General features: G+C 35.0%; 53 protein-coding genes and 2 pseudogenes (1 of these 55 running past the window's edge). 25 read left to right on the forward strand and 30 right to left on the reverse strand.

Annotated elements, in window-relative coordinates:
- Positions 1-19: 19 nt before the first annotated feature.
- From KTB61_RS13355 to KTB61_RS08515, 7 genes and pseudogenes are all read left to right on the forward strand, one after another.
- Complete coding sequence (locus KTB61_RS13355; RefSeq protein ID WP_230973702.1) at positions 20-151, forward strand: IS3 family transposase; 132 nt, start codon at positions 20-22, stop codon at positions 149-151.
- A gap of 531 nt (positions 152-682) precedes the next feature.
- On the forward strand, positions 683-1,687 hold the full coding sequence (gene erm / locus KTB61_RS08495) for a 23S ribosomal RNA methyltransferase Erm (protein ID WP_230973689.1): 1,005 nt from the start codon (positions 683-685) through the stop codon (positions 1,685-1,687).
- A gap of 102 nt (positions 1,688-1,789) precedes the next feature.
- Positions 1,790-2,320, forward strand: a complete 531-nt coding sequence (locus KTB61_RS08500; RefSeq protein ID WP_216697279.1) for a pseudouridine synthase — start codon at positions 1,790-1,792, stop codon at positions 2,318-2,320.
- A 451-nt stretch (positions 2,321-2,771) separates the two neighbouring features.
- Positions 2,772-3,077, forward strand: a pseudogene (locus KTB61_RS13360) (MmcQ/YjbR family DNA-binding protein); the annotation flags it as partial.
- Complete coding sequence (locus tag KTB61_RS08505; protein ID WP_216697280.1) at positions 3,070-3,207, forward strand: hypothetical protein; 138 nt, start codon at positions 3,070-3,072, stop codon at positions 3,205-3,207. The pseudogene KTB61_RS13360 and the gene KTB61_RS08505, both read left to right, overlap by 8 nt.
- A 129-nt stretch (positions 3,208-3,336) precedes the next feature.
- Positions 3,337-3,867: a class I SAM-dependent methyltransferase gene (locus KTB61_RS08510; RefSeq protein WP_330390808.1), complete on the forward strand. Its 531-nt coding sequence runs from the start codon at positions 3,337-3,339 to the stop codon at positions 3,865-3,867.
- A 173-nt stretch (positions 3,868-4,040) separates the two neighbouring features.
- Entirely contained in the window at positions 4,041-5,468 is a 1,428-nt protein-coding gene (locus tag KTB61_RS08515; RefSeq protein WP_216697281.1) for a B12-binding domain-containing radical SAM protein, read from the forward strand.
- A gap of 325 nt (positions 5,469-5,793) precedes the next feature.
- Here the strand turns inward: KTB61_RS08515 and KTB61_RS08520 are convergent, their stop codons facing one another.
- Complete coding sequence (locus KTB61_RS08520; protein ID WP_083638231.1) at positions 5,794-7,185, reverse strand: alanine/glycine:cation symporter family protein; 1,392 nt, start codon at positions 7,183-7,185, stop codon at positions 5,794-5,796.
- Between the two features lie 126 nt (positions 7,186-7,311).
- On the opposite strand from KTB61_RS08520, the gene KTB61_RS08525 reads away from it, so the two are divergent.
- The 13 genes and pseudogenes from KTB61_RS08525 to KTB61_RS08585 all read left to right on the forward strand — a co-directional run bounded on the left by KTB61_RS08525 (position 7,312) and on the right by KTB61_RS08585 (position 18,889).
- The gene (locus tag KTB61_RS08525; protein ID WP_075758621.1) at positions 7,312-8,199 is read left to right on the forward strand and encodes a LysR family transcriptional regulator; all 888 of its coding nucleotides are present in this window, start codon (positions 7,312-7,314) and stop codon (positions 8,197-8,199) included.
- A 452-nt stretch (positions 8,200-8,651) separates the two neighbouring features.
- A complete protein-coding gene (locus KTB61_RS08530) occupies positions 8,652-9,476 on the forward strand; it encodes an alpha/beta fold hydrolase (protein WP_075758622.1) in 825 nt (274 codons plus the stop codon).
- Positions 9,477-9,766: 290 nt separating this feature from the next.
- Positions 9,767-10,630, forward strand: a pseudogene (locus tag KTB61_RS08535) (class I SAM-dependent methyltransferase); the annotation flags it as partial.
- A 282-nt stretch (positions 10,631-10,912) separates the two neighbouring features.
- Positions 10,913-11,275 (forward strand): MmcQ/YjbR family DNA-binding protein, encoded by a 363-nt coding sequence (locus KTB61_RS08540; protein ID WP_075758623.1) that lies wholly within the window; start codon positions 10,913-10,915, stop codon positions 11,273-11,275.
- Positions 11,272-11,793 (forward strand): N-acetyltransferase, encoded by a 522-nt coding sequence (locus tag KTB61_RS08545; RefSeq protein WP_083638232.1) that lies wholly within the window; start codon positions 11,272-11,274, stop codon positions 11,791-11,793. Before KTB61_RS08540 ends, KTB61_RS08545 begins: the two co-directional genes overlap by 4 nt.
- Before the next feature lie 105 nt (positions 11,794-11,898).
- Positions 11,899-12,372: a LysR family transcriptional regulator gene (locus KTB61_RS08550; RefSeq protein ID WP_083638233.1), complete on the forward strand. Its 474-nt coding sequence runs from the start codon at positions 11,899-11,901 to the stop codon at positions 12,370-12,372.
- 27 nt (positions 12,373-12,399) lie between these two features.
- A complete protein-coding gene (locus KTB61_RS08555; protein ID WP_075760489.1) occupies positions 12,400-12,879 on the forward strand; it encodes a flavodoxin in 480 nt (159 codons plus the stop codon).
- A 42-nt stretch (positions 12,880-12,921) separates the two neighbouring features.
- The gene (locus KTB61_RS08560; RefSeq protein WP_216697282.1) at positions 12,922-14,091 is read left to right on the forward strand and encodes an iron-containing alcohol dehydrogenase; all 1,170 of its coding nucleotides are present in this window, start codon (positions 12,922-12,924) and stop codon (positions 14,089-14,091) included.
- Positions 14,092-14,221: 130 nt separating this feature from the next.
- Complete coding sequence (locus KTB61_RS08565; RefSeq protein ID WP_216697283.1) at positions 14,222-14,386, forward strand: hypothetical protein; 165 nt, start codon at positions 14,222-14,224, stop codon at positions 14,384-14,386.
- A 264-nt stretch (positions 14,387-14,650) separates the two neighbouring features.
- Complete coding sequence (locus KTB61_RS08570; protein ID WP_269145778.1) at positions 14,651-14,887, forward strand: FeoA family protein; 237 nt, start codon at positions 14,651-14,653, stop codon at positions 14,885-14,887.
- Positions 14,884-16,929: a ferrous iron transport protein B gene (feoB, locus tag KTB61_RS08575; RefSeq protein ID WP_075758628.1), complete on the forward strand. Its 2,046-nt coding sequence runs from the start codon at positions 14,884-14,886 to the stop codon at positions 16,927-16,929. Before KTB61_RS08570 ends, feoB begins: the two co-directional genes overlap by 4 nt.
- A 222-nt stretch (positions 16,930-17,151) precedes the next feature.
- Positions 17,152-17,865 carry a hypothetical protein gene (locus KTB61_RS08580; protein ID WP_216697284.1) on the forward strand — a complete coding sequence of 238 codons (714 nt, stop codon included), beginning with the start codon at positions 17,152-17,154 and terminating at the stop codon, positions 17,863-17,865.
- 25 nt (positions 17,866-17,890) lie between these two features.
- Positions 17,891-18,889 carry a glutamate--cysteine ligase family protein gene (locus KTB61_RS08585; RefSeq protein WP_216697285.1) on the forward strand — a complete coding sequence of 333 codons (999 nt, stop codon included), beginning with the start codon at positions 17,891-17,893 and terminating at the stop codon, positions 18,887-18,889.
- A gap of 167 nt (positions 18,890-19,056) precedes the next feature.
- Here the strand turns inward: KTB61_RS08585 and KTB61_RS08590 are convergent, their stop codons facing one another.
- The 11 genes from KTB61_RS08590 to KTB61_RS08640 form a co-directional block, all read right to left on the reverse strand.
- A complete protein-coding gene (locus KTB61_RS08590) occupies positions 19,057-20,838 on the reverse strand; it encodes a serine hydrolase domain-containing protein (protein ID WP_230973705.1) in 1,782 nt (593 codons plus the stop codon).
- A 135-nt stretch (positions 20,839-20,973) separates the two neighbouring features.
- Positions 20,974-21,129: a hypothetical protein gene (locus KTB61_RS08595; RefSeq protein WP_192846090.1), complete on the reverse strand. Its 156-nt coding sequence runs from the start codon at positions 21,127-21,129 to the stop codon at positions 20,974-20,976.
- A 115-nt stretch (positions 21,130-21,244) separates the two neighbouring features.
- Positions 21,245-21,685 (reverse strand): D-aminoacyl-tRNA deacylase, encoded by a 441-nt coding sequence (dtd, locus tag KTB61_RS08600; RefSeq protein ID WP_075758633.1) that lies wholly within the window; start codon positions 21,683-21,685, stop codon positions 21,245-21,247.
- A gap of 8 nt (positions 21,686-21,693) precedes the next feature.
- Entirely contained in the window at positions 21,694-22,452 is a 759-nt protein-coding gene (locus KTB61_RS08605; RefSeq protein ID WP_216697287.1) for a tRNA lysidine(34) synthetase, read from the reverse strand.
- A gap of 149 nt (positions 22,453-22,601) precedes the next feature.
- Positions 22,602-23,618: a ketol-acid reductoisomerase gene (ilvC, locus tag KTB61_RS08610; protein WP_216697288.1), complete on the reverse strand. Its 1,017-nt coding sequence runs from the start codon at positions 23,616-23,618 to the stop codon at positions 22,602-22,604.
- 69 nt (positions 23,619-23,687) lie between these two features.
- A complete protein-coding gene (gene ilvN, locus KTB61_RS08615) occupies positions 23,688-24,185 on the reverse strand; it encodes an acetolactate synthase small subunit (RefSeq protein WP_075758636.1) in 498 nt (165 codons plus the stop codon).
- A gap of 172 nt (positions 24,186-24,357) precedes the next feature.
- Positions 24,358-25,458, reverse strand: a complete 1,101-nt coding sequence (locus KTB61_RS08620) for an LCP family protein (RefSeq protein ID WP_075758637.1) — start codon at positions 25,456-25,458, stop codon at positions 24,358-24,360.
- A gap of 19 nt (positions 25,459-25,477) precedes the next feature.
- A complete protein-coding gene (locus KTB61_RS08625) occupies positions 25,478-26,710 on the reverse strand; it encodes an LCP family protein (protein ID WP_075758638.1) in 1,233 nt (410 codons plus the stop codon).
- Between the two features lie 102 nt (positions 26,711-26,812).
- Complete coding sequence (locus KTB61_RS08630) at positions 26,813-27,724, reverse strand: glycosyltransferase (RefSeq protein ID WP_216697289.1); 912 nt, start codon at positions 27,722-27,724, stop codon at positions 26,813-26,815.
- Positions 27,725-27,741: 17 nt separating this feature from the next.
- Complete coding sequence (locus KTB61_RS08635) at positions 27,742-29,991, reverse strand: DNA gyrase/topoisomerase IV subunit A (RefSeq protein ID WP_216697290.1); 2,250 nt, start codon at positions 29,989-29,991, stop codon at positions 27,742-27,744.
- A 32-nt stretch (positions 29,992-30,023) separates the two neighbouring features.
- Positions 30,024-31,937 carry a DNA gyrase/topoisomerase IV subunit B gene (locus KTB61_RS08640; protein WP_216697291.1) on the reverse strand — a complete coding sequence of 638 codons (1,914 nt, stop codon included), beginning with the start codon at positions 31,935-31,937 and terminating at the stop codon, positions 30,024-30,026.
- 166 nt (positions 31,938-32,103) lie between these two features.
- Between KTB61_RS08640 and KTB61_RS08645 the strand changes: the two genes are divergently transcribed.
- The gene (locus KTB61_RS08645) at positions 32,104-32,760 is read left to right on the forward strand and encodes a hypothetical protein (RefSeq protein WP_230973690.1); all 657 of its coding nucleotides are present in this window, start codon (positions 32,104-32,106) and stop codon (positions 32,758-32,760) included.
- A 102-nt stretch (positions 32,761-32,862) separates the two neighbouring features.
- Here the strand turns inward: KTB61_RS08645 and KTB61_RS08650 are convergent, their stop codons facing one another.
- From KTB61_RS08650 to KTB61_RS08680, 7 genes are all read right to left on the reverse strand, one after another.
- On the reverse strand, positions 32,863-33,417 hold the full coding sequence (locus tag KTB61_RS08650; RefSeq protein WP_075758643.1) for an RNA polymerase sigma factor: 555 nt from the start codon (positions 33,415-33,417) through the stop codon (positions 32,863-32,865).
- Between the two features lie 133 nt (positions 33,418-33,550).
- A complete protein-coding gene (fliB, locus tag KTB61_RS08655; RefSeq protein ID WP_216697292.1) occupies positions 33,551-34,549 on the reverse strand; it encodes a flagellin lysine-N-methylase in 999 nt (332 codons plus the stop codon).
- 14 nt (positions 34,550-34,563) lie between these two features.
- Positions 34,564-35,217, reverse strand: coding sequence for a SatD family protein (locus KTB61_RS08660; RefSeq protein WP_216697293.1), 654 nt, complete (start codon positions 35,215-35,217; stop codon positions 34,564-34,566).
- Positions 35,218-35,365: 148 nt separating this feature from the next.
- Complete coding sequence (locus tag KTB61_RS08665) at positions 35,366-36,505, reverse strand: mannitol-1-phosphate 5-dehydrogenase (protein WP_216697294.1); 1,140 nt, start codon at positions 36,503-36,505, stop codon at positions 35,366-35,368.
- Between the two features lie 148 nt (positions 36,506-36,653).
- Positions 36,654-38,531: a PTS mannitol transporter subunit IICBA gene (locus KTB61_RS08670; RefSeq protein WP_216697295.1), complete on the reverse strand. Its 1,878-nt coding sequence runs from the start codon at positions 38,529-38,531 to the stop codon at positions 36,654-36,656.
- On the reverse strand, positions 38,528-40,639 hold the full coding sequence (locus KTB61_RS08675; RefSeq protein ID WP_216697296.1) for a BglG family transcription antiterminator: 2,112 nt from the start codon (positions 40,637-40,639) through the stop codon (positions 38,528-38,530). The genes KTB61_RS08670 and KTB61_RS08675 overlap by 4 nt, the downstream gene beginning before the upstream one ends.
- A gap of 170 nt (positions 40,640-40,809) precedes the next feature.
- A complete protein-coding gene (locus KTB61_RS08680; protein WP_075758649.1) occupies positions 40,810-42,921 on the reverse strand; it encodes a DNA topoisomerase III in 2,112 nt (703 codons plus the stop codon).
- A 90-nt stretch (positions 42,922-43,011) separates the two neighbouring features.
- On the opposite strand from KTB61_RS08680, the gene yfcE reads away from it, so the two are divergent.
- On the forward strand, positions 43,012-43,554 hold the full coding sequence (gene yfcE / locus KTB61_RS08685) for a phosphodiesterase (protein ID WP_075758650.1): 543 nt from the start codon (positions 43,012-43,014) through the stop codon (positions 43,552-43,554).
- A gap of 69 nt (positions 43,555-43,623) precedes the next feature.
- Here yfcE and KTB61_RS08690 read toward each other — a convergent pair whose 3' ends face one another.
- The 3 genes from KTB61_RS08690 to KTB61_RS08700 are packed head-to-tail and all read right to left on the reverse strand — an operon-like array spanning position 43,624 to position 46,166.
- Positions 43,624-43,884, reverse strand: coding sequence for a hypothetical protein (locus KTB61_RS08690; protein WP_230973691.1), 261 nt, complete (start codon positions 43,882-43,884; stop codon positions 43,624-43,626).
- Positions 43,885-43,906: 22 nt separating this feature from the next.
- Positions 43,907-45,280 (reverse strand): aldehyde dehydrogenase, encoded by a 1,374-nt coding sequence (locus KTB61_RS08695; protein ID WP_216697297.1) that lies wholly within the window; start codon positions 45,278-45,280, stop codon positions 43,907-43,909.
- A gap of 58 nt (positions 45,281-45,338) precedes the next feature.
- Entirely contained in the window at positions 45,339-46,166 is an 828-nt protein-coding gene (locus tag KTB61_RS08700) for a TrmH family RNA methyltransferase (protein ID WP_075758652.1), read from the reverse strand.
- A 126-nt stretch (positions 46,167-46,292) separates the two neighbouring features.
- Between KTB61_RS08700 and KTB61_RS08705 the strand changes: the two genes are divergently transcribed.
- Complete coding sequence (locus KTB61_RS08705) at positions 46,293-48,047, forward strand: bifunctional homocysteine S-methyltransferase/methylenetetrahydrofolate reductase (protein WP_216697298.1); 1,755 nt, start codon at positions 46,293-46,295, stop codon at positions 48,045-48,047.
- A gap of 50 nt (positions 48,048-48,097) precedes the next feature.
- Here KTB61_RS08705 and KTB61_RS08710 read toward each other — a convergent pair whose 3' ends face one another.
- The gene (locus KTB61_RS08710; RefSeq protein ID WP_075758654.1) at positions 48,098-48,346 is read right to left on the reverse strand and encodes a hypothetical protein; all 249 of its coding nucleotides are present in this window, start codon (positions 48,344-48,346) and stop codon (positions 48,098-48,100) included.
- Between the two features lie 90 nt (positions 48,347-48,436).
- A complete protein-coding gene (locus KTB61_RS08715) occupies positions 48,437-49,426 on the reverse strand; it encodes a D-isomer specific 2-hydroxyacid dehydrogenase family protein (protein WP_330656357.1) in 990 nt (329 codons plus the stop codon).
- Positions 49,427-49,603: 177 nt separating this feature from the next.
- Here KTB61_RS08715 and truA point away from each other — a divergent pair, with 177 nt between their 5' ends.
- Positions 49,604-50,350 carry a tRNA pseudouridine(38-40) synthase TruA gene (gene truA, locus KTB61_RS08720; RefSeq protein ID WP_075758655.1) on the forward strand — a complete coding sequence of 249 codons (747 nt, stop codon included), beginning with the start codon at positions 49,604-49,606 and terminating at the stop codon, positions 50,348-50,350.
- A gap of 32 nt (positions 50,351-50,382) precedes the next feature.
- Here truA and KTB61_RS08725 read toward each other — a convergent pair whose 3' ends face one another.
- Together KTB61_RS08725 and KTB61_RS08730 are read right to left on the reverse strand one after the other, a co-directional pair.
- Positions 50,383-50,556 (reverse strand): hypothetical protein, encoded by a 174-nt coding sequence (locus KTB61_RS08725; protein WP_158024869.1) that lies wholly within the window; start codon positions 50,554-50,556, stop codon positions 50,383-50,385.
- A complete protein-coding gene (locus tag KTB61_RS08730) occupies positions 50,546-51,811 on the reverse strand; it encodes a Y-family DNA polymerase (protein ID WP_075758656.1) in 1,266 nt (421 codons plus the stop codon). The genes KTB61_RS08725 and KTB61_RS08730 overlap by 11 nt, the downstream gene beginning before the upstream one ends.
- Positions 51,812-52,061: 250 nt before the next feature.
- On the opposite strand from KTB61_RS08730, the gene sstT reads away from it, so the two are divergent.
- Positions 52,062-53,303, forward strand: coding sequence for a serine/threonine transporter SstT (gene sstT, locus KTB61_RS08735; RefSeq protein WP_075758657.1), 1,242 nt, complete (start codon positions 52,062-52,064; stop codon positions 53,301-53,303).
- Positions 53,304-53,474: 171 nt separating this feature from the next.
- On the opposite strand, the gene KTB61_RS13415 is transcribed toward sstT, so the two are convergent.
- The 4 genes from KTB61_RS13415 to yedF all read right to left on the reverse strand — a co-directional run.
- Positions 53,475-53,636 carry a DUF5412 family protein gene (locus tag KTB61_RS13415; protein ID WP_216697360.1) on the reverse strand — a complete coding sequence of 54 codons (162 nt, stop codon included), beginning with the start codon at positions 53,634-53,636 and terminating at the stop codon, positions 53,475-53,477.
- A gap of 203 nt (positions 53,637-53,839) precedes the next feature.
- On the reverse strand, positions 53,840-55,243 hold the full coding sequence (yqeC, locus tag KTB61_RS08745) for a selenium cofactor biosynthesis protein YqeC (protein ID WP_075758659.1): 1,404 nt from the start codon (positions 55,241-55,243) through the stop codon (positions 53,840-53,842).
- A gap of 10 nt (positions 55,244-55,253) precedes the next feature.
- Positions 55,254-57,209: a selenium-dependent molybdenum cofactor biosynthesis protein YqeB gene (gene yqeB / locus KTB61_RS13260; protein WP_216697299.1), complete on the reverse strand. Its 1,956-nt coding sequence runs from the start codon at positions 57,207-57,209 to the stop codon at positions 55,254-55,256.
- A gap of 11 nt (positions 57,210-57,220) precedes the next feature.
- A protein-coding gene (gene yedF / locus KTB61_RS08755; protein WP_216697300.1) for a sulfurtransferase-like selenium metabolism protein YedF crosses the window boundary here: on the reverse strand, positions 57,221-57,671 show its 3' portion. The gene runs 173 nt beyond the window's last position; the window shows 451 of its 624 coding nt (coding positions 174-624); the start codon falls outside the window, past its right edge — the gene reads right to left on this strand; the stop codon is at positions 57,221-57,223.

Here is a 57,671-nt window from a genome sequence, read left to right on the forward strand (position 1 = left end):
TTATAATCATGCATATCAATTGGTTTTTGAATATCTGGAAGCATTTTACAATACAAAACGTATTCACAGTCATTGTGACTATATGTCTCCAAATGAGTATGAAAAGTTGTATCGTAAAATCCAGAAAAACGAATTGCAGATGACAAGTTAGGATGAGGAAAAACTCATTTTAACTTGTACTAAATCTTGACATAGGACCATTTAACCTGTTATCATGTATAATATAGTGTATTTAGGATTTTAAAAGATGAGGATTTAGATAACATTTCTTAAGAAGGGAATGTAAAGAATTTGATACTATAGAGATGGATTAGCATCGATACATGAAGAACTGTTTCGGTAAAAACAAGGGAATGGCATAAATTGGATTTTTCATAATTGGGAAAGTGTCAGAAACCGAAATATAATAGTTCAATCTATGCCTTGTCGATTCTAACATATGTGATGGAGAATGGCAAGTTATTCGTACATACTTATTTGGTATATTCGTACATACTTATTTGGTATATTATTGCTTGCTTTGGCGATAAGCAGAAATAATTATCAATTTTATTAATAAAGTACAGAATAACAGTGGCTGTTAAATGATAATTGTTAAATAGTAAAATATCAACTGAATAGCATTACTGATACACCCACTTTTGCTGGTTGATTTTAGATAATAAAAAGATTCTTACTGCCATTGGTTATAGATGAAATTAAGTCTACTTATATCGGTGATTTTTTATTTCAGTGTGATGAGGAGAAAAATATGCAGAATCTAAAAAATTCTCAAAATTTCTTAGTAGATAAAAATCTAGTTCGAAATTTGATACAAAAATCGCAACTTAATAAAAATGATATTGTGGTGGAAATCGGCCCCGGAAAAGGTATAATTACAAATCTTCTTGCTGAACAGGTTGGAAATGTTATCGCTATCGAATATGATGAAAATTTATATAAAGCGTTAGTATCACAAAACCAGTTTGATAATATTGAATATGTTTATGATGATTTTTTGAAATATCATTTGCCAAGGAACCAAAAATATAAAGTTTTTTCAAATATTCCATTTCAAATAACGGCAGATATAATAAAAAAAATCACAGATGATAATAATCCTGCTGAAGATATTTTTCTTATTGTGCAAAAAGAAGCAGCTAAAAAATATTGTGGTATGCCATTTCAAAAATATGAAGGATTACGAGCTGCTGTAGTAAAAGCACAGTATCAGGTAGAAATCATTCATACCTTTAATAGAAGAGATTTCTCACCTGCACCTAATGTTGATACTGTGTTATTACATTTTAAACGGAAAAGCAATACTCTGAATCAGTCAGATTATAAGAATTATAAAGATTTAGTAGCATATATATATTATCAAGGCAAAGGCGATAGGGTACAAGATCGACTTGGTGTTTTATTTTCAAATGCACAGATAAGACGTTTATGTAAAGATAATAGAATTAATCCGGTAGATTCGTATACAAAAATCAATTCTGAACAATGGATGAAAATCTTTACGTATTCACAGATTGGATTAACTGAAGAAAAAAAACGTCTCGTCAACAATGCTTATAGAAGGTTAGAGAAAGTAAATAAAGGTTTAAAAAAGCAAAATAGAACTTTTTTAAGAAAAACATCAACATCTGGACAAATTACAAAGTCGTCTACAACAAAACGCAAAAAGCGTTTATCCGATAAATAAGTAAAAATGCCTATAAGATTTTTGATGGAAGTATAATAAAGCGATAGCTATAAAACAATAATCATAAAATTCGTTGAGTATAGAGGAGTCAAGAAAACATTGGTGTACGAATTAAAAAATGACATTATGATAATAAAAATATCGTCGCTACAATTCAATACAATTGATGCTTTTTTAGATTATTATATTCCTTCCAAAAAAATTCGATATTTATTATTTCAGAATCAATGGATAAAAATTGATGGGAGAAGTATTCATAGAAATGAATCGTTAGTTGGTGAGAATCTAGAAATAAAAATTTACCCATCTAGCATAGATACTAGACTAAACGAAACCTGTAAATTAGAGATTGAAATTGTTTATGAAGATCCTTTTATCGTGATTGCAAACAAGCCACCTGGGTTACTAGTGCATAATGATGGAGATGCAAATACGAATTTACAAGAAATGCTAGATTCATATTACGCACAGCAAGGGATAGAAATTGTTGTACATCCTTTACACAGGTTAGATCGAGAAACAACAGGGCTTGTTGCTTTTTCGAAGTCACCAGTTTTTCAGCCATTGTTTGACAAGATGATGGCTGATAAAAGAATTCAACGTAGATATTTAGCAATTACAGAGCTCTCCTAATCGCTAGCTGTGGGTTCGATTCCAGCAGGGGACGGTTGCAAACAAAGCGGTAGTGATTAGCAGAAAATGCTATGTCATGAACCGCTTTTTTGTTTTCATCAAATAAGAAAAAAGCAGGTTGGGAACGAATTTCCAGCTAATTTGAAGTGATTTCTGTTAGCTGACAGCTAATCAAAAATAGTGTTTTAAAAACCAATAAAAATGAACTTCCTGCTAACATTGAGGTTCGCTCTTGTTGTTACCTGAGTTCGGCGATGTAAAACAGAGTAAAAAGGAATCAAGTCCTTCTTATTGATGCAGATTCTCAGGGAAATCTAACTTATGGAAATGAAAGAAAAAATCTCGGTTATATGAGTATGAATGGTCATTCCTTTGGAGATGGCTATGGATCTATATGGAATAATTTTCAGCCAGACAGATGCATTGCTAAACCAAAGATTATTGCCATTCATTTAAAGATGTTTATGAAGATTATCCTTTTATGATGATAATTGGTGTGTCATGCGCCATAAAAAAAATAAAAAGACATTCGCATTCATTTATGATAAAGATGAGTTTGTATGGATTAATGTGAAGTGTGATCCGGAGTGGAGAAAATTCTGACGCAATGCTTTCTCATCCGTAGTCCCTGCGTACCATATGAATAAGGCACATTGGAATTCAATCATTTTACATTTTAGATGGAGCTGTTCCCAAAAAGGATATCAGGCGGATGATTGGTGAAAACTATGATCTGGCGAAAAGAAAAGATGGGTGATAGAGAAGAAAAGTTTGAAAAAATGATGGCTGCTGTTTTAAACAGTTATGATGATACTATTAAAAAGATGGAAAAGTTAAAATTGGAAGGAAAGGTGAAATTGTGTTACAATTATTTTGATTTCCTGTAAGAAGAAATTGACAAATAAGAATTTGTAGGGGGTGATTTAATTATGAATCCATGGGAAGAAATCAGCCTGTCTGATTATGAAAATCACATGAGCCTTGACTCTGTAAAATAGCTTCAGGCGATGAATGAAATGATGAAGAAACAGTTTGCGGCTTATCCGGTAACAACTGCTATGGTATTTGGAATTGCAGGTGGAAACGGTCTGGAACATGTGAATCAAGGAAAGTATAAGAAAATTTACGGGATTGATATTAACGAAGAGTATCTTGCTACGGTAAAAGAACGATATTCTGATGTGGGGGACATTCTCGAATGCCGCAGGATTGATATTATTGGCGAATCAGACAAACTGCCGGAGGCGGAACTGGTTATCGCAAATCTGTTCATTGAATATGTCGGATACGAGGCGTTTAAGAAAGGTGTTTTGAAATCCGGAGCTAAATATGTGTCCTGTATTATTCAGATAAATACAGACGAAGAAACTTGGGTTTCTGACTCACCATATCTTCATGCCTTTGATGGTCTGGATGTAGTACATCACCAGATGGAGGAAAAAGCTCTTATCAAGGCAATGAACGAAATCGGATTCAGGCCGTTAAAAACGGACGAGTACCCGTTGCCAAACGGAAAGAAGCTCGTTATGCTAGATTTTGAACGCTAAATTTCAGTAAGTCGGTGTGCTTAACTGATAGACGAATTTAAATTTTCTTAATAGATAACAAAGGAAATATTATCATAATTATTATTTATACATCTCAAACTGAATCTACAAAAAATATTTTGACTGGATTGCAGGTGAAATCCGATATATTATTTCTTATGAAAGGATAGAAGATGAAGATACGTTTTATTGAGCCTGGTAACAGACCTTACCGCAGGACAATTTTAAATTATTTTGTATATGACAGATATATCAGGACACCATCGGTAGGATTGAATACGCTGGCGACTATTGTAAAAAGAGAATATCCGGATACCTATATGTATAGTGAAGCTATTTCAAAAATCAATATGAAAGATGTTCTTGATGCCAATATTATATTTATCGGTTTTTTCACATATGCGGCGATAAGAGGATATGAATTGGCAAAATATTTTAAGAATCACACAAATGCAACAATCGTTCTTGGAGGGCTGCACCCTTCCATGAATGCTGAAGAAGCAGTAAACTATTGCGATTATGTGATGCTTGGAGAGGGGGACGAAACAATCCTTCCTTTGATTCATACTATTTGTGAAGGGAGAAAACCGGATTTTCCTGGAATATCATGGCTGGAGAGGGGCGAGCAAAAGACAACAGGTATGCCGATTCCGCCTGTTAATCTGGATATCGTAGCAGATAGAAGCCTGATTCATAATTATAAGAAGATGACAGGGCACCTTACTATATGGCCACAGGTACATGCATCAAGAGGATGTCCATATCAATGTGATTATTGTGCACTGGTAAGGCATTTTGGAAGAAATGTGCGAGCCAGGTCTCCGGAGAATGTTGTGGAAGATATTAAGTATTCCATAGATTTTTTTCACAAAAATAAATTCAGACTGATAAAGGATCTTTGGATTACAGATGACAATTTTTTTGCAGATCGGCAGTGGGCAATGGATGTTCTCCATGCAATAATTGACAGTGGAATAAAGTATCGATTCAATGTACAGGCTCGTTATGAAGTGGGATTTGATGATGAAATGCTTGATTTACTGAAACAGGCAGGCTTTTTTGAGCTTGATATGGGAATTGAATTTGTAGATGATCAATCGTTTTCCACATATCATAAAAAAAGTACGGTTGCAGAGATTGAGGAGTCCATTCGGAATATGCAGAAACATGGTTTAAGTGTCAGAGGGTTGTTTATTCTTGGATCAGATAATCAAAAGAAGGGCTGCGGAAAAGAACTGGCTGATTTTGTAATAAGAAATCACATCCAGGGTGTGTTGATTCAATGTATGTATTTTATTCCGGGAACCCCAGCTTATGAAAGAAACAAAGACAGGCTGTTGCATAAGAACTGGAGTAAATATAACGGAAACACTGTGCATTGGCCTAGAAATATGTCACCCTATGAACTGCAGCTTGAACATATATATGCAAGCGGAAAAATTTATTCGCTCCGAAGATTGATAAAGGCATTGTTTTTTGAAGATCGGGTTCATAAAGTGTTATTTCTGGGTGAATTTCTATGGCATTGGAGTATCCGAAAGGATCTGAAAAAAGAACTGAAGAATCTTCCAAAGGAAAAATTTTGCCAGACAGAAACGTAAAGTTGTAAGGAAAGGAAAAGAAGTCTGCTGATTATTTTGCACCCTTTGATGCCATTATTTATGCGGTTGTTACGAAGTGTGTCATGTATGTGACAGTGCGTTTCTTACAATTTTCTATGTTCTTTGATACACAGCATGCTCGTTTATACTAAGCATTTTGATTGTGCTGTTTTTAGGTATGGCGAGACAGCCGTATGCAATTACCGTAGCGTTTTTGTTGTTTATATTGAAGGGAGTTTTGATTTTAAAATATATTAAAAATGAATGTAATTGCAGTTTATGAAATAGATATTGAACGATAGATTTCTCCACTTTTCAGTGGAGATTATGATTTATCGTTCATTTTTTTCTCATAGTCTTTTAAACTGCTTAATGCATGTCTGGATAATGGAATCAATGCAATCATATTAAAAATTGTCATCAGACCTACCCCGATATCACCCAGATCCCATACAAATGTGTATGCGGCAAGGCCACCAATAAACAGCATAATAAGTGCAACAACTTTATATAAGGTCTGTGCAATCCAGTGATCCCCAAAAAGATATGCAATATTTGATCGTGCATAAAAAAGAATTCCTATAAATGTAGAAAAACTGAACATCCATAAAATAACCGCAATGAAAATGACACCTGTTTCGCCTAGGTGATATCTCATGGCAGTCTGTAATAAATCCATTCCTGCAAGACCTTTTGTTAGTTTTTCTGGAGTTAATAGCATAATCATAGCTGAACAGCTGCAGATTAAAATCGTGTCAATAAACACTCCCAGTGCCTGCAGAAGTCCTTCTTTTGCAGGATGACTGATATCTGCAGCAGCTGCTGCACAAGGTGCTGAACCAGAACCGGCTTCATTGGAAAATAAACCTCGCTTGGCTCCATTCATAAGAACAGCTCCAAAACCTCCCGCAGCTACCTGCCGAAACCCGAACGCTTCTGAAAAAATCCGTTGGAATACACCAGGCAGATACTGAACATTTTTTACAATAATAAATATAGTAATAAAAAAGTAGCATCCTGCCATTACTGGAACGACCACATCCAGTACTTTTACCGTTGCATTCTTTCGAAGAACAATAACTGCGGCAACAAGGACGAGAGCCGTAGTTGTATATATAGGCGGAATTTGAAATGCATTGTTAAAAGCAGATGAAACAGAATTTCCGATGACCTGACTGATCCCGCACCAGCAGATTAATCCAGAAATAGCAAATAGTACTGCAATGAGAGAATGTTTCCTCCTGGATTCTTTTTTTATGAAAAGACTATGAATATAATAAGCCGGTCCGCCTCTGTATCCTCCATATAATGGATCTTTTTCTTTGTAAAGCTGTGCCAGTGTTCCTTCAATAAATGCTGTAGAAGAACCTAATAATGCAGTAATCCACATCCAGAATACTGCCCCTGCACCGCCTGCTGAAATTGCAGCTACTACACCTACCAGATTTCCCATCCCAACTCTTGTGGCAGTTGAAATAATTAACGCCTGTAATCCGGAAATGGAATCTTTATGAGATGCATTTCGTTTTTCTGTTGCAATTCGCAGCATATCTGGAAATAAACGAAATGGAAGAAATTTTGTCCTGATTGTAAAATAAATTCCTGACGGTATCAGAATAAGGACTAAAAGAGATAAGCCGATGGAACTGCCGCCTGGTAATGGAAGTTTAATCAAATCTCCCCATAATAATTCATATATTTTTTTTATCATTTCCATGTTTCTTTTCTCCTCAATACGATTGTTTTTCTCCATAAATTAGTATATAGTAGAAACAAACATCTGTAAAATTGATAATTATAATATAAAGCATCGAAATATTAGATAAATTAAGAAGAGGACAGAATGGATTTTAAAAATTTAAATACCTTTATTCATGTAGCGGAATTAAATAGCTTTACAAAAGCAGCAGAAGTACTTGGCTATTCCCAATCAACGATATCATTTCAAATTAAACAATTGGAATCCGAATTAAATGTACAATTGTTTGAGCGAATCAATCATACCATTGCTTTAACAGAAAAAGGAAAAGAAGTACTAAACTATGCCCATCAAATGAAAAAGTTAACCCAGGAAATAAAAGAAACCATGCAGACCGAACAGGAAATTAAAGGTAATGTTCGACTTGCCATGGCAGATTCTTTATGTAATTCTTTATTTAGTGATAATTTTCTGGATTTTAGAAAACAGCATCCTGGAATTTCTCTTAAAATCATTCCTGCTGGTACAGAAGAAATGTTTCGACTTATCAACCACAATGAAGTGGATGCAATTCTGACTTTGGATAATCATATTTACAATACGGAATATAAAATTGTAAAAGAGGAAAAAGTGGGAGTACATTTTGTAGCAGGTGCGAACTCTTCATTAGCTCAGTCAAAATCAATTTCCATTCCGGAATTGATTCGATATCCATTTATTTTAACAGAAAAAGGTATGAGTTATCGAAGATTAATGGATGAAAAGCTAGCTGAAATATCTTTGGAAATACAGCCGGTATTAGAAATTGGAAGTACAAGCCTGATATGTTCTCTCATTGAACAAGGTGCAGGAATTTCATTTTTACCAGATTATGTCACAGCAAAAAGTATTGCTGATGGAAAGATGGTATATTTAAATGTAGATGATTTTGAAATTGAAGTATGGAAACAATTATTATATCACAGGGATAAATGGGTTTCACCTCAGATGGAATCTGTGATACAGTACTGTGTAACCAGAGAATTTTCCTAGAAAAATACCATTAAGAAGATGTATGTATAATGATTCCAATTTGGGGATAAAGAAGTTGATTTGGTGAAGATTACATTTTATAATAACTTATAAGTGTACATATAGGATGATCAGAAATAATTACTTCTTATGACCATGAGGAGTATAGGAGAGCAGACATGTCAAAAAAGAATCTGATGATAAAGATAAGGATTAATTTACAGATGGGGAAGAAATAGAAAATTGAATTTGGAGGAAATGACAATGTCCGAATGCATTCCAAAAAGAGCAATAAGTGCATTGAGTATAACTGCAGTTTTACTGTTTATGTTACCTGTTATTTTATATCTAAAAAAATGATGGTATCATATATCAGGTGAATTAAAAATTTTTTGACAGAGGGGTACGCAGGATCAAGAGCTGTCTTGCAGAGAGATAAAAGTATAATAAATAATGAATAGAGGTTTTTAATAATGATAGAAAAGACATATCAAACAAGTAAAGGAATCATTCATTACTGGATTTCAAATGAAGTGAAAAAAGAGTTGGTTACACTTGTTTTTTTGCCGGGATTAACGGCAGACCACAGATTATTTGATAAACAGATTAAAGAATTTGAAAATAAGTATAATGTATTTGTCTGGGATGCTCCGGGACATGCTGCATCATGGCCGTTTGAACTGGATTTTTCGTTAATGGATAAGGCCGTATGGTTGAATGAAATTTTGGATTTGGAGAACGTTGACAAACCTGTTATCATCGGACAATCTATGGGCGGTTATGTAGGACAGGCATATTCTGAGAAATACCCGGATAAACTAAAAGGATTTATTTCGATAGACTCTGCACCGTTACAGCGGGAGTATGTTACTGCCGCTGAAATTTGGCTGTTGAAAAGAATGGAACCGGTATATCGGCATTATCCATGGAAATCCCTCTTGAACTCCGGAACAAAGGGAGTTGCAACTACTGAATATGGACGAAAACTGATGTATGACATCATGATGGTATACGACGGAGATCAGGAACGATATGCAAAACTGTCAGGACATGGTTTTCATATGCTGGCGGATGCCATGGAAGCAGATTTGCCTTATAAGATAAAATGCCCTGCCCTTTTGATATGCGGGGAAAAAGATCATGCGGGCTCCTGCATTAGATATAATAAAGCATGGAATAAGAAAACGGGAATTCCGATTCAGTGGATTAAAAATGCAGGACATAATTCTAACACGGATGCTCCTGAGGAAATAAATCAATTGATAGAAAAATTAGTGGAGACAATACATACGAATTGAAATAATCATTTATAAAGATGAAAAAGTATGTAGAATGTTGTGATAGTTGCAGTTAGTGTGGGATTAGGATGGAGTACAGATTTGTTGCGAAGAGATTTGTATCCAGCCAGAGAAGATTTTATGGATGAAAGGTATTAAGTCGTATGGAGATGCAGCTTAGAAAACTTGAAGTTTACAAATACATAATATGACCGGGAAAATGCTCAAATAGTCAAGAGAGTAATTCTTGACAGTGATACACTTGAATAACTTCTCGGAATCTCAATGAATGAGATTCCAACCGAAAATTGACAACTTCAAAAAAGAATCAGAAAAAAGAAGTTGTTACCCATTATGATATTGGAAATGATTTCTACAGGCTTTGGCTGGATGAGACAATGAGTTACTCCTGTGCATATTTCAAGAGCTCAAGTGACTCCCTATATGAAGCGCAGAAGAATAAAGTTGAGCATATTTTGCAAAAGTTATATTTGGAGGAAGGCATGACACTTTTGGATATTGGCTGCGGATGGGGGTTCCTGTTAATAGAGGCTGCAAAAGAATACAAAATTCGCGGGACAGGAATTACATTAAGCAGAGAACAATATAAAGCTTTTAAACAGAAAATACAGGAGGAAAGTCTGGAAAATTACCTTACGGTAGAGTTGGCGGATTACCGAGATCTTCCAAAGATGGGAAAACAATTCGACCGCGTAGTCAGCATCGGTATGGTAGAACACGTAGGCAGGGAGAATTACCAGCTTTTTAATGATTGCATAAACAAGGTATTAAAAGATGGAGGGCTGTATCTTCTTCACTATATCAGTGCCTTAAAAGAATACCCTGGAGATGCATGGATTAAAAAATATATTTTCCCAGGGGGAGTGATACCAAGCTTGCGGGAAATGCTATATTGTGCCGCTGAGGATAACTTTCATACGATAGATGTGGAAAATCTGCGCTTGCACTATAATCGTACCTTGCTATGTTGGGAAAAAAATTTCAAAGATCACATTAATGAGGTGCGCAAGATGTTTGATGAACGTTTTGTACGAATGTGGGATTTGTATTTATCGGCGTGTGCGGCAACTTTTCATAACGGTATTATAGATGTACACCAGATTTTATTTTCGAAGGGAATAAATAACGAACTACCGATGGTTCGATGGTATTAATGGATAATTTAAAAAAGAAAATAATAATAAAATGATAAGGAAACTAATATCTTTATTTGGAGCAATGCAATTAATCCCAGAGGAGTCAAATCTTCTGGGATTTTGTTGTTTGGGAAAAAAAGGGATTCGTACAGATAATCTCAAATGAAAAGAACAGAAAAAAGCATTGAAAGTTGAGATAATAAATACAAAAGCATTTAAGAAACTTAACAGGTAGTGTAGGATGTAAAAATGTGGTATGATTATTGTCAAGATACAAGAACATTCAGGGGTGAGTAGATAGTGGATAGAGAAAAAATCTTTGAATATGTGAAGGAGCAGTACGGAACATTGCCGGAGTACTTATGGCGCAGTTCTCCAGATAGTGCTGTGCTACGTCACAAAAATGGAAAATGGTATGCAGCTGTTATGAGTGTTGAGAAATCAAAGCTTGGGTTGGATGGAAATGATATCGTAGAGATCCTGAATGTAAAGTGCGATCCGGAAATGGTAGGCGTGATTATCCAGACCTATGGTTTTCTGCCGGGATATCATATGAATAAGCAGCATTGGATCACGATTTTGCTTGATGGAACAGTAGATGAATCAAAGATTTTGGACTTCCTTGATATGAGTTATAATTTGATTGATGGAATGCGGAAATGATAAGAAGATTTGAACATAATGATTTGGATGAAGTAATGTCCATATGGTTCCATGCCAACACGGAAGCACATTCTTTTATAGAATCAGATTATTGGAGAAGTAATTATGAATTTGTCAAAGAGATGATACCAAAAGCCGAAGTATTTGTGGCAGAAGCAGATGGTAAGATCAGAGGATTTATTGGTTTGATCGATACTTATATCGCAGGAATATTTGTGAAGAATACGGAGCAATCCCAAGGTATCGGAACGGAGCTGCTTCAAGCTGTTATGGAGACAAGAGATATTTTGAGTTTAAATGTCTATAAGAAAAATGCAAGGGCAGTAATGTTTTATCAGTATTGCGGATTCAGAATTGTAAATCAGGTAATAGATGAAAATACATCAGAGGAAGAATATACAATGGAATGGATTAAAAATGCAGGACACAATTCCAATACGGATGTCCCTGATGAGATCAATCGGTCGATAGAAGATCTGGTAGAGAAAATAGACACGAATGACGATAGTAAAAACTAAATATTTTTGAAATCAGTGAAGACTAAGTAAACACTGGAACAAATGAATCGAAAGAATTATTGCCCCAAAAGCATCGGTCTATTATAATGTCTATGAGGTGATTTCATGGAGATTAGAGTATTACGGTACTTTTTAACAGTAGTTCGAGAAGAAAGCATAACAAAGGCGGCGGATGTACTACACATTACACAACCTACATTAAGTCGTCAGTTGTCAGCATTAGAAGAAGAAATTGGTGTGACACTGTTTTATAGAGGTTCAAGAAAAATTACCTTAACGAATGAGGGGCTTTTACTTAGACGAAGGGCAGAGGAAATCCTTGATTTGGTGGATAAGACAACTGAGGAACTTTTGCTACAGGATGATCAGATAGAAGGTAAGATTACGATTGGTGCAGGAGAACTTGCATCCATGCAGGTTGTATCAGAACTAATTGGTAACTTTCAAAAGAAATATCCCAGAGTACAATTTGAGATATATACTGCGACAGCAGACCAGGTTAAAAATCGAATGGAAAGAGGGCTTGTGGATGTAGGACTTCTTCTTGAACCAGTAGATGGGCAGTATGGAAAACTGTAATTGATAATTTTGAAAGCGGGTGTAAAAATGAGCAAAATATTAGTAGCATATTTCAGTGCAAGTGGTACAACGGGTAACGTAGCCAGGAATCTAGCTGAGGCAGCTGGTGCTGATATTTATGAAATCAGACCAGAAGTTCCATATACAAAAGCGGATCTTAACTGGATGGACAAAGAGTCTCGCAGCAGTATTGAGATGAATGATAAGAATTTCAGACCGGATATTGCTGATAAAAACGCAAATATCGCAGATTATGATACAATCTTTTTAGGATTTCCGATTTGGTGGTATGTGGCACCAACAATTATCAATACATTTCTTGAAAGTTATGATTTCTCCGGGAAAAAGATTATCCTGTTTGCTACATCCGGTGGAAGTGGATTTGGGGAAACCATTGATGGATTAAAAAAGTCTGTTGCTACAGATACAGTCATTTTGAAAGGAAAACTCTTGAATGGAAGAAATTCAGCAGATGATCTTAAGAGATGGGTTCAGGAAGTATTATAAAGAAGATAATGGATAAAAATAAGTAAAGGAGAAAAAGAACGTATGTTAGGTGATTTTATTTATGAAAATCCAACGAAATTATATTTTGGAGAGGATGCACTTAAAAATTTAGGATCAGAGCTTGAAAAATACGGAAAGAATGTTCAGCTTATTTATGGTGGAGGGTCCATTAAGAAAAATGGTATTTATGATCAGGTTGTATCAATCCTTAAAGCTAATGGCAAGGAGATATATGAGGATGGTGGTGTTATGCCGAATCCTACAGTCGAAAAGCTGTACGAAGGAATAAAGATTGCAAGAGATAACAAAGTGGATTTACTTCTTGCAGTTGGTGGTGGTTCCTGCTGTGATTATGCAAAGGCGGTATCAGTATCTGTAAACTGCAGCGAGGACCCTTGGGAGAAATATTATATCAAATTTGATGAGCCTGACTGTGAGATACTTCCGGTTGGATGTGTGCTTACAATGGTTGGAACAGGTTCTGAAATGAATGCTGGTGCGGTTATTACAAATCATAAACAGAATCTTAAAATTGGTCATGTGTTTGCTGATCCGAAGATCATGCCCAAATTTGCAGTCTTAAATCCTAAATTCACTTATTCTTTGCCAAAGAAACAGATGGTTGCAGGTATCTATGATATTTTCAATCATATCTGTGAGCAGTACTTCTCCGGAAACGATGACAATACCAGTGATTACATCAGTGAAGGATTAATGAGAGGACTCATCAAATCATCACGTATGGCTGTAGAAAATCCTGAGGATTATGAGGCTCGTTCCAATATTATGTGGACAGCAACCTGGGCACTAAATACTTTGGTTTCCAAAGGAAAGAGCACGGACTGGATGGTACATATGATGGGACAGGCTGTAGGAGCATATACAAATGCTACACATGGAATGACACTTTCAGCAGTATCTTTACCGTACTATCGATTTATTATGCCATACGGAATTGCTAAATTTGTAAGATTTGCAGAAGAAGTTTGGAAGGTGGATGGAGAAGGCAAAACAGATACTCAGATTGCAGAGGAAGGACTTAATGCGATGGAGAAATGGATGAAGGAACTTGGGCTTTCTATGAACATTTCAGAACTTGGGGTAAATGTGGAAATGATTGATGGAATCACAGAAGCGACTTTGATTTTAACCGGCGGATATAAGGTACTTGATAAAGATGAGATTGCAGGAATATTAAGACAGTGTTTATAAAATGAAAAAAATACTTTGTTCATTAACTTAATAAAGTATTAACAAATAATCATATTTTTTTTATAAACAAAACATATGTAAATCACATGTTTCTGATAAGATAGAACTATCAGAAAGGAGTGATACCTACATGGAGAAACACAACAATCTAACAATTGATGAACTTATGAAAAAAAGTTTAACTTTCGCATTGACAGCAACGCTAATTGCAGGTACATCCAATGTTTCAGTTATAAAAGATAAAATTCAAATCAGTAAGAGTAATCGAGGTACAATTGTTATTCAGCAAAGATAAATATGATGAAAGAAACTGTATTATATTGGACTTTAAGATTCATTTATATTTATAAAAAATCGCAGGGAAGATTATCCTGCGATTTTTTTCATTAGAAACGATTTTGTTACGCTAAAGCGTAAAAGTTATTCCATAAAATAAAAACGCGCTGAACGGATGTCAATAGAATTTTATGTTTTTTTGAAAAAAATTATCAAAAACCTGTCATATTCTGCTATAATAGGATACGGTTAGATAGAACTAATCGGATAGGAGGACAAATAATTGAATGATCAGCTTGAATTGAGTCATGGAAAAATCGGAGGTCAGTACATAATTGAACATATGGATCTGCCTATGAATATAGAAAAACGCCTTGAAGCTCTTGGTATGACTCATGGAACATGTATCTCTATTTTAAACAGCAAAAGTCATGGAGTCTTAATTGTTAAAGTCCGTGGAACACGTTTTGCTTTAGGACGGAATATTACAAGGAACATCCAGGTAAGGAGTGAACAATGAAACAGGATTTAACCATCGGATTTATTGGAAATCCCAATTGCGGGAAAACAACGTTATTTAATGCTTATACAGGTGCTAATTTAAAAGTCGCAAACTGGCCGGGAGTTACTGTTGAGCGAATGGAGGGAGCTATTCGTGATCATGACTTAAGTATTCGGCTTGTGGATCTTCCGGGTACATATAGTCTTACTTCCTATACAATGGAAGAACAGGTTTCCAGACAGTTTATTTTAAGTGATGAAGTAGATGTAATCGTAGATGTGGCAGATGCTTCATCTTTGGAGCGAAATCTCTATCTTACATTACAGTTACTTGAACTTGGAAAACCGGTTGTGCTTGCACTGAATATGATGGATATTGTACAAAAAAGAGGTATGGAGATTGATACACATCGTTTACCGGAAATGCTTGGTATTCCGGTTATCCCGGTTTCTGCCAGAAAACGTACAGGACTGGATACATTACTTCATGCCGCGGCACATCATCAGGGAAGAGGGAAAGCAACTGACAATCTGGTTCATGATCATAAAACAGTTTCACATCATGCCCATGATCATCATTCTGAGTATGCCATGGTTTATTCAGATAAAATTGAAGATAAAATCGATCTGATCATGAATTACATGGAAGAACATTATCCTGGACTGGATAATTATCGCTGGCTGTCAATCAAACAACTGGAAATGGATAAAGAAGTTATGGAAAAATATCCAGTTGATATGCCAGACGTTTTAGATAAGAATTATGAGTCAGAAATTATTAATGAAAAATATGACTTTATTCAGGAAATAATAGATGAAGTATTATTTAATAAAAATCGTCAGGAAGCATTTACAGACAAAGTAGACCGATTACTTACTCATCGTATCTGGAGTATTCCAATTTTCCTTGGTATTATGGCATTGGTATTCTTTTTAACCTTTACCATTGGTGACTGGTTAAAAGGATATTTTGAAGCTGGTCTGGAATATTTTTCAGCAACCGTTTCTCAGGCGTTAACATCAATAAAAGTCAGTGCCATGCTTCAATCATTGATTGTAGATGGGATTATTTCCGGAGTAGGAGGGATATTGACGTTTCTCCCTAATATTTTTATTTTATTCCTTGCCCTTGCATTTCTTGAAGACAGCGGATATATGTCAAGAGTTGCTTATGTAATGGATGGAATTATGGGGAAATTAGGTTTATCCGGAAGGGCATTTATTCCTATGATTTTAGGATTTGGATGTACTGTTCCTGCAATTATGGCATCAAGAGCTTTGGAAAATCCAAGAGATCGATATAAAGTCATGCTTATCACTCCATTTATGAGCTGTAGTGCAAGACTTCCAATCTATATTTTATTTGCAGGAGTATTTTTCCCGGAGCATGCGATGATTGTATCATATTCTATGTATTTAATTGGATTAGTGGTGGCAATTATTATTGCTGCAATTATACACTTGATTGATCGAAAAAGCAGTCCAAATTATTTACTGATTGAATTGCCTGAATATAAAGCACCAAGTGCAAGAACCATTGCAATCTATGTATGGGAAAAAGTTAAAGATTATTTAACAAAAGCCGGAACTACCATTTTTATCGCTTCCATTATTATGTGGTTTATATTAAACTTCGGTGCAAATGGCTACACTACGAATATGGCAACAAGTTTCGGTGCCTCCATCGGAAAAATTCTTGTCCCATTTTTCGCACCAATCGGGTTAGGTATATGGCAGATTGCAGTAGCATTGATTGCCGGAATATCTGCAAAAGAAGTAGTTGTATCAAGTTGCGCTGTATTATTTGGAATTCCAAATATTAATTCAGGAGAAGGTATGCTACAGTTCGCAGACGTTCTGGGAAATCTGGGATTTGAATCATTAAATGCATTTTGTCTGATGGTATTTTGTCTTTTATACATACCATGTGCAGCAACACTTGCAACAATAAGAAAAGAGGCAGGAAGTACCAGATGGATGGTATTTGCAGCGTGCTTCCAGTTAGCAACTGCATGGATTTTAACATTTTTAATCTATCAGATTGGTAATATAATTTTATAAAATTTTCGTTTATCAGGAAATTTATCATATATGAATATAACCAGGTTTTTTGTAATATAAAATCCTGGTTATATCTTTTTTTTATACCAAATTCTAAGAAAAAAGTATAATCTTTGGATTTTTTTCATTATTGACATAAACTATCCGTAGAAATATAATATCATATATCATATTTTACATGTGGGAAATATATGGAATTTACAAAAAAGGGAGGAGATAAAAATGGATGAAAATTTCTTTAAAGGAGAATTGGGATTGGAAAAGGAGTCCCTTCGAGTAGATGCTTATGGATTTCTCCCAAAGACAAAACATCCTTTTCCTAATCATCCAAACATCGAACGGAATTTTTGTGAAAATCAAATAGAGATTATAACTGATGTTTTCTACAGTATACCAGAAGTTTACCAGCAGCTTTTAAGTATCCAGCAATTTATATTAAAGGAATTAGCTAATTTAAATACAGGGCCTGAATTTTTATGGCCATTTTCAAATCCACCTTATATTAGAAATGAAGATGATATTCATATTGCAACCTATAGTAATCATTGGAAGACAAAAGAAGAATATCGTAAATATCTTGCAAAAAAATATGGGAAAAGAAAAATGCTGTTTTCTGGCATTCATTTTAATTTTTCTTTTGAATCGACTTTTCTAGAATCCCAATTTAAATCAAGTGCTTATGAATCTTTTTTTGAATACAAAAACCAATTATACCTTAATCTTGCAAAAAAAATAACTCAATATGCATGGTTATTAGTATATTTAACATCTGCCAGTCCTGTAGCTGATGGATCCCTCATAAATGATGAGAGTATAGGAAAAGATCTTAAAGGGGAGTATGCATCGTTTCGATGCAGTGAAATTGGATACTGGAATTCATTTGTGCCGATCCTAAACTATACAGAAATATTATCGGTTCCTTCAAAAAAAATTTAACCAGAACCAGCATAGATTAACTGGAATGGGTGTAAATCCTTATCGCATCTATAACCATAACGTACCAATTCCAAATGGTCGTTATCGTATGTTATTTCATCATCTTGGTTCTTATAAAAAATATCAGCTTCCAATGTATTTTCATGATTATCCGGAATTTGGAACATTTTCAAGTGCATCTCAAGTACAATTGGATATTTCTTACGATAAACTATTGGAAACTTTAGAAGCCTTTTCAAAATTAGAGCCAATAAAAGCTTTACTTTTTTCCAACTCCGTTTTGCTAGATTCACCATTTAGTGATTTACTTTGCTGCCGGGATATGTTTTGGGAACAAAGTACACATGGCATAAATCCGCATAATATTGGAATGTATGACTGCAGTCTGGAATCCATAGATGATTTATTGGCTTATATTGAATCAACGAGTATTTATTGTTTGGAAAGAGATGGAAAATATATTAATTTTTCACCGATTCGCATTATGGAATATTTTAAACAATCAGAGGTGACAGGCGAATATTTTGATGGAAATCAGTATCGAGAAATTCAGATTATACCTAGGATAGAAGATATCAACTATTTAAGAACCTTTAAATTTGAAGATTTAACTTTTCGGGGAACTGTGGAATTTAGAAGTGTATGTTGTCAGCCAATTCAGGATTGCATGACAGTATCAGCGTTTCATCTGGGGCTTAAAAACCATGTAGAAGAGCTGAATTCAATTTTACAAAACGATCATGTTCTTTATTACAAAGGTTATACAGCAACAGAACTGCGGAAAATGTTAGTTAAACGGGAACTTCCTGATTTTGTATGCCAAGATCAATTATATACTTTGGCAGAAAAAATTGTAGATTTATCCAAAAAAGGATTGAAACAGCGAGGATTTCATGAAGAAGTATTTCTGAATCCACTATATGAAAAAATTCAAAATCATACAAATCCGGCAAAAGTGATGTTAGAACATATAGAACAAGGTGGAAACCTGGAAAGTGTAATTGAATCTTATGGAAAGTTATAGTAAATATGTAATTTTCCTCAATCTATAATTTAAATCGGTATTTTGCGTATAGATTGATTTATCTATTTATAGATCTCTTCTTACACTGTATTTTATCTTGTATGGGAACAAACCTTATATTATATTTTTATAATAAAGTTTGCTCCCATCTTTCTTTTTATAAATATCTATTCTGTTTCTTCTACAGGCATTCCGGTGGTTACTGGTTCAATTGTTTGTTTAATAATTTTTGTAAATATAGATGCCAGATTTTTTCCATGAATGCCTGATAAAATCGGATGTTCAGTAATGGATCCGGCAACAGATTCCAGACCCTCTAAAATCAATTCAGCTCCAGGAGATTCCATCCATTGGATTTCCAGCTGCTTCATATCTGAATCATTCCAGAAAAACTTTATGATCCTGTTGGAAGCCTCTTCCAAAAATGCAATGTTCAACTTTAATACTGTCCGATCGTCTTCGTCTTTCGTTGCCTGTACCATAGCAGCTACACGATAAATTTCGCCTTTAAGGTTCAATTCTGTTTCTTTCCAGCATAGAATTCCAGCATAAATTGTGTGAGTAAATTCTCCATCTTTTAACTGTATACAAAATTTGTCTTCTGTTTTCATAAAATGAATCATGGAAATTCCTTCTTCAAAATTATTATGAACTACCTGAAGCATTAAAGGAAACAAACTTACGCTGGTATCATTTAATTTATAAGATCTTCCATATAGTTTTCGTATGAGAGCTTCTGTATTTTTTTTCTTATTATTCCATTTTTTCCAACAAGACCATCCATCTTTATAGATTTTAGGCTTCTGCTCTCTCTCCTCCAGTTTTTCTATTTTTTTCTGAAGTTTATGATAAGTATATTTATAATACATCATACTATGATTCTTTGTTATTTCATCTTTTGCAAATATATTATGGATAATGTCTAACATTTCGCATTTTTGAAACAATACACTGTTTCCTGCGTTGGTTACAATTATCATTTGAATATCAGGATATATGAGAACATTTTGACCAAGCATACCATTAAAAACATAGCTGCCTGATCGTTTTCCCATCCATATCTGATAACCATAACCACCAAAACCCATTTCAGAAGGAACCTGGGTTTTAGGACTTGTGGCTTCTTCTATCCATTCCTTAGAAATAATCTGAGTATTATCCCACTTTCCTTTTTGCAGAAAAAGCTGTCCTATTTTTCCAGCATCTTCCGGACATATAAATAATCCCCATCCGCCTTTTGTAATTCCTTTGGGACATGTTTCCCAAAAGACATTGGTTATTCCCAATGGTGCCCACAATCTTTTTCTTAGATATTCCATCATGGTTTCCCCTGTAATTTCTGATACAATGGCTGATAGCATATAGCTATTCATACTGTTGTATTCAAATTGACTTCCGGGTGTGAACTTTACAGATGATTCTAAGAATCCTTTAACCCAATCATTTCCTGTTACTGCTCCAGCTTCATTAAAAGACACTCCACTGGTCATGGTAAGAAGATGTTTTACGGTAATGTCTCTTTGACGAAAAATTGTCATAAAATTCTTCTGACGTTTAAAGATATCCACCAGTCTGTCATCAACATGAAGCTTTCCTTCATCTATCAGCATACCTATAGCGATTCCTGTAATACTTTTGCATAACGAATAGGAAGCATGCCATAGGTTTCTTGTATATGGTGCAAAACCACATTCTGTGATAATCTTTCCGTTTTTTATGATCATTAGCTGATGCATATGTGTATGACTGCTCTCTGATAACTGATCCAATAAATCTATTATGCTTTTTGGTGAAATTCCTTGTGAATAAGGAGTTGCCCTTGGAAAAGCTTCATTTTGTGAAAATTGCGGATATACAGGTTTTTGAGGAAAATAATCTACTTTGCTGATTTCTTTTGTATTCCTGCTGATTAGATTCCATATAAATTCTAAAATTGGCTTTTGTTCCATTGCCACATACTTCTCCTCTTTTATCTTCCTAAAAAGTCTCTATAGATTAACAAAAGAAACATTTTCCTTTACTTATCCCAGTATTGGAAAATGTTTCTTACTTTAATTCTTTTTAAATACATTTACTGATGATGTTTAGAAACTAATTCGATTCTTCTTTCTTAATAAATTAGCTCCGGTTACAATTAAAATGATTCCTGAAACGATCCCAAAAGTAATTGACAGTACTCCTAAAGCAATATTTCCTGCGCCTGATCTTTTCATCGTCAAATAAACTTTTTCCATATCCATGGCCTTACCTCCATTTTTTTATGTTATTTCTTTTACTATACAACGTAATGAAATGAGATACAAGGAATAAAAGATTATTTTTTGGTGTCCTGGTATTTAAAATATTCAGCCTCTATTACAGATTCTCCAGAAGAATAGTGAAAGGACCATCGTTTACCAGGGAAACTTTCATATCTGCACCAAAACTTCCTGTTTCTACAACAGAAAGTTTCTGTTTGCATTCAGCAATCATATATTCATATAAATCTTCTGCATGTTCAGGATCTCCTGCTTCAATAAAACTTGGACGATTACCTTTCTTACAGTTGGCATATAGTGTAAACTGAGAAACCAGCAAAAGCTGTCCATCTACATCTTTAAGAGAAAGATTTGTTTTCCCATTTTCATCCTCAAAAATGCGAAGCCCCAGCATTTTTTTAATATATTTATCAGCAGTATCCTTCGTATCATTCTGTCCTATTCCTATAAAAACCAGAAACCCCTTTTCGATTTGACCGATAACTTTTTTATCTACTGTAACAGAAGCTTCAGTTACTCTTTGTATTACTAGTTTCATATAATCTATTATTCCTCTCTTTTGCTTTTTGTTCGAATTCTTGGGGGATTTTTTTCAGGCCATCCTTGTAAATTTCCATCAATAATGGCTTTAAACATATGAGCTTTTGCACCAGGATGATCTCTATCAAGCTGCTTAACAAGATCTTTTGCATATTCTCTCTTGGTATATCCATCCATTGGACAAGGACTTTTTGCAACCGGCAGTTCCATTTTATGCTGAAATCCAATAATATCTTCCTCGTCCATATACATTAATGGACGTATAACCGTTAAGTCCATACGATCCAGATAGGTCACGGGAGAAAAACAATGAATTCTGCTTTCGAAAATCATGGACATTAAAACAGTCTCTACCATATCATTTTTATGGTGCCCATAAGCAACCTTATTGCATCCTAATTCTTTAATCTTTTCATTTAATGCGCCTTTACGCATTTTTGCACAAAGAGAACAAGGATTCGTTTCTTTTCTACGTTTAAATACAATATCTGCTATTTCTGTAGAAACTACAGTATATTCTACATTTAATTTTCTGCACAAATCTTTGATTTTATCCAAATCAAAATTTCCAAATCCAAGATCTACGGTAATTGCATGAATATCGAACTTATTTGGATAAAATATTCTTAAATGTGCTAATGCATATAACAAAGTTAAACTGTCCTTTCCACCAGAAATCCCGACAGCGATTTTATCTCCTTCCTGAATCATTCCATAATCATCAACTGCTTTTCTGACACGGCTTAAAACTTGCTGTAATTTCAATCTTCTTTCCTCCTTCGTTTCCTATTTATCGTATCATATAGAAGAAAGGAGTTCAATCACATAAAGAAATTGATTAATGATGTAAATAATAAATATATATTATAAAAGCCCGAATTAAAATTCGGGCTTTTATGTATCGTATACCAAAATTAGTTGTTGATTAATTTATCTTCATTACTCCAGCTGTATAATTTACGTACTTCTTCTCCAACTACTTCTGATGGATGTTCTGCAGCTAATTTTCTCATAGCTTTAAAGTGTACCTGTGATCCGGCATCTGACATATCTAATAAGAAGTCTTTTGCAAATGTTCCATCCTGAATATCAGTAAGAATCTGTTTCATTGCTTTCTTAGTATCTTCTGTAATGATCTTTGATCCTGTAATGTAGTCACCATATTCTGCTGTGTTGGAAATAGAGTATCTCATTCCTGCAAATCCTGACTGGTAGATCAGATCAACGATCAGTTTCATTTCATGGATACATTCAAAGTATGCATTTCTTGGATCATATCCAGCTTCTACTAATGTTTCGAAACCTGCCTGCATTAATGCACAAACTCCACCACAAAGTACTGCCTGTTCTCCGAAAAGGTCTGTTTCTGTTTCTGTTCTGAAAGTTGTTTCAAGAACACCAGCTCTTGCTCCACCGATTCCAAGTGCATAAGCAAGTGCCAGATCCAGAGCTTTACCTGTAGCATCCTGTTCAACAGCTACTAAACAAGGAACACCTTTACCAACCTGGTATTCACTTCTTACAGTATGTCCAGGTCCTTTAGGAGCGATCATAGTTACGTCAACATCTTTTGGAGGTGTGATACATCCAAAGTGAATGTTGAAACCGTGAGCAAACATTAACATGTTTCCAGCTTCCAGATTTGGTTCGATGGATTCTTTGTATAATTTTGCCTGTTTTTCATCATTAATCAGGATCATGATAATATCAGCTTTTTTAGCAGCCTCTGCAGAAGTATAAACTTCAAATCCCTGTTTTTCAGCTTTTTCCCAGGATCTGCTTCCTTCATACAGACCAATGATTACGTTACATCCAGATTCTTTTAAGTTAAGGGCATGTGCGTGTCCCTGACTTCCATAACCGATGATAGCGATGGTTTTTCCATCTAAAAGTGATAAGTTACAGTCTTCTTGATAATAAATCTTTGCCATTTTTTTGCTACCTCCATTTTTTGGCTTTATAGTAAGGGCAAATTATCCCTGTACTGTCATAATTAATCATTACATTGTTGCAGGATTATCTTCACCTCTTGTTAAACCAGTCATACCTGTTCGAACAATTTCAATAATCTCAAAATCTTCAATCAGATTAATAAATGCTTCAATTTTGTTAACATTACCTGTTAATTCAATTATTAAGCTGTCTTTGGCAACATCAACAACTTTTGCTCTGAAAATATCAGCAATTGTAATGATTTCCTGTTTTTCAGCTTTTGAAGCTCTGACTTTTGCTAAGATTAGTTCTCTGCAAACAGATTCATTACTTTTTAATTCATAAATCTTCACTACATCTTCCAGTTTTGAAATCTGATTTTTGATCTGCATCAAAATCATATCATCTCCACTGACAGCAATAGTCATTCTGGTAAACTTCTCATCCTGCGTTGTACATGCTGTAATACTGTCGATGTTATAACCTCTTCGTGTAAATAAACCGGAAACACGGCTTAATACACCGGGAGTGTTCTCTACTAATATAGAAAGAACTATCTGTTTCATACTGCACATTCCTTTCTGTATACCTCTGTATTGCATGTATACAGGGTATCTATAACTTTTTTTATTCTACCAATTCTACCTATATGTGTCAAGAAATAATCCTGCGCTACAAGATTCTACATAAAAAATTCATTTTAATATTTTTTTGTGTATTTTCATTCACTTTATTATACTATTTTTGTTTTTCAGTGGTACTAGATTCTTCAAAAATGCTTCCTGCATCTTCTTCCGCACGGTTACTGTCATAATGAGAATCATATCCAAAAGTCTCAATAGCATCTGTTCCACCATAATTTTTAGCAAAGTCCTGCTGTTTTCCCTGGTTAAACATAAAATATTTCAAAGCTTCCTGATTTGCTTTAAAGTTTACAAAAAACACAAACATTCCACTTTGTGCATTGCCAGGTTTATATGTATTCTCAATAGGAATTCTCAGCTGATCTATCTCTGTTGTTCCCATTTTTGCAACATTATAGATAAGTTTTTTTAGATAAGTGGCATCTATATCTGTGGAAACATCACCTAATGCATCTATTGCAATATCTAAAACATTCAGAGGATTCTGCTGAAGCATTTTATTAAAAGTTGCCTGCATGACAGCTCTTTGTCTTCCGGTACGTCCAAATTCTCCTACCCCGTATTTTTCAGAAGTGACATAGCGCACACGGGCATATCCCAGAGCCTGGTTTCCATTGAGAGTCTGTTTTCCGGCTTTAACATTACGATATTTTTTCTTGGAAATATAATTGGTTGAATTTAGATATTCTGCCTCTTTTTCCTCTAGTGTCATTTCAATGCCGCCTAATCGGTTGATAACCTTTTCGAAAGCTGATAAATCTACTACACAGAATTTATCAATTTTTATATTAAAGTTTTGGGCAAGAGTATCATAAAGCAACTGTTCTCCACCAAAAGCATACGCTGCATTTAGTTTATTTTTCCCATGATCTGGAATCTCAACATACATATCTCTTAAAAAAGAGGTGATTTTCAATTCCTTGGTTTTAAAATTCACTGTAGCAACCATCATACTATCAGAACGTCCATGGTCACCCTCTTCAGCACCTTGTGCACCATGATCAGAACCAATCAGAAGAATATTAACAACGTCTTTATCAAAATTCAGGTTTTCCTTATTTTCTGAAGTATCCAATTTTTTTCCAGGTTCAATCGCTGCCTCAAGTTTTGCATCGTAATAGCCAAGTCCACCACCCAATGTCAATGCAATTACCAGGAAAATACTAAATATAATAGTAAATTTCTTTGAAAACATATTTTATACTTCCTTTTCCTTATTCAGCTTCTGTTGCAGGTGCTTCTGTAGCTGGGGCAGCTGTTGTAGGTGCTTCCGTGGTTGGAGCAGCTGTTGTAGCTTTCGGTCTTGAGGTTGTGGTTGATTTTGAGGTGCTTGTGGATTCACTTCGAGTACTCTGTGTACTGCTGGTACTTCTTGTCTGGGAAGTATTATATGATGTTGAATCACTGTTAGAGGAACCTCCTGATGAAGAAGAATAACCTGAATATCCAAAGGTTTCAACTCCTGAAACTCCTCCATATTCTTTTGCCCAGTCTTCTTCTGTTCCTTTGTTAAACAGGAAATATTCTAATGCAGCTTTATTGGCATCAAAATTAATGAAGAAAACAAACATATTATTCTGTGCACGTCCCATTTTATAAGTGCTTTCCAGTGGAACTCTTAGCTGATCAATCTCTGTGGTTCCCATTTGGGCTACCTTAAGCACCAGACTTTTTAAATATTTTGCTGACATGTCTGTGGAGACATCGTTCAGTGCATCTAAAGCAATATTAGCTATCGTAACAGGATTTTGCTCCAGTACCTTATTAAGTGCTGCCTGCAAAACAGCTCTCTGTCTTCCCGTACGTCCAAAGTCTCCATCACCATATTTTTTAGAAACAACGTAACGTATACGGGCATATCCCAGAGCCTGATTTCCATTGAGGGTCTGTTTTCCGGCTTTAACATTGCGATATTTTTTCTTGGAAATATAGTTGGTTGAGTTAAGATATTCAGCCTCTTTTTCCTCTAATGTAATTTCCACACCACCAACTTTATTGATAACTTTTTCAAATGTTGAAAAGTCAACAACACAATAATGATCAATCTTTATTCCAAAATTCTTTGCAATAGTCTGATATAAAAGATTTACTCCTCCATATGCGTAGGCTGCATTCAGTTTATCATGACCATGTCCTGGGATTTCTACATACATATCACGCATCAGAGATGTTAATTTTAATTCTTTTGTTTTTAGATTTGCTGTTCCAATCATAATACTATCAGAACGTCCATGATCACCTTTGATTGCTCCATGGTCTGAACCAACAAGTAAAACATTGATAACATCTGCATCTGAAAGCAGATCACCTTCATTTTCAACAGTCAGTTTCTTTTCCTGGTTTACAGATGCTTCCAGACGAGCATCATAGTATCCCAAAATGCCTCCGGCAGCGATTCCAATAATTAGAAATATACTTAAAATTATCTTAAATTGTTTGATCCTCATTTGTGTCCTCCTAAAACTATCTACTAATAGTTAATTATTATACCATATAAACCGGGAAATCAATAGATGATTTTATTAAGTTTTCATGAAGAACGTGTGTCCTTATGATTCCCAATAGGTAGGATTCATTGTTAATTTTAATATCAGCCATTGCGGAAGTTCATGATAATTTCTTCCAAGCTTGAATCCTATATACTTACATCCTGTATGGATAATATATTTTGGAATGAGATATGCTTTACCTTTTGACAACAAATGTTTTAACGTTGAAATTACCATTTTAATACCTTCAGATTCGGATTTGACTTTTAAAAACAGTCCTCCATAATCCACCTGAGATACTGCCAGATCAAAATTTCTATGCAGCTGTTCCATTGCTTTGTAGTCATGCCAATGCCAAACTGCTGCATCAGCGACATAGGCAATTGCTTTTCCAGCTTCGATCATTTTAGATGCCATGATCATATCTTCATTGAATATTGTTTTGTGAATAAAACCACCCATAGCATCATAATCACTTTTTCTATAGGCACTACATACATTAGAGCAAAAAAATGTTTTAATTCCCAAAGTATCTAAATCATCTATAGTCTTTAATCTGCTTTCAGATGGATAATTGAAAATTCTGGTATAGTACTCAATATAGTTTTTTCTGGCATCTGCAAGTTGTCGCCCATATGCTGCGCCAACCTGAGAGTTTTCAAAAGCTTTTACCAGGTTTTCTACCACGTGTTTATCTTTTGGAATAGCATCGTCTGTCATAAACATAAGAATATCTGCATTGGATAAGGATGCTCCATAATCTCTGGTTTTTCCATGATCAAAATCTTTTTTTTCAATATGGTGAACTTCTACATTATCATATTCCTCAATCCATTGCTCATGGAAATACTCTTTTTCCGTATTAATGATAATAATTCGATCAGGTCTACGAGTTTGTACAGACAATCTTCGAAGAGATTCTTTAAATTTCTCTCCTGGTTTATAAGTTGGAATAATCAGATCAACTTTCATACATTTGTCATCCTTTCTTATCGTCGGATTTTAGAACCTTTTGTATCTCGTTTAGCAAGCTTTAATTTGTTAAACTCTAATTTTTTCTTTTTATATATGATAGAATTAATATTTTCGATTCCCATGACATAAATATTTGTTATTTCATCATCTTGTAACAATTTCATTCCACGCACACCTAAAGCACCTTTTTTCTTTGTAGGAATTTCATTGAGCAAGAATTTCAGAAAAATGCCTTCTTTTGTTTGAAGGACGATTTTTTCTTCAGGATCTGCTGCAGCTACCGGCACAACTGCAATAAGTTCATCTTCTGATAATTTTGTTGCAGTAACGGTTCTTTTTGTAACCTTAAATTCACTTCCGTCTACAATTTTAAGCATACTTTTTGCCGTTGCAAACAACAGTTTCTCATGAATAATATTTTCTGCAGCTATTACGGTGACAATAGATTCTTTCGAACTGTCATAATTTCCAAGATTATCAATAGGTGTACCCTTATCTCTATATTTTCCAGCTGGAATATCCAAAGCTTTTATCTGATGCATAGTTCCCTGATTTGTAAAAAAACAAATTTTATCTGTATTCATACATGGCACAATGTATTTATAATCTTTCACCACATTTTCTTTATTTCTTTCATAAGTCGCTTTATCAAAAGTCTTGGAATACCCAAACCGATCCATTACAAAGTAAATCTGCTCCTCTTTTAATGGTGCTTCCACATACACAGCTTCTTTTCCATTTTCAATAAGGGTCTTTCTTGGACGGGAAAATTCTTTTTTTATTGCATCAAGCTCTTTTCTGATTACCTTCTTCATGGAAGCTGGATTCTCAAGAATATCCTCATATTCTTCTATTTTAGCAAGAATTTCTTTATATTCTTCCTGGAGAGCAAGAATTTCCAGACCAATCAATCGATATAATTTCAAGTCAAGGATTGCTGTTGCCTGTTTATCTGTAAATTTAAGTTTTGTAGCTTCTATCATAGAATCTGAAGATTTAAATCGGATGTTTCCAGTGTCTCCTTTTGTCAGACATGCCTTTACTTCTTTCTGATTCTGGCTTCCGCGGATAATCTCAATAATAAGATCAATCATATCACATGCTTTGATTAAACCTTCTTTAATTTCACGTTGCTCATATAATTTGTTCAGTAATGTAAGATATTTTCTTCTATTAACCTCATAATGAAATTCTGTATGATGAACAATAATATCTCTAAGGCTTAAAGTTTCAGGTTTACCATCTACGATTGCCAGCATATTAACTCCAAATGTGTCTTCCAGCTTTGTTTTTTTATACAGGAGATTTTTCAGGCGTTCAATATCTGTACCTTTTTTTAGTTCCAGAACAATCCGAATACCATCCTTTGATGATTCATTGGAAATATCAATAATATCTGTGGTCTTCTTTGTTTCAATCAGACCTACTACATCTGACAAAAATTTTGAAATATTATTTCCAATCATAGTATATGGTATCTCAGTGATAACCAGTTTATCTTTTTCTCCTCTTTTTTTCCCAGGTTCAAAAACAATTTTTCCTCTTAATTTCAGTTTACCAGTACCTGAGGAATAAATATCAAGTAATTCTTTTTTATTTACTACAAGACCTCCTGTTGGAAAATCCGGACCGGGAAGATATTCCATAAGTTCTTCATTGGTAATACTTTCTTTTTTCATATAAGCTTTTACAGCATCTACCACTTCTCCAAGATTATGAGGTGGAATGCTGGTCGTCATTCCTACAGCAATTCCATCAGCTCCATTTATGAGGAGATTCGGTATTTTAACTGGAAGCACTTCTGGTTCTTTTTCTGTTTCATCAAAATTAGAGACAAAATCCACAACATTTTTATCTAAATCTGCCAGATAAGCTTCCTGCGTAATTTTTTGAAGTCTTGCTTCTGTATAACGCATAGCAGCTGCTCCGTCACCCTCTATAGAACCAAAATTTCCGTGACCATCAACCAGTGGAAGCCCCTTTTTAAAATCCTGGGACATTACAACAAGTGATTCATAAATAGAGCTGTCTCCATGGGGGTGATATTTACCCATAGTATCTCCAACAATTCTTGCAGATTTTCTATGAGGTCTGTCGTATCGAAGCCCAAGCTCATTCATTGCATACAATACACGTCGTTGTACGGGTTTCAAACCGTCTCTTGCATCTGGAAGTGCTCTGGAGCAGATAACGCTCATGGCATAATCAATATAAGATTTTTGCATCACTTCAGAAAATTCTGCTTTTATAATCTGTTCTGACATAACAATTCCTTTCTGATCATATTACAAAAAGACTAGATATCTAAAGTTGCATCATTTGCATTTTCATAAATAAACTGTCTTCTTGGCGGAACATCACTTCCCATAAGCATGGAAGTAACATCGGATGCCATTCGTGCATCTTCTATCTCAATCTGTTTTAATGTTCTTGTTTCAGGATTTAATGTTGTTTCCCATAGCTGCTGGGCATCCATTTCTCCAAGGCCCTTATATCTCTGTAATGTAAAGGACCCTTTCTGTCTGGCACGATATTTTGCCAGTGCTGCATCATCATACAAATACATTTCCTGTCCTTTTTTAGGGATTGCTTTATAAAGAGGAGGTGTTGCCAGATAAATATGTCCATGAGAAATCAGTTCTGGCATAAATCGATAAAAGAATGTTAATAGGAGGGTTGCAATATGCGCACCATCTACATCAGCATCCGTCATGATAATAATCTTATGATAACGTAATTTACTGATATCAAAATCGTTCCCATAACCTTCTGAAAATCCACACCCAAATGAATTGATCATTGTTTTAATTTCTGCATTTGCCAGTACTTTATCCATAGTTGCTTTTTCAACATTTAATATCTTACCTCTGATTGGAAGAATGGCTTGAGTTTTCCTATTTCTGGCTGTTTTGGCTGATCCGCCTGCGGAATCTCCTTCCACAATAAAAATCTCACATTCCTGTGGTTTACGGCTTTCACAATTGGAAAGCTTTCCGTTACTATCGATAGATAGTTTCTGTTTTACAAGCATATTTGTTTTGGCTTTTTCTTCTGCTTTACGGATTTTGGCAGATTTTTCTGCACATGCAAGTACTTTTTTTAAGGTATCCAGATTTTTATCAAAAAACAGGACAGCTTCTTCTCCGGTTATTTCCCCTACAGCTTTTCCTGCATCAGGATTATCAAGTTTGGTCTTTGTCTGACCTTCAAATCTTGGGTCTGGATGTTTTACAGATATAATAGCTGTCATTCCATTTCTAACGTCTGTTCCCGTAAAATTGGCATCCTTGTCCTTCAGTATTCCGATTTCTCTTGCATATTGATTCATTACAGCTGTAAACTTAGCTTTAAAACCTGTTATATGAGTACCACCTTCAATGGTGTAAATATTATTACAAAATCCTAAAATATTTTCTCCAAATTCTTCTGTATATTGAAAAGCTATTTCTGCCTCGATTCCATCAACTGTTCTCTTAAAATAAATAGGTTTATGAAGGACATTCTTTCCTTCATTCATTTTCTTTACATAAGCACAGATTCCTTCTGGTTCATGATAATCAACAGTAGTTTCTTCACCTTTTCTTCGATTAATATAATGAATTGTTAGCATTGGATTCAAGTATGCTGTCTCATGAAGACGATTTCGTACCATTGCAGCTTTAAAGTAGGTTTTATCAAAAATTTCCGGATCCGGCAGAAATTGTACTTTAGTTCCTGTATCTGATTTCCGGCATGATCCTATGACTTTAAGCGGACTTATTATTTTACCTTGTGCATATTTTTGCTGAAACACTTTTCCATCTTGTTTTATGGTAACTGTAAGCCATGTAGACAGAGCATTTACAACAGATGCTCCCACTCCATGGAGCCCTCCGGAAATCTTATATCCGCCATCACCAAACTTTCCGCCGGCATGAAGCATAGTAAATACCATCTCTACTGCAGGCATTCCGGTTTTCTCATTTATTCCAACAGGAATTCCACGTCCATTATCTGATATTACAGCTGTGCCATCATCTTCCAGTGACACGGTAATATCATCACAATATCCTGCAAGAAATTCATCAACTGCATTATCAACTATTTCATATATTAAATGATTCAGACCTTTTGTAGAAACACTCCCTATATACATACCGGGACGCTTCCTTACAGCTTCCAATCCTTCCAGAACAGAAATACTGTTGGCATCGTATGTATTCTTTACCATTTTAGATAACTCTCCTCCTCACTACTAAAAAAGTAATTTTCAATAGTTTATCATAGAAATTTTAGATTGACAAACCGATGATTATAATCGACTCAAGTTGACATTATACCTCAAAAATTTTATAATTACAAAGGAATAAAAGAAAGGAAAAAGCAAAATGAAAAGTATGATTTTAAAAAAAGCTTTAGCATGTGTTATTTTAAGCTCTCTGCTTTTATTTTCTCTTAACGGATGTGGGGCCAGAAACATCAAAGATCCTGATAAGACTATGGATGCATTTTATCAGATGATGATTTATCAGGACTGTAATGCTATGACTGATCTTGGAATTGATGCAAAAGAATCAAAGGCTACTGTAGAGGAATATCAGTCTGCAATGATTTCAACTTTTCAAAAAGAATTCTCTGCAGCAGGTGTTGCCATTACTAAAGATCAGGCTAATGATATTCTGGATGCTATTAAGGATAAATTCAGTCAGTTGGATTATAAGATCTCTATTCTGAAAGAGGGAAAAAAAGAAGCAACTGTAAGAGTATCAAGCCACTATATTGATTACCTTAAAATCTTCAAAGAAGCTAAAATAGAAACTATCAACCAATTAAAGCCACAGCATATTGAAAAACTCTCAGATGCAAAGAAACAGTTAGTATCAAATATTATAACAGGATTTCATAATGCAGAGATTTCATCTAATATGCACAGTAAAATCTTTCATCTGAAACTTCAAAAAATCAAAACCGGAAAAGAAACGGTGAAAGTATTTTTCCCAACAGATTATGAGAAAACAGGTTCAGATTTAATCAGATTGGTTACAAAACAGTAAGTAAAAAAAGCGGAGTGTTTTTTATTACATAGAAAATTCAAAGAAATTTCCTATGTAACAAAAATAAAGGTCAATGGTATCATTAAACCATTGGCCTTTTGTTTATTCTATATATTCTCCATCTTCAATCAGAAGCTTTTTTAAATTCTTTCTGGCATCATGACACCTGCTCTTTACAGTACGTTCTGACATTTGAAATAAATCTGCAATTTCTTTGCACTTAAATCCGTATACGTATCGAAAGATTAATATGTCCCTATGATGTTCAGGCAATTTTGCAAATTTTTCTTTCAACAGATGCAGATCAATCATCTGAAGATAACCATTGACTGGATCTTCCACATAATCACCTTCATCACCGTCATCATAAACCAGACTCTCATGTGCATTTTTCTTTTCTGATTCGATAAGAGAGTATGCAGTATTTTTGACCATTGCTTTTAGAAAGTATTGTACTTCATTCTCTGGAACATTTAAAATACTATTGGGATATAACAATGCCTTTTCAAATACTGTCTGCACAATATCCTCTGCCAAATCCGCATTCTTCACATATTGTTTTGCAACGTAAAATAATCTCTTTGAATATGAAACATATAATTGTTCTATGTATCTAACTGTCTTTTTACCTACAGGTTTTCTTTTTCTTAGTTTCATTAATAATCTTCTCTCTCATTTTCAATTTTTACACTTATGCACTATCATTATAAAGTTATATGTACTAATTGTAAATAAGCCAGTGAAAAAATCTTCATATTATTACCAGTTTTTTTATATTTATGTTAAGTTCTTAAAAAGATTCAAATAATATTTCGTCAAATATAATTTCCTGATTTTCATCTGAATATTCGACTTCTTTGGAATAAAGCCGTGGGATATCTTCTTTTATTAACCCCATATTATTTAAATCATTTTCCTGAATAATACGAGCAATTATATGACAACTAATAACTGCAAATTTTACTTTATCAATCATGTTTTTATCATTTATAGCATGCATAAAATGTCGATAAATAAAATAAACAAGAAGCTGTTCATAAAAGATGTCATTGATTTGTATATTCTTTTGTGAATCAGTATTCATTAAAAGCTTCTTCCATGTATCATCCAGGATTTCCAGATTTAATAAGATTGTTTTCCATTGTTCCCAGGACTCTGCAGACGAAGCTTTCTTCCAATGCTTTTGTGTGTTGTCCTGTATATTTATTTCAATCAGATCTAAAGAATGTTTTCCCTGATTTACATAATTTTGCATTTTTTGTGTAAATTCCAGCATAAGGTTAATTCTTTGGCTCATATCTAGTTTCCTATTTTGCAGAATCTCAAATATTTTATTCCTGACATAAAAAATAAACATTTCTTCAAGATTTCCCAAATTATTTCCAGTTTCTAAAAAAGAAACAGGTTCTTTTTGATTTAATATAAGATCTGCAGCTACTTCACAAGACAATCCAATGCCTATTTCCTTTATATCTGCAAATTCATTATAAAATCTTGGATGATCTGTACATATCTGACACAGATGATTTTCTCCCAGTTTAGTAAAAATATCACACAAATTATTTTTATTAAGGAAAGCGCAGCGCCCTTTTTTATCCATTTTAAAGTATGCTGAATCTTCATGAATGATATTATCACATAGTCTTTTGCCAAATTCTCCTTCTACCTGATAGTAATCTTTCAGTGTTTTATCATCGATGTCAATTTCCCATCCTATACAACAATTATTTTTACATTTTGATCCAATACACGAAAAATCTTTATAATAATCTGGTACTCTATATTTCATATCGTTCCTCATTTCTAATGAATCTGCTCAAATGCTTCTGAAAAGTGTTTGATAACTTCATCATAAGTATAAAAATCTGCGTTGGCAAGTCCTTTTTGTACACTTGATTGCGTAATTCCAAGTCTTTTTGCACAGGCTGTCTGTCCGTCATGAAATTCCATATAATCTTTTATAATCTCATGTTGTCTTCTACTCCACCTTTGTTTCATGGAAGTCAGCAGCATAAAAGACATATTCAGTACACTGGTTACTGCTTCATTATCTCCATCACAGATAATATGGTAATTACTTCTTGCAGTTGCACTTTTCATATTTTTTTCTTTTAAGTATTCAATTGCTGTCCATGCATTTTTGAAAGCTTTATTATCAGCTTCCCATAAAGCCGTTTGAGACAAAGTATGCGATGATTTTCCTATCCCGATTCCCCAAATGATTTTTAATGGATATATTTCTTCTTCCAATCCCATTAATATTTCCATCAAATGACTTCCACAATTAAGAAGACCATGAAATTCATCTTCATGAATCATCTTCATGGGTTTTACAAAATCTTTTGAATACTTTTTATTATACCTTTCCAGACTTTGGCTGATTTCCTTATGACAGCCTTTTTTTTCTGCTATCCCTATAATTGCAATATATGGCTCAAAATAAAAAAAGAAAAACATGTCTATCCTCCTTTTAATATTTTACACCTTTTTAATGAATAATAAAAGATTATTCATTAAAAAGGAATAATTTTCTTTTATTCATTATATTAAACATAAAGAAAGGGAGCTGGAAATTTCCAGCTCCTTCTTGGATTCATTTTATAATTTATAATGTGTTATAAATATCTACTACCTGTTCTAATACTGTTTCATTATTAATTCCTGAAATCTCTTTCAATGCGTCTTTTACTCCAAGAGTTTTGATCTTATCCTGAAGTTCTACACTCTGAGGATCATCGGCATTATTATATTTTAATGCTGCTGCAATTCCTGTAAGTAATGCATCTACTGGAAGATTATATTCCAATGCTGTCATTGTAGGTTTTGCCAATCTATCTGTTGCACTTAATTTTCTTAATGGTTCTCTTCCTACACGTGCAGTATCATCAACTAAATATGGATTTTTAAAACGGCTGATAATCTTTTCAATATATTTGAAATGTGCCTCTTTATCAAATCCATATTTGTTTACAAGAGCCATTCCACTCTGTTCCATGGCTTTCTTTACAATTGTGTAGATTTCTTCATCTGCAATACTTTCATCAATTGTTTTGTAACCTTTATAATTTCCAAGGTATGCTGTAATACAATGACCTGTATTTAATGTAAATAATTTTCTTTCGATGTATGCCATTAAATTATCAGCAAGATTCATTCCTTCAATTTTTGGAACTTCTCCTTTGAAAGAAGCCTCTTCTACATTCCATTCGTAGTAGTTTTCAACAACCACATCGATTGGATTATCCAGGCGTACCGGAGGTACAATACGGTCTACAGAACAATCAGGGAATCCCACATATTTATCTGCATATGATTTTTCATCATCATTTAAATGCTCATAAACAGCTTCTTTTAACTGAGAACTTCCTTTAATTGCATTTTCACATGCGATAATGTTTAAATATGCTTCGGAACCAGCTTCTTTTCTTGCAATAATTCCTTTTGCAACAGATGGTGCAATAATTGGAAGAATTCTTAATCCTACAGCTGTTGTAATGATTTCAGCTTCTTTGATTTCATCAATCAATTCTGGTTTTGTAGAATTTACACCGCTAATATCTGTAATTACCTGTTCTTTACTTTCCACATCTTTTACAAATATTGTATATTTTCCATCTTCATTGATTTTATCAATGATTATATCATTAACATCTGCAAATACCACATGATATCCGGCTCCGGAAAGTAAACCTCCGATAAATCCACGTCCAATGTTTCCTGCTCCGAACTGTATTGCTTTCTTCATTTTGCTCCTCCTTTTTGAAAAAAAATTCTGATTTCAACTTAAATTCAATCATTTTCGGTTATTTCCGTTCAATTTTGATCAATTTTGAGTATATTAAAAGTGCATCTATATAAAGTGATGCACTTTTAAATAAATACGGAAGTTTTTCCTACTTGAAAATTTCCATGATTTCATCAACATTCTTTGTTGTCTTCATCATTTCCAGACATTCTGCATCATCAAGAACTTCTGTAATTCTTCCTAAGATTGATAAATGTTCATCTCCAACACCAGCGATACCGATGACTAACTGTGCTTTTTCTCCGCCAAAATCAACGCCATCTGGATACTGAAGAATAACGATACCGCTCTTTTTAACTTTGTTTTTTGCATCTATTGTACCATGAGGAATTGCAATTCCCATTCCCATGTATACAGAAGCTTCTTCGTTACGTTTTATCATTGCCGGAATGTATTCTTCATCTACATATCCTAATTCATTTAACAACTTACCAGCAGCTGTGATTGCATCATTCATAGGAACTGTTTTTAATCCGGTTTTAATACCTTCTTCTACTAAAATCTTGCTGTTGGCTGTTATTGTTTCTTCTGCTGCAGAAGCTGTTTCTTCTACTGCTGGAGCCTCTGATTCAACTGATGTTACCTGAGCATATAACTGATCTAATTTAGGGTCAGCAAGGAAGTTTCCGATGGTAACCATCTGAGCCTGTGGTGCTGCTTTTACTGCACGATCAACTAATATTTCCTGTACAACTGCAATATCACAATCAGCAGGGATATTATCTACAGATGTGTTTGTAACTGTGATATCAGGACGTTGTCCTTTGATACGATTACGGAATTTTGTTGCACCCATTGCAGATGATCCCATACCGGCATCACATGCAAAGATAATCTTCTTGATTTCACCAGCTTTTTTAGGTTCACCATTTGATGCAGGAACAGTCATTCCTTTTGATTCTGCTTTTGCAGCAGCCATATCATTTTGTGCTTCTTCTAAGCTCTTACCGTTTGACATCTTAATAATTGGTGAAGCAACAAGGAAAGATACTCCAGCTGCGATTAAAACACCAATCAGTGTAAATAAAATCTGACTCTTAGGTGACATTGACAGATAAGTGATAATGGAACCTGGAGAAGCAGGTCCTACAAGACCACATCCTGTAATTGTAAACCATGCAATTGCACAAACATTACCAGCGATTGGTGCAATAATTACCAGTGGATTCATCAATACATATGGGAAGTAAATTTCATGAATACCACCAAATAAATGGATGATAATTGCTCCAGGAGCTGAATCTTTTGTTGTTTTATCTTTACAGAATAACCAGTATGCAACTAATACACCAAGACCTGGACCTGGATTAGGCTCTAACATGTACATGATAGATTTACCAGCCTGTGCTGCCTGTTCGATTGCGATTGGTGTAAAAATACCGTGGTTAATTGCATTGTTCAGGAACAATACTTTTGCAGGTTCGATAAAGATTGCTGCCAATGGAAGCATTTTCGCTTTAATCAATACATTTACACCTGCTGTTAAGATTGCTAAAATAGCACTCATAAATGGTCCGATTAAGTAATATCCGATAATTGCTACAAGCATACCAAGGATACCAACAGAGAAGTTATTGATTAACATCTCAAATCCAGCTGGCATACGAGTTTCCATAAATTTATCAAATTTTTTGATCACCCATCCAGCGAAAGGTCCCATAACCATGGCACCCATCAGCATCGGCTGTCCTTTTAAACCACCAACACCTGCAATACAACCCATAACGGCAATGGCACCCATAACACCGCCACGATCTCCACCTACCATTTTACCACCAGTATAAGCAATTAATGCTGGTAAAAGGAAATACAGCATATAAGGCTGAATAGATGCAAGTTTTTCATTAGGAAGCCATCCATCAGCAATAAATAAAGCTGTGATAAGACCCCATGCGATAAATGCACCAATGTTTGGCATAACCATGGCACTCAAAAATTTACCAAACTTTTGTACTTTGTTCTTCATGTTTGTGTTCCTCCTTCTTTTCCCTTTTTTCTCATGATCTTTTCATAGTAGTTTCCAAGGCATATTTCCAGCTGTGCCTCAACAGCATTACGATTTTTATTCATCAAATATGTAATAATCTGATCTTTTTCAGCCAGGGCACCGCTGATTTCACTCATAATCTCCCTGTATACTGCATGATTATTTACAGATGGGATCAACATAATAATTGCTCCACAGATTGTCTGTCCTCCCTCACTGAAATCCTGTTTCAATGAAATATATCCAAATCTACAGTGCTTCACACCTTTTGTTTCACAATGCAAAAACAGTATATTTACAGTTGGAATATAGGTTGTGGAAATATCCTCTCTCTTCTTCAAATCCCTTTTGATCATATCTGCAAGTTCCTCACTCCTTGCAAATAAATTTCCAGCACACATAATCAAATTTTCTTTACTTTTTACGGATTCTTCTGAAGATATTTTGATATTATCCAATACCTGTAATATTTCCTGTCCAAGAAGCACCATATAATCAATGTCAGCTCTTCTTATTTTATGTCTGCTTTTTGCCTGTTTTTGCTTCTTTAAAGGTTTTGATTTCTTCACTCCCTTTAATGCTTTTCGAATCAGAAGCTTATCTGGTTCCGGAAGCACTGAATTTACAAATACATTGGGAAATGAAGTCTCTAACTCTGCTGTTGAAATAATAAGGTCAATATTCTGCTCTTCAAGTTTGAATGGATCAATATCTGCTGTTGAAATAATCTGTCGTACCATAATTTCAGGAAATTCTTTTTGAAGATGCACAGAAAGCATATGTGATGTTCCTACTCCATGAGGACATGCTATACAAACTGATACTTTTTCTTCTTCTGCATACTTCTTTTCCATAGCAACAGAAAAATATAGTGCGATAAATCCTAATTCACCTTCTGAAATTTGATCAACTTCCAGTTCATTTTTAAGAAATTCACAAGCTGTAATAGTTGCTTCATAGATTTCTTTATATTTTTCTTTCAGTATTTCAAGATGTCCATTTTCTGTAAACAGATTCATCTTTATTCGATTTAATGCCGGTCTCATATGGTTACATAAACCATCAATCAGCACAGGATTATCTAAAAAATCTGTTTCCAGCAACTTCTCCATGTTCAGAACAATTTTTATTACAATTTGTCTGACATGAAAGTTTTCTTCGTCATATTTACTGTCATTCTTATTTTTCCATATTTTTGCACATAAAAGCTGAAGTGTAATATTATAAACTTCTCCATCAGAAACCTGATTTCCTGTCAGCATTCCGATTTTACTGCCAATCCAATTAGCAACCTGACATTCTGGAAGGTGCATCATGGACAATAAATCTTTTCCGTCTTCCCTGATTTCCCATCCTCTGCTGATCCGGCAAATCGTAAGAATAAAATATAAGGATAAATGAATTTCTGATCGTTCAGTATACTGAATATCCAAAACATTTTGAGTCTCTCTGATAATCAGCTGTACTTCCTGTAAAATCTGTTCACTTAATCCATGAAATAATTTTTCTTCTGGAATTTCATCATTGTCCAGCAAGCTTTTTAAATGTTTATTTGTCAGCATTTTTCTTAAAAGAATGATAACCGTCTGGCGGAAATCTTCTTCTTTGCCTTCCCAATAGATTCCGATTCCTGCTTTTCTATACAGTCTCAGATTATAATGATTTATCCATTGTTCTATCTCATCCAAATCATTAGTAAGTGTTCCATCTGAAATATGAAAAAGGGATGTAAAATAAAAATATTTTAATGGTTGGTTTTCTGACAAAATTTCCAGTAAAATCCTATCCTGGCGTTGACTTTTCGTATAACCAGACTGATTCTGATCCATCTGAAGAAGTTCCTGAAGGAATTGTCTCGTTTCCTTATCCTCGTCTACATAAAGACCTACTCTAGGTTTTTTTACAAGATGAAAATCATTTTCTTCAAACCATGCATCGATTTGATTCATCTCTCTTAGAATTGTACGTGAGCTGAGTTTTAACTTCTCCGAAATAGCTTGAACTGTTACGGGATTATCTGCTGTAAACTGAGCCAGCATTTCAATGATCATTTTTTGTCTCTGGGTTAATCCGGATTTTTTTTTCAATTATTTCCACCCCTTTCATGTATAATTATATATATATGTTCGCATCTGCACAACTAATTGATATAGCAATTTTGTCTGTATAAAATAGTGACATGAAATGGTGACATTTTTGAATCATGACACAAAAAAATCCCCTTTCGCAAAACCAAAAGGGGATTTGAATAAATTTTTTAAAATTTTATTTTTGAAAGAGCTTCCGCAAATGCATTATTAATTGGTGCTTCTGACTCTTTTTGCTGTTTTTTCAGATAGCGATTTACTTCTTTCCTGCTCATTCCAGCTCCTTCTTTTTTCTTTCGTTCCTGGAATGCAGATAATTTTTCTTTGTGTCCACATATACAAACAAATTTCTTATTATCTCCTTCTCCTACCAGTTCCATCTTCTTATGACAAACAGGACAGCGAGCATTAGTTGTTTTAGACACGGTTTTTTTATATCCGCAGTTTCGATCCTGACAAACCAGAAGTTTTCCATGTTTTCCTTGAACTGAGAGAAGGAATTTCCCGCATTCCGGACACTTATGACGGGTTACATTATCATGGCGGAATTTTCCATCAGATGATTTAATGTCCTGGATCAATGCTTCTGTATAATTCCTGATTTCTTTCATAAATTTCTGATCATTTTCTTTTCCTTTGGAAATTGCTGTAAGCTTCTGTTCCCAATCTGCCGTCAGATCAGCTTTTTTCAAATCATCTGGCACCAGCTCAAGAAGCTGCTTCCCTTTAGAAGTAATAATAATATCGTTACCCTTCTTTTCTAATAAATAACTTCGAAATAATTTATCAATGATATCCGCTCTGGTGGCAACAGTTCCCAGTCCTTTTTTATCCATCTGATCAATTAATGTTCCTTCTGTATACCTGGCAGGTGCATTTGTTTTACCCTCTGTCATTAAAATTGAACCTACTATATACTGTTTTCCTTTGGCTGGAAGTTCCGGAATTTCGGTAATGATATTTCCATCTTTTTCTTCTTCCTGATAAAGTTCCTTCCATCCAGGATTTTTCATTAATATTACTTTTGACCGAAGACGTTGTCCCTGGATTTCTCCATAAATCTGAATCTGCTCAGAAATTGAAGGTTCCATAAGAACAGCCATAAATCTTTTTACTACCATATCATATATTTTCCTTTCATCTGCCGACATGGAAGATAACTGCACATATTGTTCAGTAGGAATGATTGCATGATGATCAGATACCTTTGCATTATTTATAAAACGTTTATTAGATTTTATATCTTTTCTCATTAATTTTGCTGCTGCTTTTTTGTATGGACCAACACCACATGCTTTTATTCTTTCTTTTAAGGTATCTGTCATGTCACTGGTCAGATACCTGGAATCTGTTCTTGGATAAGTCAGGACTTTATGATGTTCATAAAGAGACTGCATAAGATTTAAAGTCTGTTTTGGTGAAAATCCGTATTTTCTGCTTGCCTCTTTTTGCAAGGTAGTCAGATCATACAGCTCTGGTCCATAGGATTTCTTCTCTTTCCGACTGACTTCTTTTACAGTTAGATTACCGCTTTTTAATACTTTGCCAATCTCTTCTGATTTCTTTTTATCAAATATTCTTTGATTTCCATTGGAATTTTCCCATATAAAGCTCATACCAGAGGCTGTCACTTTCCATCCATAATATATCTCTGGTTTAAAAGTCCGGATTTCCTTTTCACGTTCTTCAATCATTGCCAATGTTGGAGTTTGGACACGACCACAGGATAGCTGTGCATTATATTTGCAGGTTAAAGCTCTGGTTGCATTGATTCCAACAAGCCAGTCTGCCTCTGCACGTGATCGTGCTGCACGAAAAAGCGCATCATAATCTTTTCCGTTTTTTAAATGGGCAAACCCATCCTTGATTGCCTTGTCTGTTACAGAAGATATCCATAAACGATAAATTGGTTTCTTATTACCAGACATCTGCAAAATCCATCTTGCCACCAGTTCACCCTCTCTTCCGGCATCTGTCGCAATAACGATATCAGAAATGTCATTTCTTAATATCAGCTTTTTCACTGCCTGAAACTGTTTTGATGTCTGACGTAATACTGTAAGCTTCCAATGCTTTGGCATCATAGGCAAAGTTTCCAAATTCCAGGTTTTGTATTCATTACCATACTGTTCAGGATCAGCCAGAGATACGAGATGTCCCAGTGCCCATGTGACAATGTAGTTCTTCCCTTCAATATAACTATGTGATTGGTTATTACATCCCAGTACCCTTGCAATATCCCTTGCAACAGATGGTTTTTCAGCTAAAACAAGTCGTTTCATTGTTATTTCCCTTCCTAAACTGGTATTTTTTTATAATCTTTATTATAATAATAGAAATTATAAAAATAATCTACAGAAGAGGTGAAATTTATGAGACTTATGATTGCATCGGATATTCATGGTTCTGCCTATTATTGCCAAAAACTAATGGCTGCTTTTGAAAAAGAAACACCTGATAAGCTTTTGCTTTTAGGAGATCTTTTATATCATGGCCCGAGAAACGATCTTCCCAGAGATTATCAGCCTAAGGAAGTAATTTCCATGCTAAATACACATTGTCAGCAAATTATCTGTGTCAGAGGGAATTGTGAAGCGGAAGTTGATCAGATGGTTCTTGAATTTCCTATTATGAGTGATTCCTGCATTTTATTTCACGAACATCATATGATATTTGCTACTCACGGACATATTTATAATCCACAGCATCCACCAAAACTTCATTCGGGAGATATTCTTTTAAACGGACATACCCATGTATCCTGCTGCAAAGAATATGATGATTTTCTCTATATCAATCCAGGCTCTGTCTCCATTCCAAAAGAAGATACTCCAAATGGATATATTCTTTTCAATGATGAAGAAATCTTATGGAAAAATTTAGATGGAAAAATTTATAAAACATATAGGATTTAAAAACAAAAAAGAGGGCAAAAGCGCCCTCTTTTTAACAAAAATCAATTGATATTAAATACTACTATATAATTACAGTTTACAGATATCAGCTATTGTATCAAATGGAATCCCTTCATTTTCTCCATTTTCATCTTTATGCACAAATACAATATCATCTTCTTCTGTATAGCGTGCATACTCAATCTGCATAAAATCTCCTTTGATTTTTCTTCCGTTTAATGTTTCTACTATAATTTTATCATTCTGAGAAATAAACAGTTCTTCTTCTTTCCCTGTTTCATCCTCTTTTACAATTTTTACTCCTGGCAATACACTTTTAAAATCAATCATTTTATTTTCTCCTTTGTAATTTTTAATATTTTATCAAATGGCGCATGGTCCATTCTTTGATTTTTCCGTAAGGCTGATATCTTACCGACACATCAAATTTTTGTGATTTCCTGACGATGCTCTTTTTGTGACTGAATGTATCAAAGCTAGATTTACCATGGTAAGCACCCATACCACTTTCTCCAACACCACCAAATCCTAATTCAGAAGATGCCAGATGAATGATTGTATCATTGATACATCCGCCACCAAATGGAATATGCTCCATAATATCTTTTTCCATTTTTTTGTTTTTAGTAAAAAGATATAATGCCAGAGGTTTTGGCTGTGATCTCAAGTATTTTTTTACTTCCTGAATTTTATTGTATGAAAGAATAGGAAGTACTGGACCAAAAATTTCCTCCTTCATGATAGCAGAGTCCTTCTCTATCCGGGTAAGTATTGTAGGTGCAATTTTTCTGGTCAAACCATCTCCATAACCACCTTCCACTATAAAGCCGCTTTTCATAAGTCTGATAATTCGTTGATAATGTCTGGAATTTATAATTCTTGGATAATCAGAATTCGTCAACGGGTTGGCGCCATACATTTTATGAATCCAATATCTTAAATAGACAATAAGCTCTTTTTCCACTTTTTGATTCACCAGGATATAATCCGGAGCGACACATGTCTGCCCTGCATTCAGATATTTCCCAAATACAATCCGCTTAGCAGCCAATTTTAGATTTGCTGTTTCATCCACAATACAGGGACTCTTACCGCCCAATTCTAAAGTAACTGGTGTCAGATTTACAGAAGATTTCTCCATGACTAATTTTCCAACGGCTACACTTCCAGTAAAGAAAATATAATCAAACTTCTGATTCAGCAACTCCTGACTTTCCTTCTGTCCACCAGTGACCACTGTTACAAAACTCTCTGGAAATATGTCCTCTATCATATTCTCTATTACCTTGGATGTATTTTGAGAATACTCTGATGGCTTTAAAATACAGCAGTTTCCCGCCCCGATAGCTCCTATCAATGGTTCCAGTGTCAAAAGTAACGGATAATTCCATGGAGACATAATCAAGACAACTCCGTACGGCTCGGATATAATAAAGCTTTTTGCCGGGAATTGAGCCAACGGTGTTTTAACTGATTTTGGTTTCATCCATGATTTTAGATGTTTCTTTACATAACGAATTTCATTGAGCACCATAGCAATCTCTGTCATATAAGATTCATAAGGGGATTTATTCAGATCTTGTCTTAGTGCTTTATAGAACTGCTTCTCATACTTATGAATCCCATATTCCAAACGATTTAAGGCCCTGATTCGAAATTCGTAGGAATTTGTTTTTCCTTTGTTATAAAATTGTCTTTGCTTATTAATGATATTTTTTATGCTCATAAAACTATTCTAGCATGAATTATTTAATATTCAATGTCCTTTTTATTATTCTGGTTTACTATTTTACAAAACCTAGCTGCCAGAACGCAACTGCACTTGCTGCTGCTACATTCAGCGAATCTACACCATGAGACATTGGTATCCGAATGGTATAATCACAATTAGCAATGGTATCGGAGACCAGTCCATCTCCTTCTGTTCCAAGAATAATCGCCAGCTTTTCTTCAGACATAACTTCTGGATCATTAATTGGAACCGAATGATCACTCAGCGCCATGGCTGCAGTTTTAAAATTCATATTATTCAGCAGGTGAATCCCATCTTCCGGCCATATAGATTGTTCGTCAAAAAAAGTCCAGGGAATCTGGAATACCGTTCCCATGCTGACTCTGATTGATCGTCGATATAACGGATTACTGCAGCCTTTTGTCAGTAAAATTCCATCCATATTCAATGCAGCAGCAGAACGGAAAATCGCTCCTACATTGGTAGGATTCATGACATTTTCTAAAACAACGATACGCCTTGCATTTTTGCATACCTGTTCTACCGTTGGTAATTTAGGACGATACATGGCACATAACATGCCGCGGGTTAATTTGAAACCGGTAAGTCTGGTCAATATATCAAATTCTGCTGTATAAACAGGGATGTCACCGCATCGTTCAATCAAAGTCTTTGCCTGGGTTTCTAAATGTTTCCGTTCACATAAAAACGAAATAGGAACACATCCGGCATCCAATGCAGTTTCAATGACTTTGGGACTTTCTGCGATAAATATCCCCTTTTCCGGTTCATGACGATTTAAAAGCTGTGCTTCGGTAAATCTTGCATAAATGTCAAGTTCTTTTGCGGTAAAATCAGTTATTTCTATAATATTAGACATAAATATCTCCCTTATATGATTCTTATCATCTTTATTATAAAATTATTCTAGCATGATTTACTTAATTTTCAACTTTCTTTGTGCTAAAATATTTTGGATGATAAACATGAAAGGAAAATCTTACAAATGACGATTCAGGAATATTTAAAGCATCATAAACTGATTACCGATGGTGCTTTTGGAACCTATTATTCAAATAAGTACTCTACTCAGGAAATCCCGGAAACTGCAAATATCACACATCCGGACAGAGTTCTGGACATCCATAGATCTTACATAAATGCTGGAGCCAGGCTCATTCGTACCAATACATTTGCCGCAAATACTTTATTACTGCAGACGGACTTGCAAAAAGTCAAAGAAAATATCCGTGCTGCTGTAAAAATTGCAAATGATGCAATTCAGGAATCAGAACATACTGTTTACATTGCAGGTGATATTGGTCCAATTCCAAATTATCAATATGCCCAGGAGCAATATCTGGAAATTGCAAAAACGTTTCTGGAAGAAGGCGTTGATATCTTATCATTTGAAACCTTTGCTGATATGGAACAAATTCTTCCTGTGATTCAAAAGATAAAACATAAAGATTTATTTATCATGGTACAGTTTAGTGTCAATCAGTTTGGTTACAGCAATTCCGGTTTAAGTGCCCGAAGATTAATTCAGGAAGCTTCCTGCGTTGATGAAATAGATGCCGTAGGATTAAATTGCGGTGTGGGTCCCGGACACATGGCACAGATTTTAGATAAAATAAATTTAGATCATGGGAAATTTGCAATTGCTCTGCCTAATGCCGGATATCCAAAACTGATTCGGAATCATATGCAATTTACAGATAATCAACATTATTTTGTCTTAAAAGTCCAGGAGATGGCAGAAAAAGGAATGGATATTGTTGGAGGATGCTGTGGTACCAATCCAGACTATATTCAAAAATTATCTGCAATTCTAGATATTGCCCAAAACCCCAAAAAAACTTCCACAGCACAAAACAAATCGCCGGAAAAACAAATGATAAAACATGGTTTCTTCTGTAATCCGGATGGCTCGTTGAAAAAGAAAAAACTAATTGCTGTAGAGCTGGCTCCTCCAGCTAATGTCGATGATGAAAAAATAATGGATGCTGCTCATATTTTGAAAAAATCCGGTGTAGATGTTGTTACCTTCCCAGATTCACCTTCTGGACGTACCCGTATTGATTCTGTCCTTATGGCAGAAAAAGTCAAACGGGAAACCAATTTAAATGTTATGCCTCATATCTGCTGCCGGGATAAAAATGCTATTGCCATACGTTCTCTTTTAATGGGGGCACAAATTAACGATATAGACAATATGCTGGTTATTACCGGTGACCCTATTCCGGTGGTCATAAGACAAACAGTCAAAGGTGTTTTTAACTTTGATGCCGTCGGACTTATGAACATTATCAAAGATATGAATGAGGAAATTTTTACAAATCATTCGATTGTCTATGGAGGTGCTATCAATCAGGGACGGCCAAATCTGGAAGTAGAAATCAAACGAGTCAGACGAAAAATAGATGCAGGCGCAGAATTCTTCTTTACACAGCCGGTATTCTCCAAAGCCGAAGCTGACCGCATCCGTACGATCAAAAAAGAAACCGGAGCAAGAATCCTGTGCGGTATTATGCCATTGATCAGACGACGAAATGCATTATTTATGAAAAATGAAATTGCCGGAATTGCTGTTACCGATGAAATTGTAAACCGTTATCCGGAAAACGGTACCAGAGAAGAAGGAGAATCTGTCGGAATATCTATTGCCAAAGAAGTCATTTCTTATACAGAAGATTTTGTCGATGGATATTACTTCTCCTTCCCATTCAACAAAGTCTATTTACTTGATAAAATCCTATAATATAAAAACAAGCGATGCTTCATGACTTTATGTTACATCGCTTGTTTTTATTATGACTTTATTTTATTATTTGTTTTTATAAAATATTCTTTCCCAAAATACTTCACCTTGTCAAATTTTCGAAATCCACATATCTTACCCGTAGTAATCGTTTGTTCTGAGCGAATCCCTTTTGTTTGCTGATAGTCACCTTTCGATATACATTTCTTTACATACAGCCGGTTTGCTTTGATATGGATTGGATTTAATCCTATTGCTATTACACAAGCATCTATATGATGGTCTTTTGCTAATCCCATAGACAGTCTGTTTGCTTTTGTGACCATATCACATCAAACTATTTAACAGAAGCCCATTCCCTTTAGGGGATGGGTAGTTCACTTTCTGGACTATATAATCCTTCTTGGATTATTTGCTCCCATAATTTCTGCCTTACAGCTTTCCAGAGAATATTCAATCATATCACTAACTGCTTCATCGGTAAAAAATGCCGTATGTGGTGTCATTAGAACATTGGGCATTGTACTTAAAATTGCCATATCATGATTGGCAGTTACCGTATACTTATAATCTTTATAATAAATTTTTCCTTCATTTTCAATAACATCCAAAGCCGCTGCTGCAACTTTCCCTGATTCTAACGCCTCTACCAAAGCATCTGTATCAATCAGGGAACCTCGTGCCATGTTAATCAGCATGACTCCTTTTTTCATTTTTTTCAGTGATTCCTGATTTACCATATGATATGTACTTTCCACCGCTGGAGTATGGAAAGTGATGATATCTGAACTTTTCCATATCCCATCTAAATCCACATAATCCGCATAATGTTTAACAGATTCTTTTTCATAAGGATCATAAGCTAAAATTTTACATCCAAAACCACTAAGATTCTGAATTACCATTTCACCGATTTTACCGATTCCTACAACTCCAACGGTCATATTTCTTAACACTCTTCCACGGACTTCCAATAAGGAATAATCCTGAACCTGATATCTGGTCAGAATTGTTTTCATTTTTCGAATCGTCATTAAAATAGTCATAACCGTATATTCTGCCACCGTATGTGGTGTATAACTGACATTGGATATTGTAATTCCCAGCTTTCTTGCATAATCCAGATCAATATGATCATATCCCACGGTTCTGGTAGAAATCGTACGAATTCCACGCATTTTCCATGCATCTAATAATTCTTTGCCAATTGGTGTGGTAATGACACTGGCTGCCTGACAATTTTCAACGACTTGAAGATTCTCTAAGGTTGGTGGTTCCGATGTTATGGATAATTCTACATGAAATTTCCTTGCATACTCATTAAAAAATTCTTTCTCATCCGGTCGACAACTAAAAACTGCTACTTTCAATGATTTCATCCCCTAATCTCTATATCTCTAATTTTCAATACATGACTCCACAAAAATCTAAAATAATCTTTGTATATCTTTCTTTTGTTTATAAATAAACTCCGGATGCCACTGTACTTGCTTTACCAATAACATATATTATGATAAGATGACATCATAAAAAAATCAATAAGAAGGAAGAATATTATGACACGAAATATCAGATTAACCATAGAATATGACGGTTCACGCTACCAAGGCTGGCAGCGTCTCGGAGGTGATTCCAATGCCAATACCATACAGGGAAAACTGGAAACAGTTCTAAGCAAAATGACAGGAGAAGAAATACAGATCACAGGATCCGGACGAACAGATGCTGGTGTTCATGCATATGGACAGGTTGCAAATTTTCATACAGAATGCACCTTACCCTGTCAGGATATTAAGAATTATCTGGATTCCTATCTTCCAAAAGATATTGGTATTCTAGAAGTATCTAATGTTTCCCAACGTTTTCACAGCCGGTTAAATGCTAAATCTAAAACTTATCTGTATCGTATAGCACTTCCTGGCATTCCTCATGTATTTGATCGAAAATATCTCTGGAATTTTCCGGATTCTCTAAATATCCAACGAATGAAAAAAGCTTCCTCTCTTCTTATTGGAAGTCATGATTTTAAAGGATTTTCCTCATTGAAGAAGACAAAAAAATCTACCATTCGTGAAATATATTCCATTATGATCAAACAGACAGAACGTGAAATCCAGATTACCTATAAGGGAAATGGCTTTCTCCACAACATGGTCCGTATTCTTACCGGAACTTTAGTAGAAATCGGGGCTGGAACTATGGAACCGGAAGATATTCTAAAAGTATTTGACAGTAAAAACAGAAAAGATGCAGGAATCACAGCACCTCCTCAAGGTCTTTTTCTTGTAGATGTAGCCTACTGATTTTATAACAATATTATCTTTTTTATCTAAATTTATTGGTTATTCTGTCTGTTTTTATAACTATCTTCTATTTTAATTCGCTGGACAGTTGTTTCTGACTTTTGCTCCATTAACTGTTCCTCTTTTTTTAGTGCTTCTCTGAATCCTTTCAGTGCATCAAAAGAAGCGAATTGTTTCGCACGGTCTGCGTATCTTTTATAGCCCACTGTTATGCCCTCCGATTTGATGATTTCTAATAAAGGCTGTACTTTTCTCCTGAAGATTCATACCTTTGAAAAGTGCATCCTTTCCATATTTTTTCTGTATCTGCAAAACTGTCTTTTGTATCTGCTGATCTTTTTCCTCCAATGCCGGGTTCATGAAAAAACTGTATTGTTCATAAATATCATTGCGCACATTTTGAAATGCAATGGTAATTCTTCGAACAGGTATGCAGGGATTCACATGCTGTTGATATAACTTTACAAAATACTTCATCAGGATTCTTACAGAACTGGTTATAACAGGGATTTTGCTGGAACACTGGACAGACTTCATTGCATATTTTTTTGAATATCCTACATGAAGCCCGATGGTATCTGTTACCAGACATCTATCCACCAATTCAAGGCACAGACTATCTACCATCTCTTTAACAATCAGCAGCCCATCTTCATATTTATAATCTTCCATCAGTACCTGTCCGCTGGATAATGAATTCTCCTTTGGTTTGTAAGCTTTAATATCAGAAATAGTTGTAGGTTCCCTTCCCCAGGCGTGATCAATCAGCAATTCTGCATCAACTCCAAAAATCTTATACAAACTGCGCTCATCGGCCCTGGTAATATCCCCCATGGTTTCAATTCCCATATTCGCAAGTCTCTGTGCTGTTCCCGGACCAACTCTCCAGAAATCTGTAATAGGTCTGTGATTCCATAAAGTTTCACGATAAATCTTTTCATTGAGAAATCCAATGTTGTCTTTTACATGTTTCGCCGTAATGTCCAATGCAATCTTGCACAGATATAAATTGGTTCCTATTCCGCATGATGCTGTAATCCCGAAAGAATCTTTAATATCATCCATGATCATAACAGCAAGCTCCTTTGCTGAAACATGATAGAAGTCCAGATAATCGGTCACATCAAGAAAAGCTTCATCTATGGAATAAACATGAATATCTTCTTTGGCAATGTACTTTAAATAAATACCATAGATTCCTGCAGAATAATCAATGTATTTCTGCATCTGGGGTGGTGCCGTAATATAATTGATATTCTTTGGAATTTCGAACACTCTGCAGCGATTCCGTACTCCTAATGCTTTCATAGAAGGTGACACTGCCAGACATATGGTTCCATTCCCGCGTTTGGGGTCAGCAACAACAAGATTTGTCGTCATGGCATCCATCCTGCGTTCTACACATTCTACAGATGCATAAAAACTTTTCAGATCAATACATAAATACAGATGCTGCTTCAATCCTTACGCCTCCTTTTTAAAACTAGAACATCTGTTCGATATACCGATATTATATTACTGTTTCAAATGGAAAGCAAGTGGAAAATATAGCTATTACTCTATATACAATTTCTTGTCCGTCATTCAAATACAGATTTCTTTGTTAAAAAGACATTTTTTTATTGACGTTAATGACTTAAAAAACTATAATGGGTAACATGTTGGTTATAGCTATATAAAAAATAACAAAATAAAATGAAGGAGAAAAATAATGAAAAGCATAATAGCAAAATGGAATAGCTTAGGGCTGATTACCCGAATAGTAATTGGTCTGATTATTGGTGCCATTCTTGGAATTGTTGCACCAAAGGCAACGGTACTTACAATTCTGGGAGATTTATTTGTAGGTGCACTTCGTGCAGTGGCTCCAATCCTGGTGTTCTTCCTGGTTATGTCCTCTTTGGCAAACGCAAAAAAAGGTGCTGCAAAGAATATGAGAACCGTTATGATACTTTACATGACAACAACTTTAATTGGAGCACTGGTTGCTGTTATTGGAAGTTTTGTCTTTCCACAGACAATTATCTTAACCAAGGCTGCTGCAACTGAAGTTGCACCACCAAGCGGCATCGGAGAAGTATTAAAAAATCTGTTATTAAACATCGTATCAAACCCTGTTGATTCTCTGGTAAACGCAAATTATATTGGTATTTTGTTCTGGGCTGTTATTTTAGGAATGGCATTTAAGCATGCTTCCACTGGAACAAAACAGTTTTTACAAGATGCTGCCGAGGCAGTTACAAAGGCAGTTCACTGGATTATTTCCTGTGCTCCGTTTGGTATTTTAGGTTTGGTATTCAATACCGTATCTACCAACGGACTGGGTATTTTCAAAAACTATGGAACTCTTTTAGCTTTACTTGTTGGATGTATGCTGTTTACTGTATTTGTTACAAATCCAGCACTGGTATTTGTATTACTTCGTAAAAATCCATATCCATTGGTATTCAAATGTTTAAAAGAAAGTGGTCTGACTGCATTCTTTACACGAAGTTCTGCTGCCAATATTCCAATGAATATGGCTTTGTGCGAGCGTCTTGGATTAAATAAAGATAATTATTCTGTTTCTATCCCTCTGGGATCAACCATTAACATGGATGGAGCGGCAATTACCATTACAGTTATGACTCTCGCAACCGCACATACTTTGGGAATTTCTGTAGATTTACCAACAGCATTTATCTTGAGTGTCTTATCTGCTATCTCTGCCTGTGGTGCATCTGGAGTTGCCGGTGGTTCTCTGCTTCTGATTCCATTGGCATGTTCTTTATTTGGAATTCCAAATGATGTTGCAATGCAGACCGTCGGTGTTGGATTTATTATCGGAGTTATTCAGGACTCTGTAGAAACTGCTCTGAACTCTTCTTCTGACGTTGTTATGACAGCAACTGCAGAATGGTATCAGAGAAAGAAAGCCGGTGAAGAAGTCATTCTTGTTCCAAAAAACAATTAAGAAAGTAATAGAAAGCAAGGAGCTATGCTTTTTATTAAAAAATCCGGCTAAGAAACCGCGCAGCGGTTCTTTCGCCGGATTTTTGCCGTATTTATACCCGCATTTTAACACAATGCTCTTAATGAACCTTTAATATTGAATATGAAGAATACATATAAATTGAATAAAACATTATTCATGCCTATAATCATAAACATCTCTGTGTATATTCATTTTCTTTTTTGTTAATTTTTCTTCTACTTCTACAATTACGGAATCATCAACAGTCGCCCCTCCTGTTCCATTATATATATTAGCAGTGTATTTGCCCTTAGGAGAATTAACTTTTCGAATTAATTCTCCTTTCTAGCAGAAACCAACATTGTACCAAATTTAATATATTTTTTACTTTTTTTATACAAAGAACTACCTGTTCGATGATACAAAGAATTTCCATATCGTATCATACTTGTATCATGCGGATCATCTCCATAAGATAAGGCATACTTCGTTATCAGCTTTATTATCCCATTACTCATCTATTTTGCAACGCCCCCTTATTCATGAATCGGAATAAACAATATTTCGTTTTTCCCTCCACAAATCATACCTAATTTAGCACTTTCCGAATTGGATAGATCATATGTTTCTTTGCAAATAGTTTTTTTGCTTTTTGCCTCTTCTATTACTGTTTTTTCCAGAATACCTCCTCCTATACTTCCAATAATTCCATCGGAAGTAACTAACATCATACTTCCGACTCCCCTTGGTGAAGAACCTGATTTATTTGTGATAACACACAGAAGTCCATTTTGATCTGTCTCTAAAAGTTCTTTTGTCATAGTACTGATTGTTCCAAGATTTTTACATTGAATCAGCTCAGCGGCAATACTGACAGCAATTTCTTCCGGTGTCCTTGCACCAATTTTCAGTCCAATAGGTGCATGAATGGTTTTTATCTGTTCCTGAGAAAATCCATCCTTTTTTAACGCCTCAAAAGTTGTTGTTACTTTTTTCTTACTTCCAATCATTCCCAGATATTCATAAGAGCGATTTAAAACTTTTTCTACGCAGATTCGATCTGCCGCATGTCCACGGGTTACTACTACATAATAATTCCAGTCTCCATATGGCAATACATTCTCAACCTGATCAAATTCACAACAGTATATTTCATCCGCTTCCGGAAGATTTAAAATATTTGCAAATTCCTCTCTGTCATCGATAACCACCGTATAAAAACCAAGAAACTTTGCCAGTTTTAAAAGTTTACCGGATACATGACCTCCTCCAAAAATAATAAGCTGTGGCTGCAGCTGAAACCATTCTTTCTGAATAACTGACACATCCTTTTCCTCCCGTAAGAATTCAGCCACAATTTTCTCATAAAGAGTATTTACCTGACCGGGACAGATTTTTACTTTTACTTCTGGATATTTTTTTCTTAAAGGTTTCACATATCCTTCCATTGCCAGCTGTTGTAAATGTTTAGGTTCAACCAAAGTTTCTTCTGAAATCTTAAGACATTCTTTTACCAGAGACAACCTGTGACTCACTTTTCCAAACATCTTATCCAGTGCTGAAAGACCTGTAACTACATGGATCTCATCAATTTCTTCTGGAATAACAGGTTCATTTTCTCCAGGGAATTTTATTGGAAGTCCTTTTGACCCGTCTGCTTCTATAAGAACAACATCTGCAATCTGATTAACCTCTTTCAATAATTTCTCAGGTAAAGGTCCTATTTTTCCGTTGGAAGTACAGGTACCTGCCATACAATACCCTTTTGTCTCCAGTTCTCTTTGGATTACATCTAATGAATCTGTAATCAGGGTATCCTCTTCTTTTAACATATGGGTTGTAGTTGTTACAAATACTGTTTTCTCCTGTTTTATATATTCCTCTGCAAGATTATGAATTCTGGTTGTTTTCCCTCCAGATCCTACTACTGCAATTATCATATTGTCCTCCTTATTCCCGTGCCAGCAATTTTAGCATATCTGCAGCATATCTAATTTGATTGGATGTTGTATCATGTCCAAAACTAAACCTGACCATACCTTGTTCCTCTGTATGGAAATATTTATGCACTAATGGAGCACAATGTGCACCAGATCTCGTTTCAATTTTAAATCTCTGCATCAGTTCATCGCTGACTGCAGAAGAATCAATCCCTTTAATATTACATGAAAGAGTAGCTGTCCGTTTTTTAAAATCTGTTAAATTATCTGTTCCATAAATTTGAATTTTTTCTTCATCTTTTATCATCTCATAAAACAGTCTTATATTTTTCTGTTCTTTCTGGCGAATATTATCCATACCGTTTTCATAGATATACTCAATTCCAGCTGTTATTCCTGCAATTCCAGGTCCATTTAATGTTCCAGCTTCCAGTGCTGTCGGCATTTGTACAGGATGAGTTTTTGAAAAAGATTGTACTCCACTTCCGCCAGTTATGAGCGGTCGTATGTTCAGACCGGTTCTTACACACATGCCACCGATTCCCTGTGGTCCCAGCAGACCTTTATGTCCTGTAAAGCATAATACATCTATAAAATCTTTTTTCATAGATACAGGGAATATACCAGCAGTCTGGGCACAGTCTACGATAAACAAAATACCTTTTTCCCGGCAGAATTTTCCAATATTTTCAATATCAAAAACTTCTCCCGTTACATTGGATCCATGTGTCATGACCAAAGCTTTTGTTTTTTTCCCAACAGCTTTCTTAATATCCTCAAGCACCGGATTTGTAATCGTTATTTCTGTGCCTTTTTGTTCCATTTCATATAAAGGTCTTAGCACACTATTATGTTCCATCCATGTGGTAATTACCTGATCCTCTGGATTAATCAACCCTTTTATCGCTATATTAAGACTTTCTGTAACTCCGCTGGTAAAGACAACCTGCTCAGGAGAATCTGCATCAAAAAAATCACAGAGAATCTCTCTTGCTTTATAAATACTTCTTGCAGATTTCAAAGCAGATTCATGAACTCCACGTCCTGCGTTTCCATACTCCATGGCACGCTCCATGGCTTCCTTTACCTGTAGGGGTTTATGGATACTGGTTGCTGCACAATCAGCATAAACCTGTGAAGATTGATCCAAATGAGTACATTTTTCCATCTGAAGAGATAACAAAGCCTCTAAAACTCCTCCAGCTATGCAACGTGCCTTATCAGAAATAGTAAAACAATTATCGTATTCTTCTGCTCTTGGATCAATATCAGCAATTTTAAATCCCTTTGTAACCGGGTATCCATCACGGATTAAACCTCTTAATAATCCATCAATGGTTGCAGTCACCTGTACATTTCCGTTTTTTGTTTCAATCCATGCGATGGATTCTCCTTTTTCCACCATATCTGTTATATGATGGATACTTCGAAGAATTCCTTCTGCCGGCGAATGTATTACACGCTCTTTACTGACTCCTGCAATATTTCCGGGAATTCCCGTATTGGGAATTGCAGATCCTTTATATATCACTCGTCCAAGTTTATGGCCTCTCATGGTTTCAATGACTGCATCCACATCTTTTCCTGCTGTAAACCCAGGCCCCAGACCAATGGTAACAGGTGCCATTTCCCTGATGGTTCCAAGATTTCTTTTTGCAAGAATTCCATCGATAACAGCCATTGGTTTTATTTCTTCGATACATTTTCCATGGGGATCCACCAGTAATGCGGGATTTCCACAATCCATGATCCTATATGCTTCTTTCAGATTTTCTGCCCGATAACAGGTCATGTCCTCAACCCGCCATTTTCCCTCATATACAGCTTCTGAAAAAGCTACATTCCTTCGGATTGCTGATGGAGAATCAATCTCCAGTACCAATACTCGAAATCCACTTTTTACCAGCTTGTAAATGGTACCGGTTGCAATATCTCCGCCACCTCTTACAACAACCAGATTTTTCATTTTTCTATCTCCTATGGTTTAATAATTTTATCTGCACTTTCCATCATTTCTACAATATCATACATATTGCTGACAGAACCAACAGAAAGCTTTTTGGTCAGTTCATAATAATTCAGGCACGTTCCACAGGTGAATATTTCAACACCTTCTGCTTCAAGACTTTTCAAATCTTCCAGAGAGTCAGATCCTTCACAGGATAGAAAAGCCCCTGAATTGTATAAAAGAATTGTTTTAGGGAGTATATCCTGCTTTGTCAAAGCGAAAATAAATGCTTTCATCAGTGTTTTTCCCAGTTCATCTTCTCCTTCTCCCATCTTATTTGAAGATAGTATGACCACAAGATTTTCTCTACGTCCATCAGGATAACAGGAAATCTCTTCATTATTTTGCTTTTCAGGTCCATGATCATAAGTATCTTCCGACAAGGTAATTAAAATTCGATATTCCTTTTCCCCTGTCTTT

Source organism: Anaerostipes faecalis (genome assembly GCF_018982945.1).
GTDB classification, from domain to species: domain Bacteria; phylum Bacillota; class Clostridia; order Lachnospirales; family Lachnospiraceae; genus Anaerostipes; species Anaerostipes faecalis.

What these genes read in the sequence shown, in the direction of transcription:
- KTB61_RS08515 (WP_216697281.1), top strand. Translation starts at nt 4,041, where the DNA reads ATGAAGATACGTTTTATTGAGCCTGGTAACAGACCTTACCGCAGGACA.
- KTB61_RS08715 (WP_330656357.1), bottom strand. Translation starts at nt 49,426, where the DNA reads ATGAAATCATTGAAAGTAGCAGTTTTTAGTTGTCGACCGGATGAGAAA.
- KTB61_RS08545 (WP_083638232.1), top strand. Translation starts at nt 11,272, where the DNA reads ATGATAAGAAGATTTGAACATAATGATTTGGATGAAGTAATGTCCATA.
- KTB61_RS08645 (WP_230973690.1), top strand. Translation starts at nt 32,104, where the DNA reads ATGATTTTAAAAAAAGCTTTAGCATGTGTTATTTTAAGCTCTCTGCTT.
- KTB61_RS08700 (WP_075758652.1), bottom strand. Translation starts at nt 46,166, where the DNA reads ATGTCTAATATTATAGAAATAACTGATTTTACCGCAAAAGAACTTGAC.
- KTB61_RS08680 (WP_075758649.1), bottom strand. Translation starts at nt 42,921, where the DNA reads ATGAAACGACTTGTTTTAGCTGAAAAACCATCTGTTGCAAGGGATATT.
- KTB61_RS08660 (WP_216697293.1), bottom strand. Translation starts at nt 35,217, where the DNA reads ATGTTTTTCTTTTTTTATTTTGAGCCATATATTGCAATTATAGGGATA.
- fliB (WP_216697292.1), bottom strand. Translation starts at nt 34,549, where the DNA reads ATGAAATATAGAGTACCAGATTATTATAAAGATTTTTCGTGTATTGGA.
- KTB61_RS08705 (WP_216697298.1), top strand. Translation starts at nt 46,293, where the DNA reads ATGACGATTCAGGAATATTTAAAGCATCATAAACTGATTACCGATGGT.
- yqeB (WP_216697299.1), bottom strand. Translation starts at nt 57,209, where the DNA reads ATGAAAAATCTGGTTGTTGTAAGAGGTGGCGGAGATATTGCAACCGGT.
- dtd (WP_075758633.1), bottom strand. Translation starts at nt 21,685, where the DNA reads ATGAAACTAGTAATACAAAGAGTAACTGAAGCTTCTGTTACAGTAGAT.
- truA (WP_075758655.1), top strand. Translation starts at nt 49,604, where the DNA reads ATGACACGAAATATCAGATTAACCATAGAATATGACGGTTCACGCTAC.
- KTB61_RS08620 (WP_075758637.1), bottom strand. Translation starts at nt 25,458, where the DNA reads ATGTTTTCAAAGAAATTTACTATTATATTTAGTATTTTCCTGGTAATT.
- KTB61_RS08670 (WP_216697295.1), bottom strand. Translation starts at nt 38,531, where the DNA reads ATGAAGAACAAAGTACAAAAGTTTGGTAAATTTTTGAGTGCCATGGTT.
- KTB61_RS08565 (WP_216697283.1), top strand. Translation starts at nt 14,222, where the DNA reads ATGGAGAAACACAACAATCTAACAATTGATGAACTTATGAAAAAAAGT.
- KTB61_RS08640 (WP_216697291.1), bottom strand. Translation starts at nt 31,937, where the DNA reads ATGGTAAAGAATACATACGATGCCAACAGTATTTCTGTTCTGGAAGGA.
- KTB61_RS08585 (WP_216697285.1), top strand. Translation starts at nt 17,891, where the DNA reads ATGGGTGTAAATCCTTATCGCATCTATAACCATAACGTACCAATTCCA.
- yfcE (WP_075758650.1), top strand. Translation starts at nt 43,012, where the DNA reads ATGAGACTTATGATTGCATCGGATATTCATGGTTCTGCCTATTATTGC.
- KTB61_RS08630 (WP_216697289.1), bottom strand. Translation starts at nt 27,724, where the DNA reads ATGAAAGTTGATCTGATTATTCCAACTTATAAACCAGGAGAGAAATTT.
- KTB61_RS08625 (WP_075758638.1), bottom strand. Translation starts at nt 26,710, where the DNA reads ATGAGGATCAAACAATTTAAGATAATTTTAAGTATATTTCTAATTATT.
- KTB61_RS08520 (WP_083638231.1), bottom strand. Translation starts at nt 7,185, where the DNA reads ATGGAAATGATAAAAAAAATATATGAATTATTATGGGGAGATTTGATT.
- KTB61_RS08710 (WP_075758654.1), bottom strand. Translation starts at nt 48,346, where the DNA reads ATGGGATTAGCAAAAGACCATCATATAGATGCTTGTGTAATAGCAATA.
- yqeC (WP_075758659.1), bottom strand. Translation starts at nt 55,243, where the DNA reads ATGATAATTGCAGTAGTAGGATCTGGAGGGAAAACAACCAGAATTCAT.
- KTB61_RS08560 (WP_216697282.1), top strand. Translation starts at nt 12,922, where the DNA reads ATGTTAGGTGATTTTATTTATGAAAATCCAACGAAATTATATTTTGGA.
- KTB61_RS08590 (WP_230973705.1), bottom strand. Translation starts at nt 20,838, where the DNA reads ATGGAACAAAAGCCAATTTTAGAATTTATATGGAATCTAATCAGCAGG.
- KTB61_RS08525 (WP_075758621.1), top strand. Translation starts at nt 7,312, where the DNA reads ATGGATTTTAAAAATTTAAATACCTTTATTCATGTAGCGGAATTAAAT.
- KTB61_RS08695 (WP_216697297.1), bottom strand. Translation starts at nt 45,280, where the DNA reads ATGAGCATAAAAAATATCATTAATAAGCAAAGACAATTTTATAACAAA.
- KTB61_RS08650 (WP_075758643.1), bottom strand. Translation starts at nt 33,417, where the DNA reads ATGAAACTAAGAAAAAGAAAACCTGTAGGTAAAAAGACAGTTAGATAC.
- KTB61_RS08505 (WP_216697280.1), top strand. Translation starts at nt 3,070, where the DNA reads ATGGGTGATAGAGAAGAAAAGTTTGAAAAAATGATGGCTGCTGTTTTA.
- KTB61_RS08555 (WP_075760489.1), top strand. Translation starts at nt 12,400, where the DNA reads ATGAGCAAAATATTAGTAGCATATTTCAGTGCAAGTGGTACAACGGGT.
- feoB (WP_075758628.1), top strand. Translation starts at nt 14,884, where the DNA reads ATGAAACAGGATTTAACCATCGGATTTATTGGAAATCCCAATTGCGGG.
- KTB61_RS08580 (WP_216697284.1), top strand. Translation starts at nt 17,152, where the DNA reads ATGGATGAAAATTTCTTTAAAGGAGAATTGGGATTGGAAAAGGAGTCC.
- ilvC (WP_216697288.1), bottom strand. Translation starts at nt 23,618, where the DNA reads ATGGCAAAGATTTATTATCAAGAAGACTGTAACTTATCACTTTTAGAT.
- KTB61_RS08690 (WP_230973691.1), bottom strand. Translation starts at nt 43,884, where the DNA reads ATGATTGATTTTAAAAGTGTATTGCCAGGAGTAAAAATTGTAAAAGAG.
- ilvN (WP_075758636.1), bottom strand. Translation starts at nt 24,185, where the DNA reads ATGAAACAGATAGTTCTTTCTATATTAGTAGAGAACACTCCCGGTGTA.
- KTB61_RS08635 (WP_216697290.1), bottom strand. Translation starts at nt 29,991, where the DNA reads ATGTCAGAACAGATTATAAAAGCAGAATTTTCTGAAGTGATGCAAAAA.
- KTB61_RS08530 (WP_075758622.1), top strand. Translation starts at nt 8,652, where the DNA reads ATGATAGAAAAGACATATCAAACAAGTAAAGGAATCATTCATTACTGG.
- KTB61_RS08665 (WP_216697294.1), bottom strand. Translation starts at nt 36,505, where the DNA reads ATGAAGAAAGCAATACAGTTCGGAGCAGGAAACATTGGACGTGGATTT.
- KTB61_RS08510 (WP_330390808.1), top strand. Translation starts at nt 3,337, where the DNA reads ATGATGAAGAAACAGTTTGCGGCTTATCCGGTAACAACTGCTATGGTA.
- KTB61_RS08550 (WP_083638233.1), top strand. Translation starts at nt 11,899, where the DNA reads ATGGAGATTAGAGTATTACGGTACTTTTTAACAGTAGTTCGAGAAGAA.
- KTB61_RS08595 (WP_192846090.1), bottom strand. Translation starts at nt 21,129, where the DNA reads ATGGATATGGAAAAAGTTTATTTGACGATGAAAAGATCAGGCGCAGGA.
- sstT (WP_075758657.1), top strand. Translation starts at nt 52,062, where the DNA reads ATGAAAAGCATAATAGCAAAATGGAATAGCTTAGGGCTGATTACCCGA.